Genomic DNA, 48,353 nt, shown 5'->3' with positions numbered 1-48,353 from the left:
AATAAAAATTGACGTTTCACGTTGTTTGTTTCGTTCAGTTTTCAAAGAACTACTTCGTCGCTCGTAAGCGACTTTATCAATATAACATTTCGTTATATTTTCGTCAACAACTTTTTTTAATAAGTTGTTTTTCGTTTGTTTTGCTTGTTACCTTTCGTGGCAACGAATATAAATATACCAGTTTGATTATTAAAATGCAATAGTTTTTCTAATAAAATTTTTAACTTAGTAAAAAAGTATAAAAACAGCACTTTTCTTCTATATAAATATAATTTCTCGCACCACCAAACTCTACTACTCACACTTAAATAAAAAAAGCTTTGGAGAAATCTCCAAAGCTTAGTCTTGTTTATGACGCATAGCAGGGAATAATAGTACGTCACGAATAGATGGTGCATTCGTTAATAACATAACAAGACGATCAATACCAATTCCTAGTCCACCTGTAGGAGGCATACCATACTCAAGAGCTTCGATATAATCATCATCCATCATGTGAGCTTCATCATTACCTTGTTCGCGTTCTTTTAATTGCGCTTCAAAACGTTCTTTCTGATCGATTGGATCATTTAATTCAGTGAATGCATTTGCATGTTCACGTGCAACAATAAATAATTCGAAACGGTCTGTGAATCGTGGATCTTCGTCATTCTTTTTCGCAAGTGGCGAAATTTCTACCGGATGACCGTAAATAAATGTTGGTTGGATTAATTTATCTTCTACTTTTTGCTCGAAGAATTCATTAATAATATGACCAACTTCCATTGTATCCTTAATTTCTACATTATGTTCTTTTGCAAGTTCACGCGCTTCTTCTACACTCATCGGATTCCAGAAATCTGCTCCAGAATGTTCTTTAATTGCATCTACCATATGAAGGCGTGTCCATTCTGGTTCTAGATTAATTTCATAATCACCATACTGAATTGTTGTTGTACCTAGTACTTGCTTCGCGATATGAGCAACCATATTTTCTGTTAGTTTCATAATATCTTTATAATCAGCATACGCTTCATATAATTCAATCATCGTAAACTCGGGATTATGACGAGTTGATACACCCTCGTTACGGAATACACGGCCGATTTCATAAACTTTTTCTAATCCACCCACAATAAGGCGTTTTAAATGAAGTTCAATTGCGATACGCATATATAATTCCATATCTAACGCATTATGGTGCGTGATGAAAGGACGCGCAGAAGCTCCACCTGCAATTGCGTGCATCATAGGTGTTTCCACTTCAAGATAACCATTGTCATCTAAGTATCTTCTCATTTCACGAATGATTTTACTGCGAGTAACAAATGTTTCACGGCTTTCCATACTTGTAATTAAGTCTAAGTAACGTTGACGGTAACGTTGTTCAACATCTTTTAATCCATGATATTTATCCGGTAATGGACGAAGAGATTTCGTTAATAACGTAAAGCCCGTTGCTTTCACCGAAAGTTCTCCAACGTTCGTTTTGAAAATTTTACCTTCAATACCTACTAAGTCACCTAAATCTGCTGTTTTAAATAATTCGTACTCTTCATCTCCAACAGCATCTTTACGAACGTAAATTTGAACTTGTCCATGTAAATCTTGAATATGTGCAAATCCAGCTTTTCCTTTACCGCGTTTTGTCATAATACGACCAGCGATAGAAACAGAGATTTCTTTCTCCTCTAATTCTTCTTTAGAGAACTCTCCATATAGGCTTAATAATTCATTTGTTGCATTTGTACGTTCAAAACGTTTACCGAACGGATCGATCCCTTGCTCACGTAAGTTATGTAGCTTTTCACGACGAACAAGCAATTGGTCGTTTAATTCTTCGTGGTTCATGTTATCCATGGTATTGATATCACTCCAGCTCTATTAATTTTTACAATATATACAGTATAGCATTTTCTACTCAACTAGAAAAACTGCCAGCAACTAACTGGCAGTTCTTCTTTCTTTCACGTAATTATAGGAAGTGTATAGAAGAATGTCAATCTTCCCTTCCTATTATTAACCAACGTGAATTGTTTGTTGTTTCGCTTCTACTTCTTCTACAAATGTACCTAATACATTCGCAAGGTCTTCACGGGTATTACAAGCATTGATACCATTACGTACAGTTGCATTACCACGAATACCCTTTAAATACCAAGCTGCGTGCTTTCTCATCTCTCTTACAGCGACATTTTCATTCTTTAAATCGATCAGACGATCTAGATGCAACATACATACGTCAATTTTCTCACGTACTGTCGGTTCTGGCATTAATTCACCCGTCTCTAAATACTTTACCGTACGATAAATCATCCATGGATCCCCAAGGGCAGCGCGGCCAATCATAACACCATCTACACCGATTTCATCAAGCATACGCTTTGCATCTTGTGGCGTTGCGACATCACCATTTCCGATAACCGGGATATTTACAGCTTGTTTTACTTGTTTAATAATATCCCAATCCGCTTTTCCTTCATACATTTGTACTCGTGTGCGCCCATGAACTGCTACCGCTTGTCCACCTGCACGCTCAACAGCCTTCGCATTCTCGATTGCGAAAATATGATCCTCATCCCAACCAATACGCATTTTAACTGTAACTGGTTTTTCTACAGCATCTACAACTGCTGCTACCATTTCATATATTTTATTTGGGTCTAAAAGCCACTTTGCTCCTGCATCACACTTAACGATTTTTGGTACTGGGCACCCCATATTAATATCAATGATGTCTGCTGTCGTATATTGATCTACGTATTTCGCAGCATCTACAAGGGTTTCTTTCTCGCCACCAAAAATTTGTAAACTTAATGGCTTTTCTCTCTCATCAATATATAACATATCTAATGTTCTTTTATTATTCAGTAGTATCGCCTTATCACTTACCATTTCAGCACAAACTAGGCCTGCACCGAATTCTTTTACTGTCAAACGGAATGCAGAGTTACACACTCCCGCCATCGGTGCTAATACAACCGGATTTTTCATCTCAATATTTGCGATTTTTAACACTCGATTTACTCCTTCCTTCATGGTCACTTCGGCATTAGCTCATCTATCGAGACCTTTAATGCTTTAGCAACTTCCACTACAAAGTCTTGGGAAGGCGATCGATTCCCTCGCTCAACTTCACCTAAAACAGATACAGATACCCCTAATTCTTTTGCAAAACCTTCTTGCGTGTAACCTTTTAGTTTTCGAAAAGCACGAATGCGTCTTCCCCATTTTTCTGCTTCCATACCGTTACTCCCTCTCGCCTTTTCATTTCTTCTACTTGTGAACGTGAAATGTTTTGTTTTATATCTTGATTAATCTCTAACAACGGAACGATAACAAAAGCTCTTTCGAACATCCGCGGATGCGGAACAATAAGATTCTCTGCTTCAATATTTTCTTGATTATATAGTAAAATGTCAAGGTCGATAGTCCTAGGTCCCCACCTAATTTCCCTTTTTCTTCCTAGATCATTTTCTACTTTTTGCGTTACTTTCAATAATTCTTGCGGTGATAAATTGGTAGAAATTTTTATAACTAAATTTAAAAAGCAACTTTGGTCAGTATAGCCAACCGGTTCCGTCTCATATACAGACGAAACATCTTCAACTTTGATATAAGGATTTTTATTCAGAAACTGAATCGCTTCAGTTAAATACGTATAACGTTCTCCAATATTTGAACCTAATGCAATGTAAGCTATATTATTCATGGACGTTCTCTCGTAATTTCTACCGCTACAGCACGATAATGCCCCGGTATCGGCGGATCTGGTTTAATTACCTTTATCGTACATCTTGAAATACTCTCATATTGTTTCAATATATCTGTAGCAATATTTTCAGCAATACTCTCTACAAGCTTATATGTTCTATCTTCTACAACTTTCCTACATAACTCGAAAAGTTCTCCATAATTAACAGAATGCTCTAAGTCATCACTTTCTCCTGCTCGCTTCAAATCCAATTCCACAGTTAAGTCCACTTTAAATCTCTGGCCCAATTTATTTTCCTCTGGGAATACACCATGATAACCATAAAACTCCATATCATGAATATAAATTTTATCCAATTACTTTACCCCCTTACCAATCATCGCATCCATCATCTTAGCCATACGTGCCATTTCCTTCACATCATGAACACGAACAAACTCACAACCCTTTTCAATACCAAGACAAACGGTAGCTCCCGTCCCCTCAAGACGTTCTTCTACCGGTAAATCTAGCACATGCCCAATAAAGGACTTTCTTGAAGTACCTAAGAGAACTGGATAACCTAGTACGTTTAACTGTTCTAAATTACGCATCGCTTCTAAATTTTGTTCAGGCGTTTTAGCAAAACCGATACCTGGGTCTAAAATGATATTCTCATCTCGCACGCCAGCATCTTTAGCAATTTTAATACTGTCATATAAGTCAGCAATCATATCAGCCATTAAATTACGATAATTCATATTATCGCGATTATGCATTAAGATAATAGGTACATCGTAATGAGCTGCAACTTCAGCGATTTTTGGTTCCGCCTTCGCTCCCCAAATATCATTAATAATATGAGCACCAGCTTCAATTGCCTGTTTTGCAACTTCCGCTTTATACGTGTCGATAGAAATAGGCAATTTCACCTCTTTTGAAACAGCCTGAATCATTGGAACAACTCGTTTTATTTCTTCTTCCACCGATACTTTAGCAAAGCCCGGACGAGTAGATTCGCCACCAATATCAATAATATGAGCACCTTCATCTCGCATTTCTTTCGCATGGCGCACTGCAGCATCTACCTCGTTGTAACTCCCACCATCAGAAAACGAATCTGGTGTTACGTTTAAAATCCCCATAATTAACGTTTTTTCATTTAAGTTCAATGTATATTCGCCGCAGCGCAAATCATAATCCCACTTCAAACTACACATCTCCTCTTCGTAATTCATTTCTGCTCCACAATTTCTCTCTCTGCATTTCATAAAGGTCCATAAATCTTTTTGTAACCATACCTACTTTACCCGGGAAATCTCGCCCCTCTATACGATTAAGCGGAACAATTTCTTGAATCGAGTTTGTTACGAAGACTTCATCAGCTGAAAGTAATTCATCTTTTGTAAAGAAACCTTCTTTTACTTCTATACCAATCTCTTCAGCAACCTTTATAATAAACGCACGAGTGATACCATTTAAAATCCCTGTTTCAAGCGAAGGTGTATATAAAATATCACCTTTCACAAAAAAGAGATTCGAAACAATACCCTCTGCAACATAACCTACTTCAGTCAGGAAAATCCCTTCCTTATTCACACCATTTCCAATTTCACGTTTCCCCAAAATGTTATTTAAATAATGGTGAGACTTCAAGCGAGATGCACCCTCTGGTGTATTTCTCACTTGATTTAAGACAACCCCTTCTTTTTCCACTACATCTCCCGGGGCCGCTAAAGGTTTTATAAAAACAATAATAGACGGCTCTTCATACATTTCTGTTTGCAATCCAATTTCATCTATACCCGCCGATACATTAAAACGGACATACGCATGCTCTAATTTATTCTTAACGAGTAAATTCTTCAAAATAAGCATTACTTCATCTTTCGTCATTGTCCATTTTATTTGCAATGTATCCAGCGCATCTATTAAACGGTCATAATGATCATCCAATAAGAAAGGATGACCATTATAAATACGAAAAGTCTCAAAAACTCCAAGACCATATAAATAACCATGATCATAAGGAGAAATTCTCGCTTCACTTGATTCTACATACTGACCATTTACGTAAATTAACATGATGTCACACTTGGACTATATTTACGAATGAAATTCTGCAACAACTCTTTCCCGTGAGAAGTCATAATAGATTCCGGGTGGAACTGCACACCTTCAATCGGTAATGTTGTATGGCGGAGCGCCATAATTTCCCCTTCTTCTGTCCAAGATGTTACTTCTAAGCAATCAGGTAACGTCTCTTTTTTAACAATAAGGGAATGATAGCGCGTCGCAGTAAACGGATTAGGGATATCCGAAAAAATCGTCTTCTCATCATGATGCATAAGCGATGTTTTCCCATGCATTAATCGCTCTGCACGGACAACCTCTCCACCAAACACTTGCGCAATAGATTGATGCCCAAGACAAACCCCAAAAATCGGAATCTTTCCAGCAAAGTATCGAATAACCTCCATACTAATCCCTGCCTCATTCGGACTACATGGACCTGGCGAAATCATTAAAAAGTCTGGTTTCATATTCTCAATATCTGAAATAGTCACTTCATCGTTACGTTTAACAACAAGCTCTTGTCCAAGTTCTCCAAGAAACTGTACTAAATTAAATGTAAAAGAATCATAATTATCAATCATTAATATCATTTCTCTCACCTAACCGTTTCTTCACTACGTTCTTTTGCACGCCATAAAGCAATCGCCTTTTTTAACGACTCTTTATATTCATTTTCCGGATTTGAATCAATTACAATTCCCGCTCCCGCTTGTACATGCGCTTTTCCATCTTTAGCAAGAAGTGTCCTAATCACAATATTCAATTCTGTATCTCCAGAATAACCAATCCAACCAATTGAACCTGTATAAATCCCTCGGCGAACAGGTTCTAGTTCTTCAATAATTTCCATCGTACGTATTTTCGGTGCACCAGTAATTGTCCCCCCAGGGAATACAGCCTTCACTAAATCAAAAGCGTCTTTATCTTCTTCCACCTCACCACGCACATTAGAAACAATATGCATAACGTGTGAGTATTTCTCAATTACCATAAATTCATCTACTTCTACAGTTCCATATTTACAAACACGCCCTAAATCATTTCGTTCTAAATCTACAAGCATGACATGCTCTGCTCGTTCCTTTTCATTCTCAATTAATTCTTTTGCCAACTCTTCATCCTCTTGCTCATTCGCCCCTCTAGATCTCGTTCCAGCAATAGGCCTTGTACTTACTTCAGTTCCTTGCTTCTTAATTAGCAACTCCGGCGATCCACTAACAATTTGAAAATCCCCAAGCTCCAAGTAACCCATATATGGAGATGGATTAATTTCGCGAAGACTTGTATAAATTTCTAGTGGGTGTGTTTGTAACGTTCTTTCTTGTCTTGTCGACAAGTTTACTTGGAACACATCACCAGCACCAATATATTCTTGAATACATTCAACTGCCTTCATAAAGCTTTCTTCAGTAAAAGCAACTGCTTCACTTTTCTTTTTGGGGCACGCAAACGGTATAGTCACTTCTGGCGCTTCTATCGCCCAAAGAATCTTCCATTCATTTAATCGCTCTTTTGCCTCTTCGTGCTTATCTACATAATGTGTAATAATCCATAATACTTTTTCTTCTTGATCATACACAAACACATCATCAAATAATAAAAAGAATATATCAGGTATATTAATATCATCCTCCGCAAGAGAAGGAAGTTTTTCAATATAACGGATGCAATCATAACTAAAATAACCAATTGCACCACCTTGAAAAGGCGGGTATTCCGGATTATAATCCGTTTTCCATCGCTCCATATATTCCTGCATTAAATCTAATGGGTTTCCTTGCTTTATTGTTTCCTTACCACTTTCACTTATATGTAACGTTTCACCCTTCCCTCGGATTACCGCTACTGGGTTTAACCCCACAATGTTATAACGACCGCCACGCCCACTCTCTAACAAAATATGTTGCGGTTTATCCTTAGAAAGAAATTTATATTGCTTAAAGAAATCTAACTGATATGGAATAGAAAGCGCTAAAGATTTTCTTCGTTGCATATCAACACCCCGTCTTCTTTTATCCCACCCTCTTATATTAACCACTTCAAGCTACATTCGTTATGTATATAGAAGAGTTATACTCGAAGGCTAGTGAAAATAAATTAATTATACTACCTCTTATTTTACATGAAGTTTTCTAGTCATTCACTCTTTTCCTATTTCCAATCCAAAAAGAAAAAGCATCCTTTTTCAAGGATGCTTTTTCAATCACATATAATTAAGACTCAAATTGATAAAGTGGTGTACTTAAATAACGTTCACCGTTACTTGGGATAATAACAAGTACCTTTTTCCCTTTACCTAACTTTTTCGCAATTTCTGTTGCTGCATAAATAACCGCTCCAGAAGAGATACCAACTAGAATACCTTCCTCTTTAGCCACTCTTCTTGCATATTCAAACGCTTGCTCCGTTTTCACTTGAACAATTTCATCATATACTTCTACATCCAATGTCTCTGGAATAAATCCAGCCCCAATTCCTTGGATTTTATGTGGACCTGGTTTCCCACCAGATAATACTGGTGAATCCGCAGGTTCTACTGCATAAATTTTAATATCTTTATACGCTTCCTTGAGCACTTCACCAGCACCAGTAATCGTTCCACCCGTACCAATACCTGCAATAAACGCATCTAATTGGTCGCCCATTTGTTCAACAATTTCTGGACCCGTTGTTAAACGGTGAATTTCTGGATTCGATTGGTTTTTGAACTGTTGTGGTATAAAGTAACCATTCTCTTTTGCTAATTCAGTCGCTTTACGAATTGCTCCACCCATTCCTTCAGGCCCTGGAGTCAATACTAATTCCGCACCGTAAGCACGTAATAAATTACGACGCTCAATACTCATTGTTTCTGGCATTACCAAAATTGCCTTATATCCTTTAGCAGCCGCTACCATCGCTAAACCAATTCCCGTGTTACCACTTGTCGGTTCAATGATTGTATCGCCTTCTTTTAATAATCCTTTTTTCTCAGCATCTTCAATCATAGCTAATGCGATACGATCTTTAACGCTGCTCCCTGGATTCATAAATTCTAATTTTAAGTATATATCTGCGCTGTCTGATTCTACGATGCGGTTCAACTTAACGATCGGCGTTTTCCCGATTAATTCTGAAACTGATTGTGCCACTCGCATTCCTGTCACTCCTAACACCGAGTATTTTTATTGGTTTTATCTATATTTAGATTTTGTCAGAAAATTCCCTGTTTGTCAATGTATTTAGAGGTGAATTGCCTTATTACAAATTCTCAATTAAATTTGTAATATCTTCTTTAGAGAACTTGTATCGCTCATTACAGAAATGACAATGAACTTCTGTTTCTTCTTCTTCTTCACGAACTTGCTCTAACTCCGTTTTACCTAAACTAATTAACACACTCTCGATACGTTCGCGAGAGCATGTGCAATTAAATTGAACATCCATCGTTTCTAATACTTTTACCTTATCTTCTCCAAGGACTGCATACAGTAACTCTTCTGGAGAAAGCCCTTGTTCGATCAATGTTGATACAGGAGGAATCTTCTGTAAACGCTCTTCAATGAATGAAATTGTTTCTTCCTGTGCACCTGGCATAATTTGAAGAATAAATCCACCCGCTGCTAATATGCTATCATCTCCATTTACAAGGACACCAACACCTACAGAAGAAGGCGTCTGCTCAGAAACTGCAAAATAATACGTGAAGTCTTCTCCTAATTCTCCTGAAACAATTGGAGATTGACCAATAAACGGCTCACGCATACCAATATCTTTAATTACCGTTACAAATCCTTCAGTACCTACCGCCTGATATACACGTAATTTCCCTTGTTCTGTTCCTTCAAAGTCAACATGTGGATTTGTTACATAACCACGTACATCCCCATTTGCATGAGCATCTACTAAGATAGGACCAATCGGGCCATTACCTTCTACCTTGATCGTTAGCTTTTGGTCACCTTTTAACATTGCACCCATCATTGTACCTGCAGTTAAAGAACGGCCAAGTGCCGCTGAAGCTGTTCTCCATGTATCATGACGTCTTTGCGCCTCACTTACCGTATTTGTAGTACGTACACTATACGCACGCACTTCACCATCAAATGCTAACGCTTTTACTAAATAATCTTTCATACGTATTTATTCACCTTTCTCATGCTGTAAATTTGCATTACGCTCGTATAACATATACAAACCTTTTAATGTTAAGAATGGATCTACAACATCAATTACATTCGATTCTTCTGAAATTAATTTCGCTAATCCACCTGTTGCAATAACTTTTGGTTCTTGTTTAGCTTCCTCTTTCATGCGCTTAACAATACCTTCCACTTGTCCAACATAACCATAAAGAATACCAGATTGCATCGCACTTACCGTATTCTTCCCAACTACACTGCTTGGTTTTGTAATTTCAATACGAGGAAGTTTTGCCGCTCTACTATATAAAGCCTCTGCTGAAATCATAATTCCTGGTGTAATAACGCCACCCATATAATGCTTTTCTTCGTTAATATAACAATATGTAGTAGCCGTACCAAAATCGACAATAATAAGCGGACTTCCATATAGGTGAATTCCTGCTACTGCATTTACGATTCGATCCGCACCTACTTCACGTGGATTTTCATATTTAATATTTAACCCTGTTTTTATTCCAGGACCTACTACAAGCGGCTTAATTTTAAAATACTTTTCACACATGCGCTCTAAAGCAAACATAATTGGTGGTACGACTGAAGACACGATAATACCTTTTACATCTTCAAACGAAAGACCCTCATGCTCAAGCAACTGTTTTACAAGCATTCCATATTCATCTTCTGTCTTATGACGATCTGTTTCCATGCGCCAATGTTGACGAAGTTCCCCCTCTTCAAACACGCCCAGTACAGCATTTGTGTTCCCTACATCCAATACAAAAATCATATTCTCACCACTTATCTTATTTAATCTATATTTGTGCAGTATGTATAAAACTTATAAAAACATCATATCACACATACTTATATAATCAGCTTTTCTATCCTCATCATTTTACAAAAAGATTACTCCCTATTTCAATTTTTAATACCAGATTTATTTAAATTCTTTTTCTACTTCATTTCGTTACATAAATAAAAAAAGGAGTGACCACCGTCACTCCTTCATCTCTTACTTATCTTCTGATTCTTCATCATCCTTCTTCATGTTGATGTTTACTTTCACATCAGCTGAAGATGTTGGACGTTCTGGCAATCTGCCATAATCACATAAATGATTGATTTGCTCAGCATCTAACGTTTCTACTTCAAGTAACGTTTTTGCAATAAGATCTAGCTTATCACGATTTTCAGTAAGAATGTCTTTTGCACGAGCATAACATTCTTTCATAATCGTTTGCATTTCCACATCGATGTCGTGTGCAATTGCATCACTGTAGTTTTGTTCTGAATGGAAGTCTCTTCCTAAGAACACTTGACCACCTTGTGAGCTACCAAATTGCATTGGTCCAAGCTTATCACTCATACCAAATTCCGTTACCATACGTCTTGCAATACCAGTCGCACGTTGGAAGTCGTTGTGAGCACCTGTACTCACTTCACCAAATACAATCTCCTCAGCTACTCGACCACCAAGTAAACCAGTAATTTTATCAAGTAACTCTGGCTTTGTCATGAAGTAACGATCTTCTTTCGGAAGCATTACTGCATATCCACCAGCTTGACCACGAGGGACAATTGTTACTTTATGAACGACATCTGCTTCATCAAGAACAACACCAATTACAGTATGGCCTGCTTCATGGAAAGCAACGATATTACGTTCTTTTTCAGAGATAACACGACTTTTCTTAGCCGGACCTGCAATAACACGATCCGTAGCTTCATCAATGTCACTCATATCAATTTTCTTCTTATCTTGACGCGCAGCTACTAACGCAGCTTCGTTTAATAAGTTTTCAAGATCGGCACCAGAGAATCCCGGTGTACGAGTTGCAATTGCTCTTAAGTTGATATTCTCATCAAGCGGTTTATTACGAGCATGTACTTTCAGTACAGCTTCACGGCCATTTACATCTGGACGATCTACTGTAATTTGACGGTCAAAACGACCTGGACGTAATAATGCTGGGTCAAGAATATCAGGACGGTTTGTCGCAGCGATGATAATAATACCTTCGTTTGCACCGAAGCCATCCATTTCAACAAGTAATTGGTTCAACGTTTGCTCGCGCTCATCATGTCCACCACCAAGACCTGCGCCACGTTGACGTCCTACTGCATCAATTTCATCAATGAAAATGATACAAGGAGCATTTTTCTTTGCATTTTCGAATAAATCACGTACACGTGATGCACCGACACCGACGAACATCTCTACGAAGTCAGAACCACTGATAGAGAAGAATGGAACGCCTGCCTCACCTGCAACAGCACGTGCTAATAAAGTTTTACCTGTACCTGGAGGTCCAACTAATAGAACACCCTTAGGAATACGGGCACCAACTTCAGCGAACTTACGAGGATCTTTCAAGAATTCAACTACCTCAACAAGCTCTTGTTTCTCTTCATCCGCCCCAGCAACATCTCTGAAACGAACCTTTTTCTTTTCGTCATTATATAACTTCGCCTTACTTTTCCCGAAGTTCATAACACGGCTACCGCCGCCCTGAGCTTGGTTTAACAAGAAGAAGAATAAAATGAAGATAATAACAAACGGAATGATAGAAGTAAAGAATGTTACCCAAGCACTTGTTTCTTCTGCTGGTTGATACTTAACTTCAGCACCTTGCGCTTTGTCATTAATTTTCTTTTGTAATTCCTCAGTATTTGGTGCATAAGTAACAAATTGTTCTCCTTGGCTAGAGTTGTTAAATTGTCCTTTTACCTCAAACACACCATTTTTCGGTTGAAGTTGCACATTACGAACTTCACCTTTTTCTAGTTTAGTAATGAATTTATCGTAGCTAACTGATGTCGTTTTTTGTGTCGAACCATTAAAATAGCTCACGATTCCAATTACTACTAGGAATATCAGTAAATAAAAGATGGTATTACGGAAGATACGATTCATTCCTAACCTCCTCTCACGGCATAAACACTATAGTAAATCGTAACATAGAAAAACTTTCCTATACAATTGTGACGCCTGTATTTAATTAATTTGAGTAAACGCTTGGTTTTAATACTCCTACATAAGGAAGATTACGGTACTGCTCTTTATAATCTAATCCATACCCTACAACAAATTCATGCGGTACAGTGAACCCAACATAATCCGCTTTCAAATCTACCTTACGGCCTGTTGGTTTATCTAATAACGTAACAATTTTTACAGACTTCGCTTTACGATATTTAAATAGGTCTACTAAGTAGCTTAGCGTAAGACCACTATCAATAATATCTTCAACGATTAAAATATCGCGACCTTCTACAGAAGTATCAAGGTCTTTTAAAATTTTCACTTCGCCTGTTGAAACAGTTGAGTGACCGTAACTAGATACAGCCATAAAATCCATTTCAAGATATGTATCTGTTCTCTTTAATAAATCTGCCATGAATGGCATTGCACCCTTTAGTACACCAATCGCAAGAGGTACTGTATTTTTATAATCCTCTGCAATAATTGCACCTAACTCGAGCACCTTTTCTTGTATTTGTTCTTCAGAAATTAATACTTTTTCGATATCTTGATTCATCATTTCATTATCCTCCCGGAAGACTCCTTGCTTTTGTAGTGAATAATCATATATTTATCTTTCTTTGTTACCTCTTTCGAGATAGCAAATGCAGATCGTTTCAACAAGGGTATCCAAATAATGTTCCCACTTGCATCACAAACGACCGGCCATTCTTCTCTTTTTTCTCTTGGTACTTTCGCTTCGATAAAAATAGCTTTTATCTTTTTGGTGCCATTCATACCTTGTATTGACATGCGATCTCCATTTTCTCTAGAACGAATACGAAGTGGATATGATATATCATTATACTTAGCAACAAAAACTGTTTCATTCATGTTACTTGGCATATTTTCGCTCACCTCTGTTACAAGCTTATCCCCGTTCGATAGCGTAATTGTCCCGGGCACTGATAAATCTTGTAAAAAAGGGGAAACAATTTCTTGTTTAAATCCAAAGCTGCACTCCTCGTATGCGCGAACAATTTTTAAATCACCTGGGAAATCAAGTGAACCCGAAGGTTGTGTCCGCTTAAAAAACTCAATCACTTTGTCAATATGTATAGAGGAAAGAGAAGATGGAATCTTATATTCATAAAGATAGTTTAATATTAGTTGAATCCCTCTTCTTTGTAAAGGCATAGACATGGATTCAAAGGCAGGAATTGATAAGCTAATTTGTTTATCACTTTTTTTTGTAATTACTTTATTCATTTTCTCAAAAGCTAATTCCTGCAAATACGCCTCATCCTCTTGCATCTGCATGCTAAATTTTTGAAACTTCTCATGCACTTGTGGATTTTCTTCTTTCAAATGAGGAAGAACATATTTACGTAATCGATTCCTTGTATATACTTCCTTTTTATTACTTGGATCTATACGAGGAATTATTTTTAACTTATGACAGTAATCAGCAATCTCTTCCTTCGTTACTCCAAGTAACGGCCTAATTAAATACCCATTATGAAAAGGACGCTTCACTGCAATACCTGCATATCCTTTCGGAGTACTCCCTCGTACAAGGCGCATTAAAATCGTCTCTACTTGATCATCACCATGATGTCCAAGGGCTACATACCTCGCATCATATTTCTTCATTATTCTTTCCAAAAATGCATATCTGCATTCTCTAGCAGCAACTTGTGCATTCATCCCGTATTGCTGTTGATATTGCGACACATTAATCCTTATCGTTTCGCAAATAACTCCCAGCCCTTTACAAAGGTCTTGCACAAACTGTAGGTCCTCATGAGATTCATCACCTCGAAACATATGATCCACATGCGCCACTACAATCTCAAACTGTTTTGCTGCTCTTTTTTCTAACAAATAATATAGAAGAGCCACAGAGTCAGGACCACCAGAAACACCTACAACAATTGTTGAGCGTTCCTTTAATACATCATGCTGCTTTACAAAGTCATCTACCTTTTCAACAAATGTATCTTTCAACTTCGTAATCACCTTTCATTAAACAAGAACAGCAACGTTAGTTACCTTGTTTATAATGGTACAACTTTTACAAACATTGTGCAAAAAAAAGATATACAAAAATTACATTTTTATCTTACATCATTCGTACATATTCACAAAAATAATAATATTATCTTTTAAAGCAAAAAACCTAGGCATCCACCTAGGTTTTTAGAAAGAAACATCACACTTCAAGTTTCACTTTATTGCGCTTGCATTCCTACAATTGGAATGGTAGCCCACTTCGGCATATTTTTCTTCACTTTCGCTACTACAATAGTCATATCATCATTTATATAACCATCGCCAGATCGAATCACCTCTTCCATAATGATATCAGCAATTTCTTGCGGATCTTCAGTTTGTAACTCTTTAATTTTCCGCTTCATCCATAATTCGTGATTCTCCACATGCTGCGCGCCCTCAAAAATCCCATCACTCATCATAATAAGAATATCACCTGTTTTTAATTGCTCACCCACTACATCAACTTCAACATCCTCAATAATTCCCATTGGTAAATTACTTGCTTCAATTTTCAAAATATTATTTGCACGTTTAACAAAACTCGGCGTCGATCCAATCTTTAAAAACTTCGCACTCGCATCCCGCAAATCTACCATAGCTAAGTCTAATGTCGTAAACATCTCTTCTGTTGTTCTTAAAGAAAGAATAGAGTTAATAGATTTAATCGCTATCTCCTCATCAATGCCTGACTGAAGTATTTTTTGTAATAATTTCACTGTTTCTTTACTCTCCATATGAGCTCTTTGCCCATTTCCCATGCCATCACTAATTGCAAGGGCATATTTCCCAACACTTAAATCCATCATTGCATAAGAATCACCCGAAACAAACCCACCGCCTTTCGCGGCTGTGGCCAAGCCGGTATCAAGGGAATACGTTTTTGCTGAACCAAATGATATTAAACTGTGGCCGTTCGGATAAGAAGATTTTTCTTCATGTTTCACAACTATGTTTTCCTTCAGGATATCAGAAAGCATTGGTGCAACTAATTTTTCACACTCTCCATGTTCATTAGATGCAACTGGGATCAACATTTCAATATCAATACTTCCTCTATCTAAACAATAAATATCAACATGCTCTATTTCTACACCAAAATCACGAAATGCTTGCAGAATCTGTTCTTCCTGTACTTGATGATTTTCTCTTTCTCTTTGTATCTCCTTGGCAAAATCCTCCATAACTTTTGATACACCTAACAATTGCTCCGCTACTATTCTACGATTTTCTTTCATTTGTTTTCGTAATTTTTGTCCCTCATAGAAGTGATCTAATTCACCTGCTACTAAATCCGTCACTTTCTTTCCTCTCACACAATGCTTGTCCCATTCACGAACTAACTTCCGATTATGCTGCAGAGTTCCTTCTTCCGTTTCGCTCATTATTTGTTTCATATAATCGTACGTTTTATCGAAATTAACTACCCAGCATTGGTCCTTTTTAAAGCATGTTTGACATGTTTTTGCAGTAATTGTACTTAAAAACAAATCTGCCTCCGTCTCTTTATCTTCCTCCTCCACATATCCATATACAGAAAAGCTATTAGATAAAGCAGCAAATACATTGGCAAATTGATTGATTTTATTCGCTGTAACATCACGCATCCTTCTTAAATACTGTTGTTGATCTTGCGAATGCTCATGTGTGCCTGGCATAAATTTAGCAATGCGATCCATAACAAGTTTCGGTGTTAATAAAAAGAAAGCAATCGCCACACCAGATTCAATTAAAGTTGTCACAATGTTTGTTTGCTTGTCTACATATAGCGTAATTAAGCTTGTCCCAATTAATAAACCTAAACTAACACCTAAGCGTTTCCCTTCTTTTAACAAACCACCAAGCAATCCAGAAAAAGCAAGCAGACTAAGTTGAGATAAACTGGAGACATTTGCTAAGCTTAATATTAACCCAGTGACGACCCCTACTGTAGATCCTGTAGCCGCTCCTGCGATAAACGCAAACACAAGCACTAAATACCTAGTAAAAATATGTTGAATAGAAGCGTCATATATGAACCAATCTGTTGTACCAGTTAAAACAGATGCTAGTAATATAATTAAACAAACAATTTCTTCTGTCTCTAACGCTTGTTGTTTCCCTTTTCTTTCTACTAAAAGCGGGACACTTTGTAAAAATATCATAGTTAATACGAAGCTAAGCCCTGCCTCAATCGTACTAACAAGTAAATCGTACATGGTAACAGTTTGTTGCGCAAAATATACGACAACTAAATGTGCAGTTAATGCGGAGATAAATACTTGGAATGGTACAAGTCCAACAGTTTTACGTGTAAACCGACTAAAGAAGATATTATAAATGAAGAAAGTAAAAATAGATGCAAAGGTGAAGAATAAATTATCTATCGAAACTGAAAGTGCGCCCCCCATTAGGGCCAAGAACGCGAGCGGCATTTTATCCCGTTTCATAACATAAACAGCAGCAAAAAACGGCAGTGCAAACGGTAAAATGTTTGTTAATATATATGCTCGTCCCAAAAGAAAACCAATAACAACAATAATAAATCCCCATCTAAAGAAAACTTGCTCAAACTTCATTCGCAACTTACTCGTCCACTTTACTCCTCCAAGCTGACCTTCATTCATTGCCAATGCACTTGTATTCATAGTATTCCTTCCTGCTTTAGGCATATTTTTAACACCACCTGCATAGTTTAATTACTGTCATTATAAAAGATGATTATTGGGATTTTTGTCAAAACAACAGTTTTCACTTTTATAATCGTTCGACTTTTTATTCGAAATAACTCTACATATATACACAGTATGTATTTTATTTTTAATATTTTAATCGAACATTCAGAAAATATAGGGTGATTTTGTAGAAGTGTTGTATGTCTTAATTTATTTAACAAAAAAAGATCATGCGCATTTGCATGATCTTTTTAGATGACCCGTACGGGATTCGAACCCGTGTTACCGCCGTGAAAGGGCGGTGTCTTAACCACTTGACCAACGGGCCGTTAAATTAAATATAGCGGCGGAGGGGATCGAACCCCCGACCTCACGGGTATGAACCGTACGCTCTAGCCAGCTGAGCTACACCGCCATGTCGTCTTATTTAACGGACAATTAGTATCTTACCTCAGATATAATTTAAAGTCAACACATCTTGAAAACTTTTTTAAAAATATATTTTCACATATAAAAAAGCACCCTGAGCAATCGCCCTGGGCACCTCTCTATATTCTAAGAATTAAACGTTCTTATTATCCGCGACGTGCGCCACGGCCACCACGTTTAGATTCAGTGTTACGCTTTAAAGAAGTTAAACGATCTTCGCTATCCTTTAAGAAACGTGCCATCTTTTGCTCGAATGTTTCTTTTGGAGCACGGTCGTTACCGCCACCACGGTTATCTCTGTTGAAAGAACGATTACGTTGTGGACGTCCAGAACGTTGTTGATCACCACCGCGTTGGTATTCACCACGTGGACGATCTCCTTCTGTTTTTTCACGCTCTTTCGCTTTTTTAATAGATAGACCGATCTTACCATCTTTTTCAACGTTAATAACTTTTACTTCTACTTGGTCGCCCACTTTTAAGTGATCGTTAATATCTTTCACATAATTATCAGCAACTTCACTAATATGAACAAGACCCGTTAAGCCTTCTGGCAGCTCCACAAAAGCCCCAAAATTTGTAATACCTGTTACTTTACCCTGTAACTTGCTGCCTACCTCGATTGACATAAAAAAAATGCTCCTCCTTAGTGGTTAAAAAGTCAAATTTTACTTTATTATATATAATCCTAAAATATAGTGTCAATAAGACATACTCTACTTAGAAACAGGAAAAATTATCTCCCCTTTTCCAGAGAAGAAATAATCCCTTCTAGCAATCTTTAATACGTACTCTTCATCATTTAACTTTTGAACTTCGTCTTTTAGACTCTTTTCTTTGTTCGTTAATGAATCCAGTTCTTTTTTCATGTCCTTAACTTTTGCTTCTTTTGCTTTAATGGAACTGTTTTGTTGATAAAACGTTACACTAATGCTCGCAATAATTGTAAAAGCAAAGACAAGAAAAACCGCTAAACGGCGATAAAGTCGCTTCCTGTTCTCATCCGTTTGTATTATATGCTCTTTAACAGGATTTGGACTCTGTTTTTCGATTGTTCTTTGTCTCAGTTCCCTCATTTCCGAGGTCCCCCTAACTTCTTTTTTATACGCTCCCATAATTGGAAGATATGTCCCTTCAATTTTGCTATATATTGCAGGAACCCTACATGCTTCATTATAAAAAGTTTAACACGATTAGGGAGAAGTTTCCATATGAGCGAAGCAATAAATCGAACAGGCCAGAAAAAAACTTTCCATATGAAAAGTAATATCCAAATCACCATTTTCCATAACACATGTCCAATTGAAAGCAGTATACGAAATAAGAATAATATAAATGCAATAAATAGCTGCGCTATAATAATAACAGGTTTTATCATGAGTAGCTGTATAATTTGAACAAAAAAGTGTGTTGTTTGTACAAAAATATATATGAGAAAATTTAACAGTCTCATGTATATTGCTTTCAACATGCTTTGATATGCCGCAAAACCACATAATAATGCTAAAAATACATATATACGTAGTTCAGCTTCATTTACAAGAAGCAATACGTAAAAAACGAATAATGCTTGGACAATCCAAAATAGTATATCATGTATAAATACAAGCCAACGCTTACGTTCTTGACGTTTTAAAAATCGTTGGTATGTATCTAAAGACGCTCCAATCCAAGCACCCATTCCGATCATTGAGAGCATCGTATACAACTGAATTGTTAGACTCATTTAAACAACTTACTAAAGAAGCCTTTAGTTTTCTCCCCTTGATTCTCATCAATATACAGCATCTCATGCACTTTCCCTTTAATCGATACAACACCTTTTTCTACATCTAAATTTTTCATTTGCAAATTTTGACCACGAATTGTTAAAAAGCCCATTACGGTCTCAAGTAAAAACTCTTCGCTATCAAAACTCTCTACCTGCTTTACACCGGTAATATCAATTACACGCCTGCCACGCATAATAATATCATGCTCTACAGAAACATTTTGTTGATTAGAAGACATAGGTGAGTAACCATTATTCACGTAAATCCCCCCATACATTTATACTAGCTAATAGTAATGTATGAAGGGATAATCGATTTTAGAACAAGCCTTCTTCGGCCTTTACTTTTTCTTCACGAACTAAGCTATACATATTTGCTGCATCTTCTTTTTTAGTCGTTTCTTTCAATTCATTTATTTTTACAGTTACTATTTTTTGGCCAAAACGAATTGTTAATTCATCAGCTACTTTCACATCTGAACTCGCTTTTGCCACTTGACCGTTAATGGATATTCTTCCTTGATCAGCTACTTCTTTCGCCAATGTTCTTCTTTTAATTAAACGTGATACTTTTAAAAACTTATCTAGACGCATATTAAATCCCCCTATTAACGCTCTGTTTGTTTTGCCTCTTCCCAGAAAACATCTAACTGCTCTAATGATAAATCTTGCATCTCTTTATTCATTTCAGCTACCTTTGCTTCCATGTATAAAAAACGACTGACGAATTTCTCATTTGTTGAACGTAACGCTTCTTCTGGATCTATTTTATAATGACGAGCTATATTAACAAACGCAAACAGTAAATCGCCAAATTCACTTAACATCTTCGCCTCATCCATGTTTGCGACTTCTTGTTGGAACTCTTGCCATTCTTCTAAGGCTTTCTCTATCATCGGCTGTACATCCACCCAATCGAAACCAACCTTACCAGCTTTTTTCTGGATTTCATAAGCGCGTAGTAACTGCGGCAAACTTTTTGGAACTCCATTTAAAACAGATTCTTTTACAAACCCTTTTTCTTGTTTTTTAATTTCTTCCCAATTGGCAATTACTTCATCGGCATTATTTACATCCGTATTCCCAAATACATGCGGATGACGACGAACCATTTTCTCAGATAAAGTTCGAATAATATCATCTATAGAGAACCAACCTTCGTCCTCTCCGATTTGGGCATGAAGCATAACTTGTAATAATATATCACCCAGTTCTTCTACTAAGTGATCATCATCCTCTTCATCAATTGCTTCTAACACTTCATAAGCTTCCTCAATTAAATACTTCTTTAAAGATTGATGTGTTTGCTTTTTATCCCACGGACAACCATTTGGGCCACGAAGGTCTGCAATAATTTCTCGGAGTACATCAAACTGTTGATACAAGGACGCACGTTCCTGAACTGGTGGTACATATACGCTCGTTAAGTTATTCAACTCCGTTTCATGATCTAACATGTACAACGGCACCTTTTTCACTTGTTCAAATGAAGTCCCTGCAGCTGTTACGATATACACTTCATAATCATCTGGCAGCATCTCCATTAATGTTAATTTCACATCAGATGCAACGAATGCGTCATATACTTGGCAAAAGATTAAGTGTTGACGTAATTCTAATTGTCCTCTTTCAAATGATGTAGCATCAATTAATTGGAACCCTTCAATCGGATCAATCTTAAGACTTGCAAACATAGGATCAAGGAAACTTTGTCCACCTTCAATTCGCACTTCAATATTCGCTACTTCACTTTTTTCCAATAGTAGCTGAACCGTTCTTTCCGCTACAAGAGGATGCCCTGGAACAGCATAGATAATTTCTGCGCCTTCAGCTTGTTCTAGCAATGTATTCGCAATTGTTTCATATACAATTTCAAATGTATCATGTGCTTCATATACATTGTCAAAGGCAGTATATTGTATACCTTCTTTCTCTAACTCTTCTATAACGGGATGTTCCTTCGTTCTAACAAACATGTGATCTGCTTCTTTTATTTTTCGATATACACCCATCGTTAACTGATCTAATTCACCAGCACCTAATCCTAAAATAGTAATGATTCCACTCACAACCTGCCACCTCTATCCACTCTTCTTCAATGAACCTTCTTTTTTCTCTTTTTTCATAACGGTTCCTATTTCCGCTTTTGTAAATACACGTAATTTTAAAATTAAAAACATATATGCCAATCCACCGATGGCTACACCTAACAACGCCTCAAGCGTTGCAACACCTCTATGACTTGTATCCATTACTAATCCAGATATTTGCAATACACGCATAAACATTATTAGTACAAATCCCATACCGATACCACTAATAACTACACCTAACATATTCCGTTTGTCGATAAGCGATTCGGATACAGCTCGCATAAGTAATACACTATTTAGTATAGAAATTACAATTAACGCAACTAGCGTTGCAATTGCAGCTCCCTTCACACTAAAATACGGCATTAATATATAATTTAAAGCTAACTTTAAACAACCGCCCAATATAACGAATATTGCTGGTTTTAATGTTTGTCCTAACCCTTGCAAAATAGAAGCAGTTGTAATCGACAATGAACTAAATAAAATAGATAAAGATAAAATAGATAAAACATCTGACCCATCACTATTTTCAAACAACATAATATTCGTAGGCTGGATAATACAAGTTAATCCAATGGCTGCTGCAAATCCGATAACAAATGTTATTTTCATCGCTAACCTTACTTTTTCTCGAATAAAGGTAAGATCTCCTCTTTCCTTCGCTGCTGTAATAATTGGAATAAGCGACAACGAGAAGGAAGTTGTCACGACAGTACCTAATTGCATAAGCGGGATACTCCTGTCATAAACACCTTTTAACACCTTTGCACTTTCAGCTGGTTCTCCTGCTCCAATAAGTAAAGAATAGAAAGAAATAGAATCAGCCATCTGTATAAAAATAAGCACTAAGTTACTAACACAAATCGCTAACCCCTGCCAAAACAGGATTTTTATAATCTTCTTTTTCCCTTTAATCCTCTTTACACTTTTGAAGAATATAGAACGAAAGTCATGACGCATATAAAGTATAAGTACGATAATCCCAATCAATCCACCTGCGATTGAACCGAGCATAGCACCTGCACCAACTGTATATAAATCAAATTCGTGAGCAATTAGGAATAGAGATAAAAATACAATAATAGAAACACGAATCGTTTGTTCTATTACTTGCGAAACAGCTGTTGGCATCATATTATTGAACCCCTGGAAATATCCTCTTGCTACAGATAAAAACGGCATCAATATGAATGAAAAGGAAATAACGCGTAATAGCTTATCTAAGTGTATATCGCCCATAGCTATCGCAATTGTTTCGGCACCAAAGAACAATGTAAAAAATCCTATGAAACCAATCCCTAATAAAAACCAAAAAGATACACAAATAATTTCTTCTGCTTCTTGTTTTTTCCCTCGCTCTAATCGTTCCGCAACCATTTTTGAAATTATAACGGGGAACCCATAAGTAGCTAAAATTAAACAAAATCCATAAAACGGATAAATTTGTTGGTAAATATAAAAGCCAACGTCACCCGCTATATTTTGATATGGAATACGGTAAAAGGCGCTTAATACCTTTGTAACAAAACTTGCGATTGTTAATATAATAGCCCCACGCCAAAAGGCTTGATACTTCTTCGATTCCATGCAAGAAAACTCCTTTTTCTATTCTCACCCCTCGTATTATATCATAAAGAAAAAGACAAGCTTCCTTACCTACACGAGTAAGAATACATTCGTGCAACGCTAGAAATATTCAATGAAAAAAGGTAGCAAAACGCTACCTTCATTCAATATACATATATCTCCAAATAATTGATTTCTCAAGAAGAAATATCATAATTAGGAAAGATTGCTACTTCTAAAAATTATACACCTTTACTGTTCCATTTGTTTCGCTAAGAAACTGGCAGCAGTATTGACCGCTTTGTGCTCTATTTCGCTTATAATCGCTTCTTTTGAAAAAATAATGACAGCTCCAATCGGGTCTCCATTTGCAACAATCGGTCCAACTGTATAAGAATGAACCTTTTCTGTTACACCATCAATAATGGAAATATCACTTTCGTCCGTCATAATAACTGACTTTCTTTCTTCCATCGTTTTTTCAATTAAATCGCCAACGCTTTTATTTAAGTATTCTTTTTTTGATACACCTGATACTGCGATAATAGAATCTCGATCACATACAAGCACATTATGTCCTAAGCTATCATATAAAGCATCTGCATATTCTTTTGCAAAATCACCTAGCTCGCTAATTGGAGAATATTTCTTTAAAATTACTTCTCCATCGCGATCTACAAATATTTCTAGTGGGTCCCCTTCTCGAATACGTAAAGTTCTACGAATTTCCTTCGGGATTACTACCCTACCTAAATCATCAATTCGACGTACGATTCCAGTTGCTTTCATTCTAATGCTGCCTCACTTTCTACTGATGATCAAAGTGGTGAATTTACCTGTTCATGTAAAAATCACCAACTGTTAGACATAGTATTTTACACATTAGTTCTTCTATGCACGCCGAATTGCATTTTTTTATCTTATATTAGGCATTTATGACTTCTTTTTTTACATCTGGCAAGCCTTTTAATAAATTTTCAGCAATTGTTAACCACTTCGATGTCTCTAAGCCATTTGTTTTCATGACGATTTTCAATTGTGATCCTTCCATTCCTAAACCAATCATACGTCCAAAACTATTTCCGAGCATGAATAATTTTCCGCCATCAATGTTTTGACTCGCTTGTTCTGAGAACAGAATTGTTACTTCAAATTTATTTTGCTTAATTAACTCAATTTGTTCTTTCATTGCCAACACTTTAATATTTGCGATTTGTAATAAGTAACCAACTTCTTGCGGGTAATCACCAAATCTATCTATCATCTCTTCCTGCAACTCTTCGATATCCTCAATTGCAGAAACACCTCTAAACTGTTTATACATCATAATTTTTTGTTTACTATCTGAAATATAAGCATCTGGTAAATATGCATCTACTTCTAAATCAATTTCAACATTAACTGTATTTTCAACTCCGTCTGTTCCTCTACGCTGTTCAATTGCATCTTTTAACATTTGAGAATATAAATCAAAGCCGACAGAATCAATAAATCCATGTTGTTCGGCTCCTAACAAGTTACCAGCACCACGAATTGATAAATCTCGCATCGCAATTTTGAAACCAGATCCAAGCTCTGTGAACTCCTTAATGGCTTGCAGACGCTTCTCCGCAACTTCTGACAACACTTTATCCCGTTTGTATGCAAAGTAAGCATATGCAACACGATTGGAACGTCCAACACGCCCACGAAGCTGATACAACTGCGATAATCCCATACGATCCGCATCAAATACAATTAATGTATTTACATTTGGAATATCTACACCCGTCTCAATAATTGTTGTACTTACAAGAACATCATGCTGTCCTTCTAAGAACGATAGCATAACAGACTCTAATTCACTCTCGTTCATTTTCCCATGTGCATAAGTTACACGCGCATCTGGAACTAACATCGAAATTTCATCTGCTTTTCGTTCAATATCCTCCACACGATTATATAGGAAGTATACTTGCCCACCTCTTGCAAGTTCGCGTTCTATCGCTTCTCGCATTAACGCTGGATTATACTCTACTACATATGTTTGAACTGGGAAACGATTTTCCGGCGGCGTCTCAATAACAGATAAATCACGCACACCAAGCATAGACATATGAAGCGTACGCGGAATTGGGGTTGCCGTTAATGTTAATACGTCAACATTTGCTTTCAATTGTTTAATTTTTTCTTTATGTGTTACACCAAATCTTTGCTCTTCATCAATAATCAAAAGTCCCAAATCTTTATAAGTAACATCTTTAGATAAAATACGATGCGTTCCGATTACAATATCTACTGTGCCATCTTTTAAACCTTTAATTGTTTCATTTTGCTGCTTTCTCGTACGGAATCTACTTAATAATCCTATATTGATTGGATAATCTTGAAAACGCTCTCGAATTGTTTCATAGTGTTGTTGTGCAAGGATTGTTGTCGGCACTAAAATTGCAACTTGTTTTTCATCCATAATTGCTTTAAACGCCGCACGAATAGCTACTTCCGTCTTTCCATATCCTACATCACCACAAAGAAGCCTATCCATCGGACGTCCGCGTTCCATATCCTTTTTAATCTCTTCAATAGAACGTAATTGATCCTCTGTCTCTTGATACGGGAAAGAAGATTCAAATTCTTGTTGTTCTGCCGTATCCGGTGTATATGCATAACCCTTTGAAGCTTCGCGCTCAGCATATAGTTTAATTAGGTCATCCGCAATGTCTTGTACAGATTTTTCAACTTTCGTTTTGACCTTCTTCCAATCATTTCCGCCCAGTTTATAAACTTTCGGATCCTTACCCTCAGATCCTACATATTTTTGCACTTGGTCAATTTGTTCAATTGGAACGTATAACTTATCATTACCTTGATATTTAATATTCAAATAATCTTTATGAACACCGTTAATCTCTAATGTCTCAATACCTAAGAATTTACCTATACCATGATTTACATGAACTACATAATCCCCAACTTTTAATTCCGAATAACTTTTAATACGTTCAGCATTCGATAACTTTTGCTTACGTTGTGATTTTTTAACTTTCTTATGAAAAAGCTCTTTTTCAGTAATGACAACAAGCTTTTGCATCGGCATTTCAAATCCTGCATGTAAATCACCTACAGCAATTTGTAACCTTCCAGGCAATAATATATCTGTGCCCTCTACAATATCTGCCTCAATATCATAATCACTTAAAATATGTTGTAGTTTTTTCACACGTTCATCATCTGTACCTAGCACCACAGTCGTAAAATGCCCTTCGTTCCATCTATCAATTTCAGTTTTCAACAACTGCATCTGCCCATGGAAATCTTGCATTGTTTTACATGTCACATTCACAATATTTTGCGGATGTGTATGTGCTATATGACGTAAGAATAACGTTAAATATACAAAACTTCTTTTTTTATGATGAAGAAATTCTTCAAACGAATGAGAGAAAGATAAATCTTGAATGATTGTTCCCTCACCAAGAAGGGATATATACCATTCCGCCTCTTCTGTTTCAAGATGTGATGCTGTTTCTTGAATACGTGAAATCTCATCTAAAATCACAACACCATCTTCTGGTAAATAATCTATCAGACTAGCAGGTTCGTTATAGAAAATAGATAAATATTTAAACATCTGTTCTATACTTTGCCCGTTTTTTAACATCTCAATTTCATGACTTACCGTCTCAAGCACTGTAGTCTTCAACTTATCATCGGAAAGTTTTTGCATCGTCTTAGTCAGACCTTCTTCAAGATGCTTAATTCCCGATTTCAATTCTTCCTGCGAAAATAAAAACTCTGTTGCTGGACCAAATCTAACACTTTCTTTTTTATCTTGAGAGCGCTGTTCATCCACATCAAATAATCGAATAGAATCAACTTCTGTATCGAAAAATTCAATACGAAATGGTAGCTCTTCAGTTAGTGGATAAATATCTAATATTCCCCCGCGTAAACTAAATTCTCCAGGAGCTTCTACCATAGACTTACGCTCATAGCCGATATGATGTAAAGTATGCAAGAATGTATCTAAATCAATCTCTTGCCCTAGATTGATTTCGATTTGCCTTTGCTTCCACAACTCTTTCATTGGTAAAAACCTGCGTAGCCCTGCAACTGGTGCTACAATAATCCCATGTTCTCCTGCAGCTAAGCGATTTAACACTTCAATACGTTGCGCCTTCAATTCTGGGCTTGCAACACCAAGTTCTGATGCTATCAATTCATTTACTGGATATAGCCATACATCTTTTTCACCAAGTAACGCCACTAAATCTTCATGTACTTTTTGTGCTTGATATAAATTATGCGTCACAATAAGTTGTGATTTTTTTGTTTTTTTATATAAGGCCGCCATTAATAACGAACGAGAAGAGGTTGCCATACCTGATACAAGTTGCTCTTTTAACCCATCTTCTAATCCATTAATGACCGATTGGATCTCTTCATTTTTATAAAATTGCTCTAATAAACCTATCATTTTCAAAACCCCTCTCAACATAAAAGAGCAAGCCACTATATTTTATGCAAATATTTCGGAAAAAGAAAACAGAAAAATGCTTTGGACATGCCAAAGCGACAACATTTTATTGCAGAAATTTTTCATATTCATAATACTCAGGATAAGATGCGAGCGTTTCTTGACACAATTCACAAATCGTTTTTATATATATATTTCCATTCTCATGAAAATGAATCATTTCTACTACTTCTTGCTCTGTTAGTTGAAATAAAACGTCGCTATATACTTTTTCTGCGGTAACGGAGCCTACATTACTCCCGCAATGTCTGCAATAATAATACCCTTCCATACTAGCCTCCTAAAAATCCACTTACTGCTAGTATGGGTAAAAACAAAATAAAATATTCCCAATCGTACCCTTAACTATTGAAAGTATTCATAATTTGAAGAAAAGGTTTATTTAACCATTCTTCACATGCATCTGCTGCTTTTTCAATAGAATGATTTACATCAGGAATCTCTTCTGAAGTAAAACGTCCTAATACGTAATCTACTACCTTCATTCCATTTTTCGGACGATCGATTCCCATGCGGATACGTTGAAACTCTTGTGTTCCTAAATGTGAAATTGTTGATTTCACACCATTATGTCCACCCGCACTGCCTTTCATACGAAGGCGTAATTTACCTACAGGGATGTCTAAATCATCGTACAGAACAACGAAGTCCTCTACATCAATTTTATAGTAATCCATTAGCGGACGAATACTTTCCCCAGATAAATTCATATATGTAAGTGGCTTTAATAAGATTACTTTTTCTCCATTAACAAATCCTGCACCAAATACTCCTTTAAACTTTTGTTCGTTCAAAGAAATATTCCAACGCTTTGCAAGTTCATCAATCGCCATAAATCCAATATTATGCCTTGTTAATTCATATTCTCTACCCGGGTTCCCAAGTCCTACTATCAATTTCATTCTTGTACCACTACTTTCTTTTTTCGATACGAAAAGACGTAACCAATCTTGGTTACGTCTCATTCTATCCAATTAATTGAATAATACACTTACAGATTCTTCTTCATATACACGAATGATTGCTTCTCCGATTAGTGGAGCAACTGAAAGTTCATGTACTTTGTCGATTTTCTTCTCTTCTGGTAATACGATAGAGTTCGTTACAACTAACTCTTTAATATTTGAGTTTTGGATACGCTCAATTGCTGGACCAGATAATACTGGGTGTGTACAGCAAGCATATACTTCAGAAGCACCGTTCTCAACAAGAGCGTTTGCTGCTAATGTAATTGTACCAGCTGTATCAATGATGTCATCAATTAAAATTGCTGTTTTACCTTCAATATTACCGATAATGTTCATTACCTCAGATACGTTCGGACGAGGACGACGCTTATCAATAATAGCGATTGGTGCTTTTAGGCGATCTGCCATTTTTCTAGCACGAGTTACTCCACCGTGGTCAGGTGACACGATTACGATATCTTTAAGACCTTTTGTTTCAAAGTAATCTGAAAGAATCGGTACACCCATTAGGTGGTCGATTGGGATATCAAAGAACCCTTGAATTTGTGGAGCATGTAAATCTAGAGTGATTACACGAGTTGCACCTGCTGTTTCAAGCAAGTTTGCTACAAGTTTCGATGTAATTGGTTCACGAGAACGCGCTTTACGGTCTTGACGCGCATAACCATAGTAAGGAATAACAATATTAATTGTTTTTGCAGATGCACGCTTTAATGCATCGATCATAATAAGTAATTCCATGATATGTTCGTTTACTGGGAAGCTTGTAGATTGAATAATGAATACATCGCAACCACGGATACTTTCTTCAATGTTAATTTGAACTTCTCCATCACTAAAACGATCAACAGAACATTTTCCTAGTCCTACTCCAATGTGCTTTGCAATTTGCTCAGCAAGTTCCTTATTAGAGTTTAAAGAGAATACTTTCAAATTAGAATTTAGATATTGAGTCGACATCTAGATTAACCCTCCACATTATGATTTTTTCTTATTCAGCAATTGATCAACATAGTCTTCTTTGTTAACTTGACGTGCACGTGCTACAGATAATGCTTTTGATGGAACATTCTCTGTAATTGTAGAGCCTGCTGCTACATAAGCACCATCTTCAACTGTTACAGGAGCAACAAGGTTTGAATTACATCCAATAAATACCCCGTTACCAATCACAGTTTTGAATTTATTCTTACCGTCATAGTTCACCGTAATTGAACCACAACCAAGATTCACGTCTTCTCCAACTTGTGCATCCCCGATATAACTTAAGTGTGAAGCTTTACTTCTATTACCAAAAACAGTTTTTTTGATTTCCACGAAGTTTCCAACGCGTACTTCATCTCCAATAACTGAATCTGGGCGAATATGTGCAAATGGGCCAACCGATACTTCTGTACCAAGCTTACTATCATGTACAGTAGATTGACGAATTATCGTACGATCTCCAATTTCACTATCGCGAATTACTGTATGCGGTCCAATCTCACAATCAGAACCAATTACAGTGTTCCCCTCAATAATTGTTCCTGGATGAAGAACTGTATCACTACCGATAATTGCATCAGCAGAAATATACGTGTTACTTGGATCAATAATAGTAACACCATTTACCATGTTCTTTCGGTTGATACGGTTTTTCATAATAATTTCCGCTTGCGATAGAGCGACTCTGTCGTTAACACCTAACGTTTCATCGAAGTGCTCTGTTTGATAAGCTGATACAATATGACCTTCATTTTTTAAAATCTCAATAACATCTGGCAGGTAATATTCACCTTGTACGTTATCATTTGAAACTTTAGAAAGTGAAGCGAATAAAGCTTTATTATCAAAACAATACGTACCTGTATTGATTTCTTTAATAGCTAATTCTTTCTCATTTGCATCCTTATGCTCAACAATCTTTTCAACATGACCATTCTCATTACGAACGATACGACCATATCCAGCAGGTTCTTCTATGTAAGCTGTTAATACCGTTGCCATTGCCCCTGCTTCTTTATGTTGCTGAAGTAATGCTTCCATCGTTTCAGCAGTTATTAGCGGCGTATCACCACAAATAACTAAAGTTGTTCCTTCTTCGTTTGCAAGTACACTTGCAGCTTGATCTACAGCATGTGCTGTACCAAGTTGTTCTGCTTGTAATGCAAACTCACTTACGTTTCCTAGCTGTTCTTGTACCATTTCAGCACCATGTCCTACGACTGTTACAAGTTTCTGCAATCCTAATTGAGATACTTGATCGACAACATGTTGTACCATAGGTTTTCCACATACAGGATGAAGCACTTTGTATAGCTTAGACTTCATACGTGTGCCTTTACCTGCCGCTAGAATCACTGCAAATCTGTTTGACATATAGACCCTCCATCGCAACCTATTTATCCATTAACGATATTATCCTAAATCATCATATATTTCAAGAAACACATTTTAACTATTAAATTTTACCATAATTCTTATAAGATGTTTTACTCTTTAGTATCTTTTTTAAGAAATAAGCTATACTATTTAAAATGATTTTGAAAAAATTAGAAGTTTATCTCTTCACTTTATTGAATTTAGAATTTTCAGAACATAGGAATGTATATAACCACAAAAAAACAAACCCCTGTAAATGCTTACAGGAGTTTGTTACAAAATTATAGAGCTTTCTCTAAAAAGCCCTTTTCATTCGAATTTTACGAAGCACCTGCTTCTTCAAACTCAACCTCTTCTAACTCGCCTAAACGATGATACTCTGTTAAAACCGCATCTTGAATTTTAGAGCGTGTACCAGAATTAATTGGATGTGCAATGTCACGGAATTCTCCATCTGGAGTACGTTTACTTGGCATTGCTACAAATAATCCATTATTACCATCAATTACACGAATATCATGAACAACAAATTCATGGTCTAGAGTAATAGAGGCAATTGCTCTCATGCGGCCTTCTGTGTTTACGCGGCGTAATCTTACGTCAGTCACTTCCATCTTGTGTTCACCACCCTTTTCTAAATAAGCGATATATTTGTATAAATTCCACAAAATTTCTATTTTCCCTTTAATTTTTTAAAAATTTTTAAGATAAAAATTTTTAATGTAATTGAATATAGAGATTAGTAGAGGTTATCGCTTACAAAGAATTACTTAACTAGGGCAATTACTTCGATTTCAACTGAAACATCTTTCGGTAATTTTGCTACTTGTACACAAGAACGAGCTGGCTTATGAGCAGAGAAATAAGATCCATATACTTCATTAACAGCATTAAAATCATCCATATCTTTTAAGAATACCGTTGTTTTTACTACCGTATCAAATGAAGCACCTGCTTCTTCTAATACTGCTTGTAAATTTTGAAATACTTGCTCTGTTTGTACTGTTACGTCTCCTGCTACAAGCTCTCCACTTGCAGTTAACGGAATTTGTCCTGAACTGTAAAACATATTATTTACAATAATCCCTTGTGAATATGGTCCAATTGCTTGTGGTGCATTGTTTGTTTGAACAACTTTCATACTTTTCACCCTTTTATTATTTATTTTTACTCTTTAAAAATAGTGCACGAAAAGCAGTTTGTCCATCTATTTTATAATTTATAAATAGAATAAAAAAAGATAAAGCTATTTGCTTTATCTTTTTACTCAGCCTCTACAAGCCCTTCATCAAATGGTGCCAGTGAATAATTTCCCTTTTCCACTTGAATCGCTTTTTCTTTCACATCAACTTCTGATAGACGAATCAATGATACAAAGTTATTAATTAGTCTTTCTTCAATATCCGTGGACTCTACTAATACACCAATACCAACAACATTAGCCTTAAACTCTTCTAACATACTCATCATACCTTGAATTGTCCCGCCAGCTTTCATGAAGTCATCAATAATTAAAACATTTGATCCTTCTGGAAGGCTACGCTTTGCTAACGTCATTGTTTGAATTCGCTTAGAAGAACCTGATACATAGTTAATACTAACAGTGGGTCCTTCTGTTACCTTATTATCTTTTCTTGCAATCACTACCGGTACATCTAAATAGTTCGCCACTGCATATGCAAGTGGAATACCCTTCGTTGCGACCGTCATAACTGCATCAATTGGTTGCCTAGCAAAAACAGAAGCAAACAAACGACCTGCGCCATTAATATGACGAGGATTACTTAAAAGATCTGTCATATATAAGTAACCACCAGGCAAAATACGATCTGGATTTTCGAATAAGCTACAAAGCTCACCAATAATTAGATCTGCCTCTTCTTCACTTATATATGGTATATATTTCACTCCTCCTGCTGCTCCTGGTATCGTTTGCAATGTGCCGACCCCTTGTTGTTCAAACGTTTGCTTAATAATAACTAAATCTTCACTAATAGAAGACTTAGCTGATTGATACCTTTCAGCAAAAAAAGTGAGAGAAACTAGCTGACGAGGGTTTTGTAACAAGTAATAAGTCATATCGACTAATCTTGTACTTCGTCTAATTTTCATACTCTCACCTCAAATCACGAATATTCTAAACAAATCATAACGTATTATACGTCTTTATTCAAGCGTTTCTCGCTCTCCTAATAAACGTACTGCGTATACTTGTTCACAAAATCCTTTTAATCCGTTATATATACGATGCATTCGCGAATCATGGTGCACCAGACCGAATACGGTTGGACCACTACCACTCATTAATACAGCATCTGCTCCAAATCGCTTCATCTGTGCCTTAATACGTGCAACTTCAGGATGCATCGCAAACGTTACATCTTCTAAAACGTTACCAACAGTATCACAAATCCCTTTGTAGTCTCCAGCATTTATGACATCCACCATTTTATCTACATTTGGATGTGTAACCCGATTTAACTTTAAATTTCCATACACATCAGCAGTAGATACACCAATATGGGGTTTTGCTAAAATAACCCAACAAGAAGGTGGAGTTTTTATGTGCTCAATCTGTTCTCCTCTTCCAGTGGCAATTGCTGTCCCACCATATACGCAAAACGATACATCTGACCCAATTTCTGCGCCAAGCTCTGCTAACTGATCAATTGTAAGCCCTAAATTCCATAATTTATTAAGGCCACGTAATGTAGCTGCTGCATCACTACTTCCACCCGCTAATCCAGCTGCTACTGGAATCGTTTTTTCAATAGTAATAGATACACCTTTTTTCACATTAAATTTCTCTTTTAATAACCTCGCTGCTTGATAAGCCAGATTTCTTTGGTCGTCTGGGACATACCGATTATGGGATAAAATTTCAATACGGTCTTCTGCTAATTCCATTAGTTCTAAACGATCCGCTAAATCAATTGTTGTCATAATCATTTTCACTTCATGATATCCGTCTTGTCTTTTTCCCAGTACATCTAACGACAGATTAATCTTTGCTGGTGCTTTCACTAGTAGCTTCAATCTATTCACCCACTCTATGTACTCAATCTTTTATCGTTTATTTTACCATAAATTTATAGTAAGACGATGACACTTCCCTAATTATAACGAAAAGCATTCAGAATGAAACTACTTATGTAAAATGATGGCACCTTTTATAGTACAAAAAGCCGAGGAATCACTCCTCGGCTACCGTAGCATAGAAAGTATCTTACAACTACTGGTTTTGTTTCATTAATTGCTGTTCTGCAATTTCTATAGCACGTTTCACCATGTTACCAGCATCTTTCGCACGAATTCCGCCCCATCCTTCTTTCTGAACAACATCATAAAAGCCTAGCTCTTTTGCAAGCTCTTCTTTAAATTGATTTGACATGACACCTCTTCGTCTACTCAATGCAGAGTCCCTCCTTATTTTGCTACGGTATAATTAGTATGCAAAATAATATAGCTTTTCATTTGTGGGAATATATGTAACGATACATGAATTATAAAATCACTTCATTATGAGGTTCACCATAAAATGTTAACTCTACTGTCTCTGTTAAAACATCCGCATAGCTATACGATACACGTTGTAACGCATCTTCTTGTTGATCCAGTTGTACAACAAAAACAGAACGGTACGTTTCTGCAAGTACACCTGATTGTTCTACAGTTTTTCTTCTCCCACTGTTCGCCTTTAACATCAGTCTCTGTCCAAGATGGTGATCTAATTCGCTTTTAATTTCATCTAAACGTTTTGACATATACTTCGTTACACCTCGCTGTAATTTAGATTGAACACTTAAAACACGATATATCTATCCCAATTATTAACCGCAACTCACAGACAATATCATTATAAAAGCATCATGCGTTCGAATAGATAGAAGAAATACTATATTGTAAAAGTATCATTATGTAGTCTGTGCGTTCTTGTCTCTTTTTATCCAAACTGATTTAAATCCTCTCCATACAAAAAAGCAAGATACATATGTACCTTGCTTATTCTTCGTAATGTTGAAAAGGTAATCCAGTTCGTAAAATTCCTCTCGTCTCAATCCCGCCAAGTCCCTTTTCACCAGTAATCGTATTACGTACAACATCCCATACATTGACTCGCTCCATAAATGACGTAAAACTAATTTTACCAACCACATATACAGGGTCTAGTGCGTGAATATTAATTCTAGATGGGGAACTAGCAAAATTAGCGCCTGCTCGAATTAATGCTTCAAAGTGTGATTGACATGCCCCAGCAAAAATAACGAGTTGATCCAACGATGGATATTTTTTTCGTACTTCTCGAACAGCCTGTACAAAATGCCTTGAATGCCTATATGCTGCTAAATCTCCCTTCACGCCTTTGGATTTTGTATATGCATCGTGCCCTGTAATAACTAAAATGTCCGGACGAAAATGGTCTATTAAATCTACTACCTTTTCATGCATCTCCGTTTCTTTACAATGAATACCTTGTACAGGAACACCAATTTTATTATATAAATCTAGGCACTTGCGCAAATATAACGGGTCTCCATCTATGTGTAATACACGCCCTGGCATTTGAAAATAATTCACTTCACTTGTATATCCACCAGTTGAAGTGTGTTCATGCCTTTGTTTCATTAATACGTAATCTTGTTGAAACAAACGATACGTGCGCTCCATTGTTTCTTTCTCACGCTTCGCTCTCTTTTTATGTTCTCGTTGATCTATACTAATTAAATCCTCAAGTGGCGCATCTGCCACTAATCTAATTTCCTCTCCAAACAATATAGCTATCTCGCCTTTTATTTCTATAATACGAAAAAGGATATCCCTATTATGAGAATATCGTTCCACTAATTCTCCAACATGTAAAACCATTCTCCTACCTCCAAACTCGTTAGGCCATCTTACCTGTTTTTAAAGTATGAATTTAGGAGGAGAATGGTGACAAAAGGGACAGTTCAAATTGAACTGTCCCTTTTGTACTCTTATGATAACTTATGAAGAACTAATGCATTACTTAATGTCGCAAACTCTTCGATAGATAGCGTTTCACCTCTTCGTTTTGGATCAATTCCTACTTCTGTTAAAATCCGATCCAACAGCTCTTTATCTTTCGGGAAACCATTTAAATTATTTGATAAATTATTCATTAAAGTTTTACGACGCTGTGCGAAACTTGCTCGTACTACTTCAAAGAAGAATGTCTCATCTGTTACTTCTACCACTGGTTTCGGACGCTTTAAGAGGCGGATAATTGCAGAATCAACATTTGGTTGTGGCACAAACACTGTACGCGGTACAGTCATAACTGTTTCTACCTCTGTATAATACTGAATAGCAATGGATAAAGAACCATACTCTTTCGTTCCAGGCTTAGCCGCTAAACGATCCCCAACTTCTTTTTGCATCATAACAACGAATCCACGAACCGGTAATTTCTCTTCCAGCAATTTAAATAAAATTGGCGTCGTAATATAGTATGGTAAGTTAGCTACTACCATTACATCTTGCCCTTCTTCAAATTGCTCACTAAACACCTCATGTACATCTGCCTTTAGTACATCTTTATTGATAACTGTAACGTTGCCATATGGAGCTAACGTCTCATCTAAAATCGGTAATAACCTTTGATCAATTTCAAAAGCCACTACTTTTTTAGCACGCTTCGCTAATTGTTCTGTTAATGCACCGATACCTGGTCCAATTTCAATTGCACCACTTTCTGAACCAATTTCAGCGTGATCAACGATACGATTTAATACATTCGTATCAATTAAAAAATTTTGTCCTAAACTTTTTTTGAATGAAAATCCATACTTTTCAACAATATCTTTCGTACGATTTGGCGTTGCGATATCCTTCATTTTCTTTCCTCCTGTATGACTTGCTTATAAGCTTCTGCAAATGATTCTTTTGAAACTTGAAACATTTGTAAACGTTTATGTAACTGTTTTGCGTTTGTATAACCAATCTTTAATAGCTTACCCATTCTTTCTCTGCGACTCTTTGCCATTTCTCCGCCCACTAAACCTGCATCGACTAGATCGCTCCAACTGATTTCACTTGTGTAAGCTTCCATTTCTTCATGTATATTCTCTAAAGCACGGCGAATTGATTCATTAGAAGCATGTTCAATTCCGACACCTTTTTTCCTCTTAGCAAGTGCTTCTTCCTTCGGTAAAAACGCATGTTTACATCCGGGCACCTTATCAGAAATAATTTTCCGAATACGCTCTCCAGGATAATCCGGATCTGTAAAAATAATAACGCCTCGTTTTTGCAGCGCCAATTTAACTTGTTCAATAACATGATCACCGATTGCTGAACCGTTCGTTTCAATTGTATCCGCATCAACAGCACGCTTAATCGCAACTGTATCATCTTTACCTTCTACAACGATAATCTCTTTAATTTTCATGCTTGCCTCCACACTCGTTTCGTCTCTACTTAGTAAAACAAAAAAATGACGACTTTTCCATTATTATTTTCCCCATTCTTACATTTTAAAAAATAGAATGTCCAAAACTTTGTTCTCTCTCCTTATTGTACCACTTACTCATTCGCCCTTATCTTCTCTGTCACGCCTGCTATTTTTTCACAAAAGTAAAAAAAGAATGGGTTCTCCCACTCTTTTATTCAACGCCAAATAAAGCTTTTGCATTTTTCGTTGTCATTTCCGCTACTTCTTCATAAGAAATTCCTTTTAAGTTCGCAATTTCTTCTGCTACGAGTTTTACATAACTTGGTTCATTTCGTTTTCCGCGAAATGGATGCGGTGTTAAATACGGACAATCCGTCTCTATTAATAATTTCTCTAATGGAATCTCCGTAGCAACTTCTTTCGGTTTCTTAGCGTTTTTAAATGTAACTGGTCCACCTAACGAAATTAAAAAGTTCATATCAACACATCGCTCTGCTACCTCTACGCTACCGCTAAAACAATGCATAATGCCTCCTACTTCAGCTGCATTCTCTTCTTCTAGAATATCCACAATATCTTGGGTTGCATCGCGGTTATGTATAATAATCGGCAATTTTACTTTTTTCGCTAATGCAATTTGTTTACGGAATACTTCTTTCTGTATTTCTTTTGGAGACTTATCCCAGTGATAATCTAAGCCCATCTCTCCAAGTGCAACGACTTTAGGATGAGAAGCAAGTTCTTCTAACCAAGCTAAATGCTCTTCTGTCATGTCAATTGCATCAACTGGGTGCCATCCAACCGCAGCATAAATAAAATCATAGGCTTCAGCTAATTCAATCGCCTTTTTTATCGTTACTTCATCAAAACCAACAACAACTGTATAAGTAACACCCGCTTCTTTCATTCGGGCAATCACTTCTTGCAAGTCTTCTTCAAATTGCTCTGCATTCAAATGTGAATGTGTATCAAACAACATCATACATAACTCCTTTTATATTGAAATCAAATTTATTCTACGCAAATAAGCTCTTTTATAACTTAACGATAACAATACTACAATCTTAATGCAAAAATTGAGAGTGTAAAAAGAAAAAAGACGCTTCACACATGTTACACGTGAAACATCTCTTTTCTTGTCTTAATTACTTAATTTTTGTACCGTTTGGTAGATTTTGGTCGATTGATGCTAATGACAATACGCCATTCTCTTCACCCGCTAAAATCATACCTTGTGACAATTCACCGCGTAATTTTACAGGTTTTAAGTTTGTTACACAAATAACTTTTTTACCTTTTAGATCTTCTGGCGAATAGAATTTTGCAATTCCAGAAACAACTTGACGTTTTTCTGTGCCTAAGTCTAGTTGAATTTTTAACAACTTGTCTGCTTTTTTCACAGGTTCAGCAGATAGTACTTCAGCTACGCGTAATTCTACTTTAAAGAAATCATCAATTGTAATTTCTTCTGCCTTCGGTTCTTCTTCTTTTTTCTCTTCTACTTTAGGAGCAGAGGCTTTCATTTGTTCTTTAATGTACGCTACCTCTACTTCCATTTCTAAACGAGGGAAAATCGGGTTTCCTTTTTCTACTTTTGTTCCAGCTGGAATGCATCCAATTGTAGACAGGCTTTCCCAAGATGTATGTGCTTCTTCAGTAAGGCCAAGCTGAGCAAACATTTTGCTTGGTGCTACTGTTAAGAATGGCATAAGCATAATACCTGTTTGGCGAAGTACTTCTGCTAAATGAGCCATTACAGAAGCTAACTTTTCACGATCATTCTCATCTTTTGCTAATACCCACGGTTGTGTTTCATCAATATATTTATTCGTACGGCTAACCAATTGCCAAATTGAGCTTAGAGCTACAGAGAATTCCATATTCTCCATTGCTTCTTCTACTTTTTTCAATGTATCCTGTGCAAACGCTACTAACGTTTCATCAAATTCCGTTACATTTGCTTTAAATGCAGGGATTTCTCCGTTAAAGTATTTATCAATCATAGCTACTGTACGATTTAATAAGTTACCTAAGTCATTTGCTAAATCGAAATTAATACGCTCCACAAATCCTTCTGGTGTGAATACGCCATCAGATCCGAACGGAACTTCACGAAGTAAGTAATAACGTAATGCATCTAATCCGTAACGATCGATTAATGTAACTGGATCTACTACGTTACCTTTTGACTTACTCATCTTTCCATCCTTCATTAAAATCCAACCATGAGCAAATACTTTTTTCGGAAGAGGTAAATCTAATGCCATTAAAATGATCGGCCAATAAATTGTATGGAAACGAACGATTTCTTTTCCAACTAAATGCACATCTGCTGGCCAGAATTTCTTATACATCTCTTCATTTTCTGTTCCATAACCTAATGCTGTAATATAGTTAGATAACGCGTCAACCCATACGTAAATAACGTGTTTCGGGTTACCTGGAACACGAACTCCCCAGTCAAATGAAGTACGAGAAACTGCTAAATCTTCTAAGCCTGGTTTAATGAAGTTATTAATCATTTCATTCTTACGAGACTCTGGCTGAATGAAATGTGGATTCTCTTCATAGAATTTTAATAGTCTGTCTACGTATTTACCCATTCTAAAGAAATAAGATTCTTCACGAACAAGCTCTACATCATGACCACTATCTGGACTTTTTCCTCCAACTACTTTGTCACCTTCCATAATTGGATCTACTAATTGGTGCTCCGTATAGAATGTCTCATCTTGTACAGAATACCAACCTTCATATTCATCAAGGTAAATATCGCCTTGATCTACTAGTTGCTTGAAGATTTTTTCAACAACATCTTTATGACGATCTTCCGTTGTACGAATAAAATCATCATAAGAGATATCCATCTTCTTCCAAAGTTCTTTAATTCCTGCAACGATGTTATCCACATATGCTTGTGGTGTAACATTTAATTCTTCTGCTTTCTTTTGGATCTTCTGTCCATGCTCATCAGTTCCTGTTAAATAATGAACATTATATCCTTGCATACGCTTATATCGTGCCATCGCATCTCCTGCTACTGTTGTATAAGCATGTCCAATGTGTAATTTTCCACTTGGATAATAAATTGGGGTAGTAATATAAAAGGATTTGTTTTCCTCTGTCATTGTTTTGGACCTCCCGGATAACCTCATATGTATTTATAAATAGTATATCAAAAACTTATATATAAAGTGAAACTTTAATCAGTGGGGGTTTTCTTCATCCCCCACTGATTATTAGTTGAACCAATCGGACTTTTATGGGCAGTTGATCCCCACTTAACTTCTTTGCTCCGGATGAACTTTAAATTTAGAATCTTATTGCTTGTTAATACGTGATAAAAACGAGTTAATGATTAGTATATTTATCATCTATTACTCATATTTCAAGAAAATATACAATCTCTACTCAAAATTTAAAAACTTTTCTGAAAATAAAATGAAATAATAGTAGAAATTACTCCCATTCTATTATATATAAGAAGTAAGAAATCTATAAATCTTTTTAAAAAATATAGAATTAAAGAATTGACGGAAATGTAAATGATTGGTATCATATGTCCATAGGGTATTTTGTCGAAAAATGACGAATCTAAAAATAGACTCGAAACTTATAAACTATTTCTTTAGGAGGAAAAGAATTATGAAATCTACTGGTATCGTTCGTAAAGTTGATGAATTAGGTCGTGTAGTAATTCCAATCGAATTACGCCGTACTTTAGGTATTGCAGAAAAGGATGCTCTTGAAATCTATGTTGATGACGAGAAAATCATCTTAAAAAAATATAAGCCAAACATGACTTGCCAAGTAACTGGTGAAGTATCTGATGGTAACCTATCTTTAGCTGAAGGTAAAATTATCTTAAGCAAAGAAGGCGCTGAGCAAATCTTAAACGAGCTTCAAGATTATATCGAAACAGCAAAATAAGCTTCTCAATTATGAGAAGCTTATTTTTTATCGACATGATAGATTTGATATACATCGCGTTTCGACAAATCTCGATCTTTAGCAACTGTTTTTATCGCCTCTTTTGAATTCATACCTTTTTCGTTTATATAATGTTCAATATGGTCATATACCGAAATAGATTCCCACCATTGTTCCTCTGGAGCAGGTTCTTCCGTTGAACCAGCTACTAAAATACAAAACTCACCACGAACTTCATTTTGTTTCGTCCACTCAATTGCTTCTTCAACTGTTCCACGAATAAATTCCTCGAATTTTTTCGTTAACTCTCGACATAATACAATTTCTCTATTTCCCAATACTTCTTGCATCGAGATTAAAGTATCATCCAAGCGGTGAGGCGCTTCATAAAACATCATTGTAGTTTGTACATAACGAAGCTTCTCTAACTCCATTTTTCTTTCTTTTTTATTTCTTTGTAAAAATCCATAGAAATAAAACTGTTTTGTTTCAAGACCTGATGCAATTAATGCTGTAAGGGCTGCATTTGCCCCAGGAAGCGGGATTACATGATACTGTTCTGTTACAGCCTCTACAACAATATCGTAACCTGGATCGGAAATACACGGCATACCAGCATCACTAACAAGTGCTACAGTTTTCCCCTCGTCTAGCTTCTCTAATATTTTCTTTCCACTTACTTCCTTATTATGCTCGTGGTAACTCATCACAGGCGTCTCAATTTCAAAATAATTACAAAGTTTTTTCGTTTGTCTCGTATCTTCAGCAGCAATTAAATCAGCTTCTTTTAAAATTCGGATTGCACGAAATGTCATATCTTCTAAATTTCCAATAGGAGTTGGTACTAAATATAAAACTCCCTTTTCATTTTGTTGAAAGCTTTTTTGTTGCCACATAGCGTTCTCCTTTTTGCATATATTCTTCTTTTTGTTTTCTATTTAATTGCTTAAAATAATACTCTGCTTGCATAGCTGTACGCTTATCTTCATGAAATTCTACGTATTTTAAAACAACAGGAAGTCTAGCACGCGTATACTTAGCCCCTTTTCCGCCATTATGGGTCTCAATTCGCTTTTCTATATGATTTGTATATCCAGCATAATAACTTCCATCAGAGCACTCTACTACATAAAAACAATGCTTATTCTTCTCCATATAAAATAGAACGAATCTCCTTTGTATATTCATTATTTTCTTCATATACAAAAAGGGGTGGCAATATTTTCAAATCGGCATTTCCATCCTTAATTCCTTCAATTAACAATGTATTCGCTTCTTTCCCTGCCTTAGGATACACAAATCGTACACGCTTCGGTTCAATTTTGTATTTACGCATTAATGTAACAATATCTAATAAACGACCTGGACGATGTACAAATGCTACTTTCCCGCCTTGTTTTACTAGCTGACTACTTGCAGATACAACATCCTCTAGTGTACACATAATTTCATGACGAGCTATCGCTAAATGTTCATTCATATTTTTTTCAGAAGTTGCAGGTGTTTGGAAATAAGGCGGATTACATGTGACAACATCATATTGATGACGCCCAAGTTTCTCCGGCATATCTTTCAAATCCCCGTGTATTAAGTGAATTCTTTCTTCCAACTTATTGTATTGGACACTTCTTCTTCCCATATCATATAAGCGTTCTTGAATTTCTACACCAGTAATATTCCCTTTCGTTCTTGTACTTAATAGAAGGGGCACAACTGCATTACCTGTACACAAATCAAGTAAATTACCTTTTTGAATTGGTACCCAGGCAAAATCTGCAAGTAAAACAGCATCTAACGAGAAATTAAATACCGATGGACTTTGTATAATCTTCAAATCTTGCGCTAATAAGTAATCTAAACGTTCATCTTCATATAAATTCATATGTTACTCCTTTTCTTACACTTAACCTACCCTATTTCATCTTCAACTAATAAAAAACATATTTCATTCTACTCTCATGTATAAAAAATTACCTTTCCAATTATCATTGGAAAGGTAATTTCACTTTTTATTTAAAAATGACAGGCAGAATAAACAATCTCCCTCTTTACGTACACTTCCATAATGCAGATTACAAATATGAAAACCTTCTTGATATAGTCTTGCTAAATTATCGTAGCCTTCACCAATATCTGTCTTCGGCTTCACTTCTTTACGTTTTTGAGTTTTTTGTTTTTCTTTAATCTGCACTTCTTCAAAGCGGTGTCGCAAATTTTCATTTTCCATTTTTATATGTTGGTTTTCTTCCAGTAACTCTGCAAGATGTTGTTTTAGTTCTCCCAACTGTTTGTATAAATGTCCAATTTGCTCTTCCATACTAGAAACCGATGCAAAAATATCTTTTTTCTCCACAAGCACCCACCTCATTAATCTGTGGTTTGACTCGAAACGACCCCTTTATTCACTAACTCATCTAACGTATATTCTACTATCCGTTCCTTGTCTACTAGTTCCACTTGAATTAATCTTTCTAAAATATTTAATCCGATAACACGGCCAGTACCATGCGGGGTTTGTATACGTTGATCTAAATCAGGAAGTTGTTCCTTTGCTGCCTCATATTCATCATTCTCATATTTTAAGCAACACATTAAGCGACCACATAAACCAGAGATTTTTGCAGGATTTAATGATAAATTTTGATCCTTTGCCATCTTAATAGATACAGGTTCAAAATCCCCTAAAAAAGTAGAACAACAAAGCATACGACCACATGGACCAATACCACCAAGCATCTTCGCTTCATCACGAACACCAATTTGTCTTAGTTCAATTCTTGTCCTAAAAATTGCTGCTAAGTCCTTCACTAGTTCGCGGAAATCAATCCGACCATCCGCAGTAAAGTAGAAAATAATTTTATTGCGATCGAACGTATACTCTACATCTACAAGTTTCATATCAAGATTATGTTCTACTACCTTTTGCTGACAAACTTGATATGCTTCTTTTGCGGCATGTTTGTTCTCTTCAACAATGGTACGATCATTTTCATTTGCAATACGAATAACCTTTTTTAGCGGTAATACAACGTCGTTTTCATCAACTTGCTTTTTGGTAATAACTACTTTTCCGTATTCAATACCTCTTACCGTTTCTACAATTACAAACTCATTTTCAGAGATATCGAACTGATTCGGATCAAAGTAATACACCTTTCCGGCCTTCTTAAAGCGAACACCTACTACATCATACAAAACGGTCATCCCTCCTGCAACCGCAACACTAACTGTTCGAACACAAGCTGCGCATTTACATTAGCGTTGATTCTATTTTTTGCCTCTAATATATTAAAGAGAGCTGATACAATGCGCTTCTGAGCGTAGGAGAAAGATTCAAACATCTCTTTCTGCTCATGAAAAACAAGACGATCTTCTTCTCCAAGTTGAACATATAATAAATCCTTATAAATAAGGAGTAACATATCTAAACCTTGCTGTAATTGTTCTTTCTCTCCAAAGTGTTTTCCCCATTTTTCTTGTACAAAAAAAATAGAGGCTTTATCTTTTTCGAGCGCTTCACATAATTTTATCACTAAAGCTCGTGCTTGTGCAAACCATTCATCACTACATAAAGCTAAAGCTTCATCAAAACTATTTGTGAGTTGTGCAGCAAGTGTCGATAAAGATGCTGTAACACCTTCATCCTGTAATCTTCTAATTAAAGATTCCGTAGGTAAAGGTCTAAATGTAACAACTTGACAACGAGATAAAATCGTATTTAAAATTTGATGACTTTGTTCAGTAAGTAAAATAGCTGTTGTATCACTACTTGGTTCTTCTAAAAATTTCAACAGTGTATTCGCCGCATTTGCTGTCATACGGTCTGCGTGCTCAATAACATATACTTTTTTATTTGCTTCTAATCCTGTTTTTGAAAACTCTTCTTGTAAATCATGAATTTGCTGCTTCTTAATAGATAATCCGTCTGGTTTTACAATATGTAAGTTTGGGTGGTTACCTGAATCAATTCGCTTACAATTTGTACATACATGACAAGGCTCTACCCCATTACGCTGAGAACAGAGGAAACTCTTTGCCATTTGAATTGCTGTCGCAAACTTTCCTGTCCCTTTCCCTCCCTCTAACAAGTAAGCGTGGGATATACGCTCTTTTGCGATGCTATTCATCAACATTTTTACACCGATGGGTTGTATAGCAGAAAGCTGCTCCCACGTCTTCGTCATAATGCATACCTCACTTATTTCATTCTTTCCTTCTATTATAACAATTTATCTTCTATAACTTGAATAACTTCTTCTATAAGTTTTTCCATTGGTTGATCAGCATTTACTAATACAATACGATCCGAGAATCGTTCTACAACTTGTAAATACCCTTCACGCACACGTTTATGGAAAGTGATATCTTCCATATCTAACCGATTCACTTCACGTCCTGCATCTTTTGCAATTCGAGCTAAACCAACCTCGGGTTCAATGTCTAGGTAAATTGTTAAACTAGGCATGCAGTCTTCTGTTGCGAAACGATTGATTTCAAATACTTTATCCATACCTAATCCTCTTGCATAGCCTTGATACGCTAAAGAGCTATCTATAAAACGATCACATAATACAAGGTAATCCTCATTAAGTGCCGGCATAACTTTTTCCACTAAATGTTGTCTACGTGCAGCGGCATATAGAAGTGCCTCTGTACGTGCTTCCATCATCGTATATTCTTGCTTATGTAAAATCGTTCTAATATCCTCAGAAATTGCAATACCACCTGGTTCTCTCGTCGCCATTACCTTTTGTTCCTTTTGTTCAAAGTGTGGCAATAAACCTTGAATTAACGTTGTTTTACCCGAACCTTCTGGCCCCTCAATTGTTACAAATAATCCCTTCATCCTAAAACCTACTTTCTATATCATACACTTTCATATATTTCGTGCTACCTTGAAAACGAGCGCCTGCTCCCTCTAAATGCATAATTTGCTCTTTATGTTCTGAAGTAATTCTTTCCCCATACATAATCAATGGAATACCAGGTGGATATGGAATTACCATTTCCGCCGCTATCATCCCAACTGCTTCTTCTACAGATACTACTTTTGTTTCATATCCTTCCAGTTGTTTATATGTATACGGTAAAGGAGAAATTTCTCCTTTATAAGTATAACGAATAGATTCCGTCTTGTCTTTCACCTCATAAGATTGCAATGCCACCCGGATCATCTCTATAGCCTTCATATACTTCTTATTTACTTGCAAAGGCAAAATAAATAAGACATTATATGGATCTGCCATTTCGGTATATATACCAACCTTTTCTAATACAGACTGTAATTCGTATCCTGATAACTGACAACGCGTCTGTACGGTAACTTTTAGCTCGTCTTGTAATGGATATTGTAAAATAGCTATTTGTGGAATAGCACTCAATTCTTCTTTAAATTCCCGTAAAAACTCGACAATTTCATCATGTCCCTTTTCTTTTATACGTGCTATCGTAAAGCGTGCAATATCAAGAGAAGCCATAATTGGATACGATGGACTACTAGATTGTAGCATACTTAAATAAGTAGAAACTTTTTCTTCTTTCACTAAGCGGCTATTTATATGTAAATAGGATCCCATCGTCATCGCAGGTAATGTTTTATGTGCGGAATGAACTACAATATCTGCACCATATGCTAAAGCTGACTTTGGAAATGCCCCACCTAAACAAAAATGAGCTCCATGCGCTTCATCTACTAACACAGGAATTTTATGTGCATGTGCATAAGCAATGCTTGCCTCTAAATCCATCCCCATACCATAATAATTAGGATGTGTTAAAATAAGTGCTTTCGCATTTGGATATTTTTCAATTGCTTCCTTAATAATTTCATTATGAATTCCCACGGGTACGTTATAAGCTTCATCAATCCATGGATCTAAAAAAATTGGATTTGCTCCTGCTAATTTTAAACCATTAATAATTGATTTATGACAATTTCTTTGTACAAGAACAATATCATGTTCCCTACAGCAAGACAAAATCATTGCTAAGTTCCCGACTGTTGAACCATTAATTAAAAAATAACTTTTTTCCACTTCATATACATCAGCTAATAATTGTTGTGCCTCATCTATACATTCAAACGGACTATGTAAATCATCTAACCCTGATAACTCAGTTACATCGATAGATAGTATATCTTTAAACTCCTCTACTGCCCCCTGAGGAAAGTTTAAACCATTTTTATGACCTGGAACATGAAAGGATAACGGCCGTCTTTCTTTAAACTCTATTAATGCTTCATATAAAGGTATGCGATTTTGATTCATCTATATCTCTTCCTTATTATTTCATTCTTTATCTATTATACAGAACAAAAAAAATAATAGGCATATGCCTATTTAAAAATATGATACTTCTAATTTCCGAAGCTGTTTTAAATAATATATATACTTCGGATCATTTGTTTCTGTATTCACCATGTCCTTTTCACATTCATAACATATTAAATTATTATAAACATATATCCCTTCTTTTCTTTCTGTCTCACAAACAATACAAACTTCGTTTTGTGATTTCATATCTTTCCCTCCCTATTTAAATGGACATATTTTATACTTCTATTCCTTAACAATTTACAGAAAAATATACATCGATTTCTTATATAATATGATTCATCCTTGGGCAACGTGTTTGTATTACCATTACTTCTTTTTGCATACTGTTTGAAAACACAAAAAAAACACAAGTCAAAAGACTTGTGTTTTTAGTTGCTTGGCGACGTCCTACTCTCACAGGGACAAGGTCCCAACTACCATCGGCG

50 protein-coding genes and 2 tRNA genes are annotated in these 48,353 nt (G+C 36.1%); 1 reads left to right on the top strand and 51 read right to left on the bottom strand.

Annotation, left to right across the window (positions count from 1 at the left end):
* Positions 1 to 339: 339 nt before the first annotated feature.
* The 42 genes from lysS to metG all read right to left on the bottom strand — a co-directional run bounded on the left by lysS (position 340) and on the right by metG (position 40,788).
* Positions 340 to 1,839, bottom strand: a complete 1,500-nt coding sequence (lysS, locus tag AC0NJG_RS27465; RefSeq protein WP_000369677.1) for a lysine--tRNA ligase — start codon at positions 1,837 to 1,839, stop codon at positions 340 to 342.
* Between the two features lie 159 nt (positions 1,840 to 1,998).
* Positions 1,999 to 2,997 carry a tRNA dihydrouridine synthase DusB gene (gene dusB, locus AC0NJG_RS27460; protein ID WP_000912258.1) on the bottom strand — a complete coding sequence of 333 codons (999 nt, stop codon included), beginning with the start codon at positions 2,995 to 2,997 and terminating at the stop codon, positions 1,999 to 2,001.
* Positions 2,998 to 3,020: 23 nt separating this feature from the next.
* Positions 3,021 to 3,224, bottom strand: coding sequence for a helix-turn-helix domain-containing protein (locus tag AC0NJG_RS27455; RefSeq protein WP_000387027.1), 204 nt, complete (start codon positions 3,222 to 3,224; stop codon positions 3,021 to 3,023).
* Complete coding sequence (folK, locus tag AC0NJG_RS27450) at positions 3,176 to 3,691, bottom strand: 2-amino-4-hydroxy-6-hydroxymethyldihydropteridine diphosphokinase (RefSeq protein ID WP_001059445.1); 516 nt, start codon at positions 3,689 to 3,691, stop codon at positions 3,176 to 3,178. Before folK ends, AC0NJG_RS27455 begins: the two co-directional genes overlap by 49 nt.
* Positions 3,688 to 4,050, bottom strand: a complete 363-nt coding sequence (folB, locus tag AC0NJG_RS27445; RefSeq protein WP_000358063.1) for a dihydroneopterin aldolase — start codon at positions 4,048 to 4,050, stop codon at positions 3,688 to 3,690. The genes folK and folB overlap by 4 nt, the downstream gene beginning before the upstream one ends.
* Positions 4,051 to 4,911 (bottom strand): dihydropteroate synthase, encoded by an 861-nt coding sequence (folP, locus tag AC0NJG_RS27440; protein ID WP_140168775.1) that lies wholly within the window; start codon positions 4,909 to 4,911, stop codon positions 4,051 to 4,053.
* Entirely contained in the window at positions 4,886 to 5,758 is an 873-nt protein-coding gene (gene pabC / locus AC0NJG_RS27435) for an aminodeoxychorismate lyase (RefSeq protein ID WP_087951383.1), read from the bottom strand. The genes folP and pabC overlap by 26 nt, the downstream gene beginning before the upstream one ends.
* A complete protein-coding gene (gene pabA / locus AC0NJG_RS27430) occupies positions 5,752 to 6,339 on the bottom strand; it encodes an aminodeoxychorismate/anthranilate synthase component II (protein WP_000602300.1) in 588 nt (195 codons plus the stop codon). Before pabA ends, pabC begins: the two co-directional genes overlap by 7 nt.
* A gap of 5 nt (positions 6,340 to 6,344) precedes the next feature.
* Positions 6,345 to 7,742: an aminodeoxychorismate synthase component I gene (gene pabB, locus AC0NJG_RS27425; protein WP_308902497.1), complete on the bottom strand. Its 1,398-nt coding sequence runs from the start codon at positions 7,740 to 7,742 to the stop codon at positions 6,345 to 6,347.
* Between the two features lie 220 nt (positions 7,743 to 7,962).
* Positions 7,963 to 8,886 (bottom strand): cysteine synthase A, encoded by a 924-nt coding sequence (gene cysK, locus AC0NJG_RS27420; RefSeq protein ID WP_001261701.1) that lies wholly within the window; start codon positions 8,884 to 8,886, stop codon positions 7,963 to 7,965.
* 103 nt (positions 8,887 to 8,989) lie between these two features.
* On the bottom strand, positions 8,990 to 9,865 hold the full coding sequence (gene hslO / locus AC0NJG_RS27415) for a redox-regulated molecular chaperone HslO (RefSeq protein WP_000656366.1): 876 nt from the start codon (positions 9,863 to 9,865) through the stop codon (positions 8,990 to 8,992).
* A gap of 6 nt (positions 9,866 to 9,871) precedes the next feature.
* The gene (locus tag AC0NJG_RS27410; protein ID WP_000578367.1) at positions 9,872 to 10,660 is read right to left on the bottom strand and encodes a type III pantothenate kinase; all 789 of its coding nucleotides are present in this window, start codon (positions 10,658 to 10,660) and stop codon (positions 9,872 to 9,874) included.
* Between the two features lie 225 nt (positions 10,661 to 10,885).
* Entirely contained in the window at positions 10,886 to 12,787 is a 1,902-nt protein-coding gene (gene ftsH, locus AC0NJG_RS27405; protein WP_001079658.1) for an ATP-dependent zinc metalloprotease FtsH, read from the bottom strand.
* An 85-nt stretch (positions 12,788 to 12,872) separates the two neighbouring features.
* Positions 12,873 to 13,415, bottom strand: a complete 543-nt coding sequence (gene hpt, locus AC0NJG_RS27400; protein WP_000981838.1) for a hypoxanthine phosphoribosyltransferase — start codon at positions 13,413 to 13,415, stop codon at positions 12,873 to 12,875.
* Entirely contained in the window at positions 13,412 to 14,842 is a 1,431-nt protein-coding gene (gene tilS / locus AC0NJG_RS27395) for a tRNA lysidine(34) synthetase TilS (protein ID WP_087951386.1), read from the bottom strand. Before tilS ends, hpt begins: the two co-directional genes overlap by 4 nt.
* Before the next feature lie 224 nt (positions 14,843 to 15,066).
* Complete coding sequence (gene spoIIE, locus AC0NJG_RS27390; protein WP_062821996.1) at positions 15,067 to 17,538, bottom strand: stage II sporulation protein E; 2,472 nt, start codon at positions 17,536 to 17,538, stop codon at positions 15,067 to 15,069.
* Positions 17,539 to 17,797: 259 nt separating this feature from the next.
* A tRNA-Glu gene (locus AC0NJG_RS27385) sits at positions 17,798 to 17,869 on the bottom strand.
* A 13-nt stretch (positions 17,870 to 17,882) separates the two neighbouring features.
* Positions 17,883 to 17,956: transfer RNA gene (locus tag AC0NJG_RS27380), tRNA-Met, on the bottom strand.
* A gap of 160 nt (positions 17,957 to 18,116) precedes the next feature.
* Positions 18,117 to 18,599 carry a S1 domain-containing RNA-binding protein gene (locus AC0NJG_RS27375; RefSeq protein ID WP_000021452.1) on the bottom strand — a complete coding sequence of 161 codons (483 nt, stop codon included), beginning with the start codon at positions 18,597 to 18,599 and terminating at the stop codon, positions 18,117 to 18,119.
* Between the two features lie 87 nt (positions 18,600 to 18,686).
* Complete coding sequence (gene divIC / locus AC0NJG_RS27370; protein ID WP_001208736.1) at positions 18,687 to 19,046, bottom strand: cell division protein DivIC; 360 nt, start codon at positions 19,044 to 19,046, stop codon at positions 18,687 to 18,689.
* Positions 19,043 to 19,696: a spore cortex biosynthesis protein YabQ gene (yabQ, locus tag AC0NJG_RS27365; protein WP_000059775.1), complete on the bottom strand. Its 654-nt coding sequence runs from the start codon at positions 19,694 to 19,696 to the stop codon at positions 19,043 to 19,045. The genes divIC and yabQ overlap by 4 nt, the downstream gene beginning before the upstream one ends.
* Positions 19,693 to 20,001, bottom strand: coding sequence for a sporulation protein YabP (gene yabP / locus AC0NJG_RS27360; protein WP_001059101.1), 309 nt, complete (start codon positions 19,999 to 20,001; stop codon positions 19,693 to 19,695). The genes yabQ and yabP overlap by 4 nt, the downstream gene beginning before the upstream one ends.
* A 58-nt stretch (positions 20,002 to 20,059) precedes the next feature.
* On the bottom strand, positions 20,060 to 20,335 hold the full coding sequence (locus tag AC0NJG_RS27355) for an RNA-binding S4 domain-containing protein (protein ID WP_001234876.1): 276 nt from the start codon (positions 20,333 to 20,335) through the stop codon (positions 20,060 to 20,062).
* A 14-nt stretch (positions 20,336 to 20,349) separates the two neighbouring features.
* Positions 20,350 to 21,810: a bifunctional methyltransferase/pyrophosphohydrolase YabN gene (gene yabN / locus AC0NJG_RS27350; protein ID WP_087951387.1), complete on the bottom strand. Its 1,461-nt coding sequence runs from the start codon at positions 21,808 to 21,810 to the stop codon at positions 20,350 to 20,352.
* 12 nt (positions 21,811 to 21,822) lie between these two features.
* On the bottom strand, positions 21,823 to 23,424 hold the full coding sequence (locus AC0NJG_RS27345) for a putative polysaccharide biosynthesis protein (RefSeq protein ID WP_087951388.1): 1,602 nt from the start codon (positions 23,422 to 23,424) through the stop codon (positions 21,823 to 21,825).
* Between the two features lie 231 nt (positions 23,425 to 23,655).
* Complete coding sequence (spoVT, locus tag AC0NJG_RS27340; protein ID WP_000648302.1) at positions 23,656 to 24,192, bottom strand: stage V sporulation protein T; 537 nt, start codon at positions 24,190 to 24,192, stop codon at positions 23,656 to 23,658.
* A 136-nt stretch (positions 24,193 to 24,328) separates the two neighbouring features.
* Positions 24,329 to 27,859, bottom strand: a complete 3,531-nt coding sequence (mfd, locus tag AC0NJG_RS27335) for a transcription-repair coupling factor (protein ID WP_000579710.1) — start codon at positions 27,857 to 27,859, stop codon at positions 24,329 to 24,331.
* Between the two features lie 106 nt (positions 27,860 to 27,965).
* A complete protein-coding gene (locus AC0NJG_RS27330; RefSeq protein ID WP_000399440.1) occupies positions 27,966 to 28,190 on the bottom strand; it encodes an anti-sigma-F factor Fin in 225 nt (74 codons plus the stop codon).
* A 70-nt stretch (positions 28,191 to 28,260) separates the two neighbouring features.
* Positions 28,261 to 28,821, bottom strand: coding sequence for an aminoacyl-tRNA hydrolase (gene pth, locus AC0NJG_RS27325; RefSeq protein ID WP_001979768.1), 561 nt, complete (start codon positions 28,819 to 28,821; stop codon positions 28,261 to 28,263).
* Positions 28,822 to 28,893: 72 nt separating this feature from the next.
* Entirely contained in the window at positions 28,894 to 29,847 is a 954-nt protein-coding gene (locus AC0NJG_RS27320; protein WP_000107420.1) for a ribose-phosphate diphosphokinase, read from the bottom strand.
* An 18-nt stretch (positions 29,848 to 29,865) separates the two neighbouring features.
* A complete protein-coding gene (gene glmU, locus AC0NJG_RS27315) occupies positions 29,866 to 31,245 on the bottom strand; it encodes a bifunctional UDP-N-acetylglucosamine diphosphorylase/glucosamine-1-phosphate N-acetyltransferase GlmU (RefSeq protein WP_087951389.1) in 1,380 nt (459 codons plus the stop codon).
* A gap of 323 nt (positions 31,246 to 31,568) precedes the next feature.
* Entirely contained in the window at positions 31,569 to 31,862 is a 294-nt protein-coding gene (gene spoVG / locus AC0NJG_RS27310) for a septation regulator SpoVG (protein ID WP_000454041.1), read from the bottom strand.
* A 152-nt stretch (positions 31,863 to 32,014) separates the two neighbouring features.
* Positions 32,015 to 32,389, bottom strand: coding sequence for a RidA family protein (locus AC0NJG_RS27305; protein ID WP_000869808.1), 375 nt, complete (start codon positions 32,387 to 32,389; stop codon positions 32,015 to 32,017).
* Positions 32,390 to 32,511: 122 nt separating this feature from the next.
* Entirely contained in the window at positions 32,512 to 33,360 is an 849-nt protein-coding gene (gene purR / locus AC0NJG_RS27300) for a pur operon repressor (RefSeq protein WP_000702473.1), read from the bottom strand.
* A gap of 54 nt (positions 33,361 to 33,414) precedes the next feature.
* The gene (ispE, locus tag AC0NJG_RS27295) at positions 33,415 to 34,284 is read right to left on the bottom strand and encodes a 4-(cytidine 5'-diphospho)-2-C-methyl-D-erythritol kinase (protein WP_000772099.1); all 870 of its coding nucleotides are present in this window, start codon (positions 34,282 to 34,284) and stop codon (positions 33,415 to 33,417) included.
* A gap of 196 nt (positions 34,285 to 34,480) precedes the next feature.
* Complete coding sequence (sspF, locus tag AC0NJG_RS27290; RefSeq protein WP_001985066.1) at positions 34,481 to 34,660, bottom strand: acid-soluble spore protein SspF; 180 nt, start codon at positions 34,658 to 34,660, stop codon at positions 34,481 to 34,483.
* A 91-nt stretch (positions 34,661 to 34,751) separates the two neighbouring features.
* Positions 34,752 to 35,012: a biofilm formation stimulator Veg gene (veg, locus tag AC0NJG_RS27285; RefSeq protein WP_000044349.1), complete on the bottom strand. Its 261-nt coding sequence runs from the start codon at positions 35,010 to 35,012 to the stop codon at positions 34,752 to 34,754.
* 238 nt (positions 35,013 to 35,250) lie between these two features.
* Positions 35,251 to 36,114 carry a sporulation peptidase YabG gene (gene yabG / locus AC0NJG_RS27280; protein ID WP_000242870.1) on the bottom strand — a complete coding sequence of 288 codons (864 nt, stop codon included), beginning with the start codon at positions 36,112 to 36,114 and terminating at the stop codon, positions 35,251 to 35,253.
* Positions 36,115 to 36,224: 110 nt separating this feature from the next.
* A complete protein-coding gene (gene rsmA / locus AC0NJG_RS27275; RefSeq protein ID WP_000651552.1) occupies positions 36,225 to 37,103 on the bottom strand; it encodes a 16S rRNA (adenine(1518)-N(6)/adenine(1519)-N(6))-dimethyltransferase RsmA in 879 nt (292 codons plus the stop codon).
* Positions 37,100 to 37,657, bottom strand: coding sequence for a ribonuclease M5 (rnmV, locus tag AC0NJG_RS27270; RefSeq protein ID WP_000692830.1), 558 nt, complete (start codon positions 37,655 to 37,657; stop codon positions 37,100 to 37,102). Before rnmV ends, rsmA begins: the two co-directional genes overlap by 4 nt.
* Positions 37,658 to 37,871: 214 nt before the next feature.
* Complete coding sequence (locus AC0NJG_RS27265) at positions 37,872 to 38,639, bottom strand: TatD family hydrolase (protein ID WP_087951390.1); 768 nt, start codon at positions 38,637 to 38,639, stop codon at positions 37,872 to 37,874.
* 166 nt (positions 38,640 to 38,805) lie between these two features.
* Positions 38,806 to 40,788: a methionine--tRNA ligase gene (gene metG / locus AC0NJG_RS27260; RefSeq protein ID WP_087997345.1), complete on the bottom strand. Its 1,983-nt coding sequence runs from the start codon at positions 40,786 to 40,788 to the stop codon at positions 38,806 to 38,808.
* A gap of 517 nt (positions 40,789 to 41,305) precedes the next feature.
* On the opposite strand from metG, the gene AC0NJG_RS27255 reads away from it, so the two are divergent.
* Positions 41,306 to 41,590 carry an AbrB/MazE/SpoVT family DNA-binding domain-containing protein gene (locus AC0NJG_RS27255; protein ID WP_000843036.1) on the top strand — a complete coding sequence of 95 codons (285 nt, stop codon included), beginning with the start codon at positions 41,306 to 41,308 and terminating at the stop codon, positions 41,588 to 41,590.
* A 20-nt stretch (positions 41,591 to 41,610) separates the two neighbouring features.
* On the opposite strand, the gene rsmI is transcribed toward AC0NJG_RS27255, so the two are convergent.
* The 9 genes from rsmI to AC0NJG_RS27210 form a co-directional block, all read right to left on the bottom strand.
* Positions 41,611 to 42,486 carry a 16S rRNA (cytidine(1402)-2'-O)-methyltransferase gene (gene rsmI / locus AC0NJG_RS27250; protein WP_048552623.1) on the bottom strand — a complete coding sequence of 292 codons (876 nt, stop codon included), beginning with the start codon at positions 42,484 to 42,486 and terminating at the stop codon, positions 41,611 to 41,613.
* Positions 42,455 to 42,745 carry a GIY-YIG nuclease family protein gene (locus AC0NJG_RS27245; RefSeq protein WP_048526382.1) on the bottom strand — a complete coding sequence of 97 codons (291 nt, stop codon included), beginning with the start codon at positions 42,743 to 42,745 and terminating at the stop codon, positions 42,455 to 42,457. Before AC0NJG_RS27245 ends, rsmI begins: the two co-directional genes overlap by 32 nt.
* A complete protein-coding gene (locus tag AC0NJG_RS27240) occupies positions 42,732 to 43,472 on the bottom strand; it encodes a tRNA1(Val) (adenine(37)-N6)-methyltransferase (protein WP_087951392.1) in 741 nt (246 codons plus the stop codon). The genes AC0NJG_RS27245 and AC0NJG_RS27240 overlap by 14 nt, the downstream gene beginning before the upstream one ends.
* 120 nt (positions 43,473 to 43,592) lie before the next feature.
* Entirely contained in the window at positions 43,593 to 43,943 is a 351-nt protein-coding gene (gene yabA, locus AC0NJG_RS27235; protein WP_000412056.1) for a DNA replication initiation control protein YabA, read from the bottom strand.
* 14 nt (positions 43,944 to 43,957) lie between these two features.
* Positions 43,958 to 44,785 carry a PSP1 domain-containing protein gene (locus tag AC0NJG_RS27230; RefSeq protein WP_000272429.1) on the bottom strand — a complete coding sequence of 276 codons (828 nt, stop codon included), beginning with the start codon at positions 44,783 to 44,785 and terminating at the stop codon, positions 43,958 to 43,960.
* Between the two features lie 5 nt (positions 44,786 to 44,790).
* A complete protein-coding gene (gene holB, locus AC0NJG_RS27225) occupies positions 44,791 to 45,774 on the bottom strand; it encodes a DNA polymerase III subunit delta' (RefSeq protein ID WP_087951393.1) in 984 nt (327 codons plus the stop codon).
* A gap of 35 nt (positions 45,775 to 45,809) precedes the next feature.
* The gene (tmk, locus tag AC0NJG_RS27220) at positions 45,810 to 46,436 is read right to left on the bottom strand and encodes a dTMP kinase (protein WP_087951394.1); all 627 of its coding nucleotides are present in this window, start codon (positions 46,434 to 46,436) and stop codon (positions 45,810 to 45,812) included.
* 1 nt (position 46,437) lies between these two features.
* Complete coding sequence (locus tag AC0NJG_RS27215) at positions 46,438 to 47,859, bottom strand: aminotransferase class I/II-fold pyridoxal phosphate-dependent enzyme (protein WP_087951395.1); 1,422 nt, start codon at positions 47,857 to 47,859, stop codon at positions 46,438 to 46,440.
* Positions 47,860 to 47,931: 72 nt separating this feature from the next.
* Positions 47,932 to 48,111, bottom strand: coding sequence for a sigma factor G inhibitor Gin (locus tag AC0NJG_RS27210; protein WP_000842028.1), 180 nt, complete (start codon positions 48,109 to 48,111; stop codon positions 47,932 to 47,934).
* Positions 48,112 to 48,353 lie beyond the last annotated feature (242 nt).

The organism is Bacillus sp. SSR7, assembly GCF_055902415.1.
The sequence above is the reverse complement of the archived record's forward strand: the minus strand, read 5'-3'. Positions and strand labels throughout refer to the sequence as shown.

Bases quoted from the DNA above. Each gene is read 5' to 3' on its own strand.
- lysS (WP_000369677.1), bottom strand. From the start codon at position 1,839: ATGGATAACATGAACCACGAAGAATTAAACGACCAATTGCTTGTTCGT.
- AC0NJG_RS27455 (WP_000387027.1), bottom strand. From the start codon at position 3,224: ATGGAAGCAGAAAAATGGGGAAGACGCATTCGTGCTTTTCGAAAACTA.
- folK (WP_001059445.1), bottom strand. From the start codon at position 3,691: ATGAATAATATAGCTTACATTGCATTAGGTTCAAATATTGGAGAACGT.
- folP (WP_140168775.1), bottom strand. From the start codon at position 4,911: ATGAATTACGAAGAGGAGATGTGTAGTTTGAAGTGGGATTATGATTTG.
- pabC (WP_087951383.1), bottom strand. From the start codon at position 5,758: ATGTTAATTTACGTAAATGGTCAGTATGTAGAATCAAGTGAAGCGAGA.
- pabA (WP_000602300.1), bottom strand. From the start codon at position 6,339: ATGATATTAATGATTGATAATTATGATTCTTTTACATTTAATTTAGTA.
- pabB (WP_308902497.1), bottom strand. From the start codon at position 7,742: ATGCAACGAAGAAAATCTTTAGCGCTTTCTATTCCATATCAGTTAGAT.
- cysK (WP_001261701.1), bottom strand. From the start codon at position 8,886: ATGCGAGTGGCACAATCAGTTTCAGAATTAATCGGGAAAACGCCGATC.
- hslO (WP_000656366.1), bottom strand. From the start codon at position 9,865: ATGAAAGATTATTTAGTAAAAGCGTTAGCATTTGATGGTGAAGTGCGT.
- AC0NJG_RS27410 (WP_000578367.1), bottom strand. From the start codon at position 10,660: ATGATTTTTGTATTGGATGTAGGGAACACAAATGCTGTACTGGGCGTG.
- ftsH (WP_001079658.1), bottom strand. From the start codon at position 12,787: ATGAATCGTATCTTCCGTAATACCATCTTTTATTTACTGATATTCCTA.
- hpt (WP_000981838.1), bottom strand. From the start codon at position 13,415: ATGATGAATCAAGATATCGAAAAAGTATTAATTTCTGAAGAACAAATA.
- spoIIE (WP_062821996.1), bottom strand. From the start codon at position 17,538: ATGCCTAAAGCAGGAAGGAATACTATGAATACAAGTGCATTGGCAATG.
- AC0NJG_RS27375 (WP_000021452.1), bottom strand. From the start codon at position 18,599: ATGTCAATCGAGGTAGGCAGCAAGTTACAGGGTAAAGTAACAGGTATT.
- divIC (WP_001208736.1), bottom strand. From the start codon at position 19,046: ATGAGGGAACTGAGACAAAGAACAATCGAAAAACAGAGTCCAAATCCT.
- yabQ (WP_000059775.1), bottom strand. From the start codon at position 19,696: ATGAGTCTAACAATTCAGTTGTATACGATGCTCTCAATGATCGGAATG.
- AC0NJG_RS27355 (WP_001234876.1), bottom strand. From the start codon at position 20,335: ATGCGTCTAGATAAGTTTTTAAAAGTATCACGTTTAATTAAAAGAAGA.
- AC0NJG_RS27345 (WP_087951388.1), bottom strand. From the start codon at position 23,424: ATGGAATCGAAGAAGTATCAAGCCTTTTGGCGTGGGGCTATTATATTA.
- spoVT (WP_000648302.1), bottom strand. From the start codon at position 24,192: ATGAAAGCAACTGGAATCGTACGTCGAATTGATGATTTAGGTAGGGTA.
- mfd (WP_000579710.1), bottom strand. From the start codon at position 27,859: ATGATAGGTTTATTAGAGCAATTTTATAAAAATGAAGAGATCCAATCG.
- AC0NJG_RS27330 (WP_000399440.1), bottom strand. From the start codon at position 28,190: ATGGAAGGGTATTATTATTGCAGACATTGCGGGAGTAATGTAGGCTCC.
- pth (WP_001979768.1), bottom strand. From the start codon at position 28,821: ATGAAATTGATAGTAGGACTTGGGAACCCGGGTAGAGAATATGAATTA.
- AC0NJG_RS27320 (WP_000107420.1), bottom strand. From the start codon at position 29,847: ATGTCGACTCAATATCTAAATTCTAATTTGAAAGTATTCTCTTTAAAC.
- glmU (WP_087951389.1), bottom strand. From the start codon at position 31,245: ATGTCAAACAGATTTGCAGTGATTCTAGCGGCAGGTAAAGGCACACGT.
- spoVG (WP_000454041.1), bottom strand. From the start codon at position 31,862: ATGGAAGTGACTGACGTAAGATTACGCCGCGTAAACACAGAAGGCCGC.
- AC0NJG_RS27305 (WP_000869808.1), bottom strand. From the start codon at position 32,389: ATGAAAGTTGTTCAAACAAACAATGCACCACAAGCAATTGGACCATAT.
- purR (WP_000702473.1), bottom strand. From the start codon at position 33,360: ATGAAAATTAGACGAAGTACAAGATTAGTCGATATGACTTATTACTTG.
- veg (WP_000044349.1), bottom strand. From the start codon at position 35,012: ATGTCAAAACGTTTAGATGAAATTAAAAGCGAATTAGATCACCATCTT.
- yabG (WP_000242870.1), bottom strand. From the start codon at position 36,114: ATGGTTTTACATGTTGGAGAATTAGTGGAACGATATTCTCATAATAGG.
- rsmA (WP_000651552.1), bottom strand. From the start codon at position 37,103: ATGAAGGATATCGCAACGCCAAATCGTACGAAAGATATTGTTGAAAAG.
- rnmV (WP_000692830.1), bottom strand. From the start codon at position 37,657: ATGAAAATTAAAGAGATTATCGTTGTAGAAGGTAAAGATGATACAGTT.
- AC0NJG_RS27265 (WP_087951390.1), bottom strand. From the start codon at position 38,639: ATGTTGTTTGATACACATTCACATTTGAATGCAGAGCAATTTGAAGAA.
- metG (WP_087997345.1), bottom strand. From the start codon at position 40,788: ATGACAGAGGAAAACAAATCCTTTTATATTACTACCCCAATTTATTAT.
- AC0NJG_RS27255 (WP_000843036.1), top strand. From the start codon at position 41,306: ATGAAATCTACTGGTATCGTTCGTAAAGTTGATGAATTAGGTCGTGTA.
- rsmI (WP_048552623.1), bottom strand. From the start codon at position 42,486: ATGTGGCAACAAAAAAGCTTTCAACAAAATGAAAAGGGAGTTTTATAT.
- AC0NJG_RS27245 (WP_048526382.1), bottom strand. From the start codon at position 42,745: ATGGAGAAGAATAAGCATTGTTTTTATGTAGTAGAGTGCTCTGATGGA.
- AC0NJG_RS27240 (WP_087951392.1), bottom strand. From the start codon at position 43,472: ATGAATTTATATGAAGATGAACGTTTAGATTACTTATTAGCGCAAGAT.
- holB (WP_087951393.1), bottom strand. From the start codon at position 45,774: ATGACGAAGACGTGGGAGCAGCTTTCTGCTATACAACCCATCGGTGTA.
- tmk (WP_087951394.1), bottom strand. From the start codon at position 46,436: ATGAAGGGATTATTTGTAACAATTGAGGGGCCAGAAGGTTCGGGTAAA.
- AC0NJG_RS27215 (WP_087951395.1), bottom strand. From the start codon at position 47,859: ATGAATCAAAATCGCATACCTTTATATGAAGCATTAATAGAGTTTAAA.
- AC0NJG_RS27210 (WP_000842028.1), bottom strand. From the start codon at position 48,111: ATGAAATCACAAAACGAAGTTTGTATTGTTTGTGAGACAGAAAGAAAA.